The sequence below is a fragment of the Flavobacterium sp. genome (genome assembly GCF_027533505.1).
Lineage (GTDB): Bacteria > Bacteroidota > Bacteroidia > Flavobacteriales > Flavobacteriaceae > Flavobacterium.
The window spans coordinates 1-57,671 of sequence record NZ_JAPZUB010000037.1 but is presented as its reverse complement, the minus strand read 5'-3'; the positions used below and the strand labels follow the sequence as shown (position 1 = coordinate 57,671).

Here is a 57,671-nt window from a genome sequence, read left to right as displayed (position 1 = left end):
GTATTGGGATTCCCGTAGACAAGCGTGCGATTCACCTGAAAGACGGACAGTTAAACTACCAATATTACGGCAAAGAAGGGGAGGCCATTTTCTCTTTATCCCGTGGCGTGCTCAACCGAAAAATGATCGATTTGGCCGAAGAAGCAGGCGTTGAATTCTTTTTCGAACACCGTATTTGGGATGTGACCCTAGCCGAAGCAACCTTGCACATGGGACCCACCGAAAAAGGCGCTTGGACCGATTTAAAATACGATAAAGTTTTCGGTGCCGATGGTGCTTTTTCGCGTATTCGCCACCGCATGCAACGCCAAAGTATGTTTGATTACTCCCAAGAGTTCATGAAAATCGGTTACAAAGAACTCCATATTCCCGCCAATCCCGACGGGACACACAAAATTGACAAAAATTCCTTACATATCTGGCCCCGCGGTCATTTCATGCTCATGGCGTTAGCCAACCTCGATGGCAGTTTCACTTGTACACTCTTTATGCCATTTGAGGGCGAAAACTCCTTCGAACAGCTAAAAGACGAAACGACGCTGGTGAATTTCTTTGCCGAATATTTTCCCGATACGGCTGCCGTAATCCCTGATTTAGTAAGCGATTTCTTTAAAAACCCTACGAGTTACTTGGCTATTATGAAGTGTTATCCGTGGACTTTTGAAGATAAAGTAGCGTTGATTGGCGACTCAGCCCACGCCATTGTCCCCTTTTACGGTCACGGGATGAACGCCGGTTTCGAAGATATTACGCTGCTCAACCAAATGATCGAGCAGTACGGTGACGATTGGAATGCGATTTTTAGAGCCTACGAAAAATCCCGAAAACCCAATGCCGATGCGATCGCCGAACTCTCTCGAAGAAACTTTGAGGAAATGAGTGCCAAAACCGCAGATGCTCAGTTTTTATTACAGAAAAAAATCGAAAAATGGTTCGCTGACAAACATCCCGATAAATGGATGCCGCTGTACAGTCGGGTCACTTTTAGCTTGCAGCCTTATGCCGAAGCCCTTGCCATAGGCGATTACCAAAATGCCATCATGGAGCAAATCATGCAAATCCCCAACATCGCACAAAAATGGAATAGCCCCGAAGTGGAAGCCAAAATTATTTCCTTATTGCAAAAAGGATAATTTTTTGGGCGCGTCCCCGAATCCCATTTTGTTTTCTCAACAAAATTCCTGTCGGGGTCGGGTCGTTCACTGCAATCTTGGCTCCGTGCCTCCGCCAAGGATTTCCGTTGCCACCCCTCGCGCAACACACGCCGTTACTCTTCCCGATGCACTTTCGTAAAATCAAAAGCTGGACGACATACCGAAATATATTCGCAGGGTTCCTCAAACGGATTGGAGTATTGAACCCGCGTGTTTTCGGCAATACAGATGGATTGACCTGCTTCTAAAACAATCGTTTCACCTTCAATAATGAATTGTTTTTTTCCTGAAATAACATAAGTGTATTCCTCAAATTCAGGCGTTTGAAAAGGTTCACTCCAATGCGGCGGCGCAATCATATGGGCAATCGAAATCGCTTCGTTTTGCGTCGCCACGCGGCCATGATGTTCCTCGATTAACTTGCCATCGGTCGTGGGAACCACAAAAGGCGCCGTTTGAATGTGATATTTTTTCATAATTTGATGATTTTTTGGGTATAATTTCCTTCCGTAGTGGCCACCGAAAGCCAATACATGCCCGGTGCCCAAGACGAACAATCGACAGCAGTTAGGTTCCCGCTCAATAGTTGGACCAAGCGTCCCGAAGCGTCATACACTTTTACGTGCTCAATTAATGCATTACTTTGAAGGGACAAGGTGGTAGTGACGGGATTCGGACTCACTACGAGTGTTATTTTTGGGGGATTCGGGGAAGCAACATGCAATACCGAGGTGTTAATGACTTGTTGCATAACGGAAGTGAGGCCGCAATGCGTTACCGTCAACGTGACCGTATAAACTCCATTTTGGGTATAGGTGTGCGAAGGTTGTGCTGACGTCGCTGTCGTGCCATCTCCAAAATCCCAGAGGTAACTCGTTGCTCCCGTTGATTGATTGAAAAATTGAACACTCGTGCCCGTTGGGTTGGTAAAGGTAAAAGCAGCTACGGGGTCATAAGTTCCAATAAACCAAGTGGCAAACTGATTGTACACAACCGTTTTTACCACCTGTTTGATGAGTTGTGCATCGGCTGCCGAAAGGGTCGATTCAAAACCGATCAGCGTGGGGTCTTTTCGAAAAAGCGTAGTGTAAAATGTACAGGCCGCTGCATACGATCCCAACAGGGAAGGATGACTCCCATCAGCACTATACAAATTGAGGTTGGGATGATTCGTACGAAGGTAACGCCACACCGCTCCCACAGGCGATACGATAGCCGCTTCATTTGTTGCCATAGTCATATAACGCTCCCGCAACAAGTCGTCCATGCCAGTATACGTGCACACGGGTGGGTGGGCTGCACAGTTTTGACTGTCGCCGTTTTGTCGCCCCCAGGTCATATAAAATACGGTTTCCGCACACGGATTTTGGGTGGTAATCAAGGTGTTTAAATCGTCTGCATACGGAAACACTAGGGCATTGACTTGGTTGATTGGAAAGGAGGGAAGCTGACTCTGTTCTTGTAACACCACAAAATCCCAAGTACCTTGCGCGATTTTTGCTAGTGAAGTAGCATTTACCACGTGATCCGACAAGCGAAAGCCGCCCGGCGTATGACTGTCATAAATCAAAACATCATTGGTCGATTGTGCCGCACTTGCAATCAATCCCGGTAAATTATTAGTGTTGGTGTAACTATTTCCTAAGAATAAAACACGCTTCGTAAGGGATTGCCCCCAAAGTGAGGAGAGTAATGAGCTCCACAACAGAAATACGAAAGTCAGGGTTGAAAAATGGATCGTGGTTTTTTTCATCACTCGTCTTACTTTTTAAAAATAAAATACACTGCCAAAATCAAAAAGGTAAAGCCTACAAAATGGTTCCAGCGCAACTGCTCATTTTTGAAAAACAGCATCGAAAATAATACAAAAACGACCAAGGTAATCACTTCTTGAATTACTTTTAATTGGAGTAATGTAAATGGGCCGCCGTTGCCTTCATAGCCTAGTTTGTTGGCGGGAACTTGAAAGCAGTATTCAAAAAAGGCCAAACCCCAACTGAGCAGGATGATACTGAATATCCCGGCGTTTTCAAACCATTTCAGCTCTTTAAACTTCAAATGCCCGTACCAAGCCAAGGTCATAAATACATTGGACAAGACCAATAAAACAAGGGTAAATCCGCCGCGCATTTATTTAAATAGTTTCATTAATACCCCAAAAACGCCCCGTATAAAACTCGGACTCGTAACCACTTTAGTAACCGATTTTCCTAAGGTTTCCCCCAAGGTAGGTCCTGACGAAGTTTCAGGTTCAGGAGCAGGAGCCGCTTCTACGGCAGCGGTTATCTTTTGATTTAAGATTTCGTAAGCGCTTTCCCGATCTAGGGTTTCTTGGTATTTCTTGACCAATTTTGATTGTGCATTTAAGGCAATAATTTCGGCATTCTCCAAAATATTCATGCGACTCTCCGGCGCACGAAGCACAGTGGCCGCCAGAGGTGTTGGAATTCCTTTTTCATTGAGTGCGGTCACCAAAGCTTCCCCAATTCCTAAAGAGGTCAGTAAAGTAGTGGTGTCGTAAAATTCACTTTCAGGATAATTAGCCGCCGTTTCTTTTATCGCCTTGCGGTCGTTGGCCGTAAAAGCACGTAAGGCATGTTGAATTTTTAATCCCAACTGCGCCAACACTCCTTTGGGGATGTCCATCGGATTTTGGGTGATGAAATAAATACCGATGCCTTTTGATCGAATCAGTTTTATAATCGTCTCTATCTGGTCAAGTAATGCCTGACTCGCTTGGTCAAAAATCAAATGGGCCTCATCGATAAAAACGACCAATTCCGGTTGTTCACTATCGCCGCGTTCGGGCATTTTTTGGTAGATTTCAGCCAAAAGACTCAGCATAAAGGTCGAAAACAACTTGGGTTTGTCCTGAATATCAGTCAAGCGAATAATGTTGACATAGCCGCGCCCTTGTTCATCTACCCGTAAAAAGTCCTCAATATCAAACGATAATTCACCAAAAAATAAATCGCCGCCTTGTTGCTCTAGCGCAATTATTTTCCGTAAAATCGTACCTGTAGTCGCGGTGGCAATTTTTCCATAGTCTGCTGCAATTTCTTCCTTGCCTTCTTCCGTAATATAATGGAGTACCTTTTTCAAATCTTTTAAATCCAAAAGAGGCAGTTGCCGATCGTCACAATATTTGAAGAGTACCGACATTACGCCTTCTTGCGTAGCATTGAGTTCCAGAATCCGCGAGAATAACACAGGGCCAAACTCCGAAATCGTGGCCCGCAACCGCACCCCATCCTGTGCTGATAAGGTCATCAATTCTACAGGGAAGGCGTTAGGAGTGTAAGGGATTCCAATTTTGGCATGCCGCTCTGCTATAAAGGGTGCTTCGGTACCCGGTTGCGCAATGCCCGAAAAATCTCCTTTAATATCCATCATCACGACGGGAACTCCCAAGGCCGATAATTGCTCGGATAAAACTTGAATCGTTTTAGTTTTTCCTGTGCCCGTAGCTCCGGCGATAAGTCCGTGACGATTCATCGTTTTTAACGGCAGCCCCACTTTAGCGTCGGAGAAGACGGTTCCTTCCCATTGCGCGGCGCCAAGAACTAATTGAGCCCCTGAAAAGGTATAGCCCTTTTGGGTCGATTCTAAAAAAGCTGATTTTGAAGGCATAGTGCAAATAATTTAGTATTAGGCGAAGTTACCCTTTTTTTTATGCATGAAAAGAAGCAAATCCATGAATTTTTCGCATTATTTCCAACCTTTATTCCATTTTCTCCCTCTTTTAAATACTAAAGGGTAGTAATTCATCGTTTTTACAATGTTAAGCGAATGTTACGAATAATAAATTTAATCTAATTATTGTCAAATCCTTAGCAAAATCCTCTATTTATTTAAGTTTATAGGGTTCTTTGTCTCGATTTGGTAGAATGTTATAAAAGCCCAAAAAAGTTTTTTTTTTTGAAGTAAAAAATTAAATTTGCTCCAATTCAAGTTTATTTACAACTAATAGCTTATAAATTATTAAAAACTAAAAATTTTTAAAAAAATGGCAAACGCAAAAAACGCTAAAGGGTCAAATGGAGGTAACTATTTCTCCGCAATTGTAATTGTATTATGTATTTTCGTCGGATGGATTGTATGGCAGTTCATCATGGGTGCGGGATCTAACTTCGAAGGGGGAACCAATGAAGGGCATCCACTACCCGGAAACTACTTAGCAATGGTTTACAAAGGGGGGCCTATCGTACCCGTATTGATGGGATTGTTGTTGATGGTGATTGTATTCTCTTTTGAGCGTTACTTCGTGATCACAAAAGCAGCTGGAAAAGGAAACTTAGACGCATATTTGCGTACAGTTCAATCGAGCATTGCTCAAGGAAATATTGATGATGCTATCGCCGCTTGTGACAAACAACAAGGGTCTGTGGCTAACGCCATTCGCGCGGCATTGGTGAAGTACCAAGACGTGAAAAAAGAAGGATTCTCTAGCGAAGAAGCTGCTGAGATGATCCACAAAGAAATTGAAGAAGCTACCTCTTTGGAGATGCCAATGTTGGAAAAAAACATGACCATCTTATCTACGTTAGTATCGTTAGGAACCTTAGCCGGTCTTTTGGGAACAGTAACAGGGATGATCAAAGCGTTCGCGGCTTTAGCAACAGCAGGTACTCCTGACCAAGCGATGTTGGCAAACGGTATCTCTGAAGCATTGATCAATACGGCAACAGGGATTTCTACTTCGGCACTTTCTATTGTAACGTACAACTTGTTTACATCAAAAATTGATACCTTAACCTACTCTATCGATGAGGCGGGTACCGCTATTGTAAACCAGTACCGTAAAATGAAAGGAAGCTTGAAATAATTTAGGGTAACCTATAATAAAGTAAAAGAGTATATTATGGCAAAAGTAAAAATGTCCAAAAAAGCAGCGTCGATTGATATGACGGCGATGTGTGACGTGGCGTTCCTTTTGCTTACATTCTTTATCCTTACGGCTACCGCTAAAAACCCGGAACCGCTTCAAGTAGAAACACCCAATTCAACGGTACAATCCAAGTTACCCGAAGAAAACTTAGCCATCATTACCATTGGTGGAAAAGACAAAGTGTTCTACGGAATCAAAGGGAAAGAAGTTCGCAAAAAAACCCTCGAGTTAATGGGCGCTAAATATGGTATTCAATTCACAGAGAACGAAATTCAAGAATTCAGCTTGATTGATGAATTTGGCGTTCCAATCGAAGGATTGAAACAATTGATCGCTATGAAAGGATCAGATCGGAATAAGCAAGGGGTACAACCCGGCATTCCACACGATACGATCAAGAACAATGAGAATAATCAGTTGAGAGACTGGATTTATACGTCACGCCAAGCAAACATCGAAGTGCAAAAAGAGCAGTTGAATTTTGCAATCAAAGGCGATGCAGAAGAGCAATATCCACGCATTAAACAAGTGATGGACGAGCTTCAGAAACAAACGGTAAACAGTTTTAATCTGGTTACGGGTCTCCGTGGTAAAAATTATTAATCCCAATACATAAGAAATGGCTGAATTAAATACCAACGACGGTGGCGGCAAAAAAGGGAGCGGTAAGGTACGCAGTAAAAAACAAAACTCCAAAGTAGACTTAACGGCTATGGTGGACTTGGCGTTCCTTTTGATTACCTTCTTTATGTTGACGACCACCTTGTCAAAACCACAGGCGATGGATTTGGGATTGCCTGATAAGAACGATACTGATGAACCAGAATCCAAGATTAAAGTTGATCAACGTCGTACCATGACCATCATTTTGGGCGATGACAACAAAATTGAATGGTTTCACGGGCTACTAGAAAAGCCTGAAGCAGGAGGTAAGCCAACGCGAACCACACACGGACGCGAAGGTATCCGTAAGGAAATCCTAAAACGTGTGGAATCAGTGCCACAAGTTACAGGGAACAAAGACAAAGGGTTGATTGTGATTATTAAACCAACCAAAGAGTCTACCTACCGCAACTTGGTTGATATCTTGGATGAAATGGCAATTTGCTCGGTACCTACCTATGCAATTGTAAACGATTTTTCTGATGGAGAAAAAGCGTTGGCCGATAAATTGAATAAAAAATAACCACTCTTGTAGTACAAAAGTATAACGTATGAAACTTGACTTATTAAAAAGACAATGGTTGGATATCGTTTTCGAAGGACGTAACAAGAGTTATGGTGCTTACGATTTACGTGTCAAAGACGGGAATACCAACATAAAGGCCTTTATTATCGGAGCGGTAATTTTTTCGATTGCGGTAGCGACGCCCAAAATTGCTGAATTTATTAGTTCAGTAACTGAAGACGATTCGGCAACCATCGATACTAAAATTACCATGGCGAAACTGCCCCCGAAAGAGGAAAAACCAAAGGAAGAATTACCACCACCACCACCGCCACCACCGAAAGTAGACCAGGTGAAGTTTGTGAAGCCCGAGGTTGCACCTACAGAGGAAATTGTAGAGGAGATCGTAAAAATTGAAGATATCAAAGACAAGAATATTGGAAAACAGAATATCGAAGGAGATCCAAACGCAGTTCCTACTTTAGAAGATCCTGGTACTGGCCCTGTGCAGCAACAAGTAGTAGAAGAAGACAACAACATCTACAACTCAGCAGGGATTGAAGTAAAACCTGAATTTCCAGGAGGTATTGCGAAGTTTTACAACTTCATCAAAAACAATTACCAAGCGCCCGATGAACCCGGCTTAAAAGGACAAGTGTTTGTTTCTTTTGTCGTGGAGAAAGACGGTTCACTTACCGACATCAAGGTATTACGCGATATCGGTTACGGAACAGGAAAAGAAGCCGAGCGTGTGTTGCGTAAGAGTCCAAAATGGACTCCTGCGGAACAAAACGGAAAACGCGTTCGTTGTTCGTACCAAATTCCAATTAAAATCGAAACCCCAGAAGAATAAGCATGCTTACGAAATGGGTAATGCAATACAAGAAGAAATCGCTTAAAGAGCGATTTCTTCTATTTATGGGAATCTTGTTTTTTTTGATTTATTTAACATTAGGGTTAATGATCATCTTTTGGAAAAAGATTCCCTTAAACATGGACGACAACTACCGCTTGATGTTTGGAGGGCTTCTCATCGTATATGCCTTCTTTCGTTTTCTGCGCTTTTTTAATTCGTCCGAATCGACGGAAGAGTCATGAAAAGAATTTACGCAATCCTACCGTATTTGATGTTGGCGTTTTTTGGAACGTTGGGGTTTTTCATTTCTTGTAAGCCCAACACCTCCGAAGAACAAAAAGATTCTATCCTTTGCGGCACAGCCACAATTTGGGTTGATGAATCGTTGTTGCCTATTGTAGAAGACCAACAGTTGGTGTTTCAAACAACTTATGAGGCGACACTAACCCTTGAGCCATCTTCTGAAGTTTCGGTCATCAAGAAGTTATCGGAAGCCAAATCAGGCATAGCCATTCTCTCCCGAAAACTAAATACCAACGAAACCCAATTTCTCAAAGCGCAACGCATTGTCCCGAGAACCACTCCGTTTGCGCTCGATGGTGTCGCCTTAATTGGAGCCGCCAATACGCAAGATACGATAGTGAATTTAGAGACTCTTATTGGATTTTTACAAGGCAAGAACAAAGCGCTGAAAGGCCTCGTTTTTGACAACCCCAATTCGGGAACGGTTCGCTATATGATGGAAAAAGCCGGAATTACACAATTGCCTTCGGAAGGCGTATATTCGCAAAAAAATACACAAGCGGTGATTCAATACGTAGCCGAACATGAGGGTATGATTGGATTGGTGGGAAGTAATTGGCTTTTTGAACCCAATGCTACCTTAAAACCTTGGGTTGAAAAAGTAAAAATACTAGGAGTGCAACAAGCTAACGGGAAAATTGCGTATCCCACCCAAGAAGCCTTGGGGACTAACGCTTATCCTTTGGCACGTGTTTTGTACATCATCAACTGTCAAGGGTATGAAGGACTCGGTATCGGATTTGCCTCTTTCATTGCCGGCGACAAAGGGCAACGCATCGTATTAAAATCAGGCATTGCCCCCATACGGGAACCCGGTCGTAAGATTGTAACCCGAAAACAAATTGAAAAAACAAAAATTTAAATACAAAGAACAATGAGCACGATTAAATTTTTCAGCGTAGCCTTTCTCGCTGCCACTGCCGCCACACAAGCGCAGGACTTAGATCAGGCCAAGAAAGCCATTGATGCTGAACAATATGATAAGGCAAAATCGATTTTAAAGTCCATCATAAAAACCAAACCTGCCGACGGTAAGGCTGCCTTTTTATTGGGGAACGTTTACCTCAAGCAAAGTGTGGAAGACTCGGCCAAAATTACGTTTGACAAAGGATTAACCGCCGCTGAGGGAGGGAAGTTTAATAATATCGGTTTAGGACAGTTGGATCTTGAAGCTGGAAATGCTGCAGCTGCCAAAGCCAAATTTGATTTGGCGACCCAAGGCATGCGCAAAAAAGAAGTCGAAGAATATATTTATGTAGCGCAAGCCTATATGAATGCCGATAAACCCGATTATCAAGCCGCTCTAGCCGTATTGGAAAAAGCAAAATTGGCCAATCCCAATGATCCCTATGTGAAACTGGCGATGGGGGATGCCTATTATGGATTAAAAAATCAAAACGATGCCTATTCAGCGTATCGTGATGCTTTCAATACGGACAAAAATTTAATCCGTGCCAAAATGCAGTTGGGTGTGCTTCTCAAAGGTGCCAAAGCCTATGTCGAAGCCGTGAAAGCCTACGATGAAGTAGTGAGTTTGGATCCAAGTTATGGTCCCGTATACCGCGAGTTGGCAGAAACCTATTATTTATGGGCGAGCAACAAACCCGCTACGTACAAAGAAAATATTGCGAAAGCATTGTCCAACTACGAAAAATACATGAGTCTTACCGATTATTCATTGTCTTCTCGTATGCGTCATGCCGATTTTTTGATCTTGGCTAAAGAATACAAAGAATTGGAAAAAGAAGCCTTGGAAATGAAAAAAATGGATAAAGTAAATCCGCGTATTCTTCGTTACCTTGGGTATGCCGCCTACGAAAACGGCAACACCGATGAAGCCATTAATGCCTTGACGGAATTCTTGGGTAAAGCCAATAAAATTATCGGTGGCGATTACTATTTCTTGGGCTTAGCGCAAGTGAAAAAGTCTATTGCAGCCGATGGAAAAACGGTAGACGCTGCTTTATTAGCACAAGGGGTTACAAATTTGAAAAAGGCAGTAGAAATGGATATGAATTTGGCCAATGGCTTGAATGAAATTGGGAAAGCCTACTTTGGACAAAAGTTGTACGGTGTAGCCGCCGGTGTTTTTGAAGCGGCTATTTTGAACACCACTTCCAAAAATATCTTTGAAGACAACATCTATTATGGATTGTGCGTCCACACGGTAAACCGCGGAAAAGATGTCAAATCGATTGATCTGCCCGCCTTGACCAATGCCGATAAAGCAATGGACAATGTGATTGCCGCCAAACCCGAATATCCCGAAGCCTATTTGTATAAAGCGCGCATCAATAGTGTGATGACCAAAGACGATGTTATGACAGAGTCGTACCAAAAATACGTGGATGCTTTAACAGCAAAAGGGCCCGAGGAAATCACTAAAAATAAAGCCAAAGTGACCGAAGCCTACAACAATATGGCTTCTTACTTCGCCAACAGCGACAAAGCCAAAGCCAAAGAGTTGTTAAATAAAACCTTAGCCTTGGATCCTACCAATGCCTATGCCACGGAATCGCTTAAAGTATTGAAATAATTTTTCTAAACGATAGAAAACCCGGATCCGCTCCGGGTTTTTTTATGGTGTTAAAATGGGTATTTACAGTGCCGTATTCACAATAAAATAGGATATTCGCGTTTTAGTATTTTATACCCGCTCTATGCCTAAAATTTGGTTTATCCCGCTCTTTATTTTTTGTTTTGTTACCGCAACAGCCCAAAAAACCATTCACCTCAAAGGAACTATTGTCGACCAAGACTCACGTGTTCCCATCGAATCGGCGACCGTTTATTTGACCAACCCCAAAGATTCTACCGTAATCGAATACACCATCAGTCAAAAAAATGGATCCTTTGATTTTGCCCTGAAAAAAAGCAATACTCCCGTTATTTTGAAAATTTCCTTTGTAGCCTATCAAGACCATAAAGTGACCTTAAAAAATTTGACCACCACACAAGATTTGGGGATTATCGGACTCCAACCCGCGGCGCAAACCCTCGACGAAGTGGTGATTAAAAATGAAACACCGCCCATTCGGATAAAAAAAGATACGCTCGAATTTAATGCCGCCTCCTTCAAAGTCCGACCCGATGCCAATGTGGAAGCTTTACTTAAGCAACTGCCGGGTGTAGAAATCGATGCCGAAGGAAAAATTACCGTCAACGGGAAAGAGGTCAATCAAATCCTTGTCAATGGGAAACCCTTTTTTGACCGCGATGGGAAGATTGCCCTGCAAAACCTGCCTTCCTCGATGATTAACAAAGTACAAGTCACCGACACCAAAACCAAACAAGAGGAAAAAACAGGGGCCATTGCCGCCTCCAACAACGCCAGTATAAATCTCACTATCGACGAAAAGAAAAACAAAGGCTGGTTCGGAAAAGTCATGGCCGGAGCGGGTTCGAGTAACCGCTATGAAAGCAGTGGACTTATCAATTATTTCAACAACAACCGTAAAGTAAGCGTTTTGGCTTCGTCCAACAACATCAATGCGACCGGTTTTTCTATGGACGAGATTTTTGATAATATGGGCGGCGGCCGCAATTCCAATATTTGGGTCGGTGACAACGGTTCGTTTTTTGTCAACCGCCGTCGTTTTGGAGGCAATACGGGCATCACGCAATCCCATTTGGCGGGCGTCAACTATGCCGACGAATGGCGCAAAGACAGTCCCCTTGCGCTAAGTTACTTTTTTAGTGAGGCCAATACCCGAAACAACAACCGTACGCGACAAATCAATTTTTTACCTTCGGGCAATTACGAAACCGCCTCGGAAGCGTCTTATAAAAATGGAGCCACCGCGCACAACGTCTCAGGTGATATCGAATGGGCCATCGATTCGACTTTTACAGTGGTTATGGAACCCAAATGGAGCCGTTCCTTGGGGCAAAGTACCAACGTGTCTCGGCAAGAATCACGGGATGCTTTGGCGCAATTGCTCAACGAAAGTAATTCGACCTCTATCACTGAAAATAACGCAACTTCATTTGAAAATACCACTACTTTCACCAAATCATTTCGTCGAAAAGGCCGCAATGTAGCCCTCGTATTTTACCAAGAACACCAACAAGAGGAGGGCTTAAACCTGGTGGACTCGCAAACCCTTTTTTACCAAAATAGCCAACCCGACGATTTGCGAAACCAGCGCAATTCAAGTTACAATCGGGTGAATCAGTTTTCGTACGACTTGAAGTTTTACGAGCCCGTAAAAGATTCCCTGCGGTGGGTGAACAATGTCTATCATGAGTTTACCAATGAAAAAAACGGCCGCGACTCCCAAGAGTTTGATCCAATAACCAATGATTTTACGCAAGCCAATCCGTTGCTCTCCAACGCCATGCGCTCCAAGCAACAAGTCATTCGTCCTACGACAGGTTTGGTTTTAGAAAAATCGGTATGGAACGCGTCTTTCAATCTTGGCCCGCAGTGGAGTTCCCTGCATGCGGCTATGGATTATTTGGGCGTGACGACTCCCACCCGCCGTCAATTTTTTGTACCCTTTGTAGAAGCGACCTTGAATTTGCGCCTGTCCAAATCGCGAAATATTTGGGGAACGTATTCGTATGACAACGAACTTCCGCGGGGGAGTCAGGTGTTGCCCGTTGAGGATTTGGCCAACCCGTTGAATACCACGATTGGGAATCCGAATTTGGACGCTTCCCGACGCCATTACATCTACGTATCGTTTCGGGATTTTGATTATGCCTCGCGTTCGGGCTACGGATTTTATGCAGGCGGTAATGTTTACGACACCCAGATTGTTTCGGCGACTACATTTGATGCAAACCGAAAGCGAACCACGACCTACACCAATGTCTCGGGGACATACAACAGTTGGACGGGAGTGTATTGGAACAAAACCTATAAAAAAGAGGCTCACAAATTTCGCTACGAATTGCGTTGGGCGATGAATTTCGGACTCAGCAAAGGGATTACCGACGGCAACGCTTTTGAAGCCCGTACGGTGACCTTAAACCCACGGGTGAATTTTACGTATGAATACGGCGAAAAACTAATCCTCAATCCTTCGTATCAATTTACCCGAAACATTACGGAGTACACCAATTATGTGGTCAATGCGGCCACCAATTATTTGCACCGCGTGAACTTACAAACGACTTGGTTTTGGCCCACCAACTGGGTCTTTGGCAACGATTTTGGGTATACGTACAACTCCAATATCGCCGACGGTTTTCGCAAGGATTTTTATTTGTGGAATACGAGTTTGGCCTACAGTTTTTACCAAAAGCGTTTTACCGCCAAAGTGAAGGTATATGACCTCTTGAACCAAAACCAAAACGCTACCCGCACCATTACAGCCACAGCGATTCGCGATGAAGAAAATGTGGTATTGCGCCGTTACGTGATGTTTTCGCTCACCTACAAGTTGGACCAATTGGGCAAGGAAAAAAAGCAAGGCCGCCGTCAGAGTTGGTAGAATTTTAGTCTAATTATTCCACTATTCTTTACGTTATGCACACGACCACACAGTTTGATATACGATTCCTCCTTAGCCTAGGTCTGGGGGTGTTGTTGTTGCTCGCGGTGTTGGCGCGGGTGATGACCCAACATGTATTGTATGCCTACCATCGTTACTTAAGTACTCCCTTCATGATGTATGGCCTTACGGCGGTACATTGGTCGCTCGCCGTTATAGTGGCCTTGTGGGGAACGACACCACTAGCAAATGCCTTGGGGATCACCACCCTCATGGCCCACAGCCCGGAACTTGAATTGGTAGGGGCAGTGCTCCTCTTTTTTACCACCCTGCTCCTGTTTAGTCTCATAGCCTATGCCGTTTGCCGCATTACCTTTGGGAAAAACCCCCTAACCCTTCTCGGAAAAATACCGCAACTCAAAGGGAAAAATACTTCAAAAAACAAGGAAAAACCCTGAGGAAGATGGAGGAATATTTTTTAATTTGCGGGGGAGATTAGGATTAAATAAATGTTGTTCTTCACACTAAAGACGACAATTCCAACAAAAAATGACCAAAGAGAAAGATATAAAATAGTCATTTGACCAATTAAATTTTTAGAGAATAATATCAAATGTACTTTATATGTCGAACTAACATGTTGGAAAATAAATGTAGTTTTGTAACGGATATAAATTTATGCACAAACACGAAAAAATAGATATACCAGTCATTGATTCTTTTATCAAAAAGTTTGCTGAAATGTATTTGAAACAACGTTCTCAAACGCAATTTAATATCAGCAGCATCGAAGAGCAGGTGTTATTTAAAAATCTTGGATTTGGTACTGATGCATTGAAACAAATAATTACAAAAAACACGATTCCTATAGATAAAAAAAGAGAACAAGGGTTAGAGCCAAAAGTGCTAAATGATATTTATCGAAGTGATTTGGGAGAGTTGTTAATGACTTATTATTTCGAGGAAAAACTTCCTGACGGTGAGCGGTTTGTTATTCCGCTTAAAAACATCACATTCAGAGAGCGGGCAGAATTACCAGGCAGGGGCCTTGATGCAATAGGTTATAGAAAAATTGGAGATTCACAAGTTGAAATTTTATTAGGCGAAGCAAAAGTATCTTCTGATAAAAAGTCTCCTCCTCCTGTTGTAGATACAACAAAAGACTCAATATATAATACCCAGCTTAACCACAAAAATAAAACTCCTATAGTTATTCAAAGATTATCAGACTATTGGCGTAGGTTGGGTGGTAAAGATGCTGAAATCCTAGGCTTTGCAATAATCAGCATTGAACATCAATTGACTGATAATTTCAGTATAACTTATGGTTGTACATTAGTCAGAGACCACACTTGCGTTAATGAAAGTTCTGATTTTGGAAAAATGAAAACGAATCAGAGTGACTTTGAGCCAGGGAAGGTTCATTTCTCAATTCTTTCTTTCAGTGACAAAACAATAAAAGATACCGTTAATTTATTTTACTCAAAGGTACAAGAGTTGATAGCCAATTAATATGAGCAATATTATCAATACCATATTGCAAAGAGAATCTATCATTTCACTTCTCAGTGAAAGTGAAAAGAGATACATATTGGGTCAACTCAAACTCCCACATACATCTGAATTAAATGATGGGGAAGTTTTACGGCTCTCTTTCTTTTTAATTAACACCATTTTTTCTGAAACTGAAAACGGATTTGAAAAAGCCATTGCTTACAAACTTTTAAAATCTATCAACATAAATTCTGATGAAGGCACGTCTTTATTCGAAGAAGTATTTGGAATAGAGGGTGTTGATTCTAAAACACTCTATTACTTCTATTTGGCAAATGTTGCATTAAAAGCGGATAAACAAATAAGTATCAGGGTAGATTTGAAAGAGTACAATCCAGTTACAGAGGAAAATTCAAATTGGAAATATAAACTACTCAATAAGACATTTGAAGCCTATATTTTGTTAGTGCGTAAACAAAATGGTTTCTCAGATATTGAAAGAGCTTTAGCTGTAATCGAGACCTTAAAGAAAGAACAACAACTTTATGAAGAAACTTACTTAAAACAGTTTTCTACAGCAAATGAAGTCAAAGAAGCATATATATTACTATCCTTATATCATATATCGAAAGCAGTTGTTGAAACCGCTTCCTATCTGAAGAAAGGATATGATTATAAAGAGCGATTAGATGCGGTTATCAGACAACATTTGGATATAGCAAAGAAATTAGTCAATAGTGAACCAAGGTTAAAAAGTATATTTCAGCTTTTCGAATTTGGTTTGAACACATTGTATAAAAACGCCATTTGGACTAACACAAAATTAGGTGACAAAGTAAGAAAACTGTGTGAACAAAAAGCGAAATTAGGAGTATTAGAGCTGTTACCTTCTCAGAGAGAAGCTTTGACTGAAAGAAATCTGCTTGATGTTGCTGCTAATGTTACTGTTTTACAGATGCCTACAAGTGCTGGAAAAACTCTTTTAGCTGAATTTAATATAATTGTAACCAAAGCATTAAGAGCAGATGCAAAAATTGTCTATATAGTACCTTCAAGGGCATTGGTAAACCAAGTTTACTTTGAATTAAAGTCAGATTTGGAGCCAATTGATTTTGTAATTGAGAAAACTTCTTCAGCAATAGAAATAGACCCAACGGAAGATTCATTTTTAAATGGAGATGAAAGAATAGATGTTCTTGTTTCTACACCTGAAAAGCTTGATTTATTAATTAGAAGAAAGCATCCTTCGGTAGATGATGTTTCTATGTTTATTCTTGACGAAGCACACACTATACAGAATGGAGAACGTGGTGCTAAATTGGAATTATTATTAGCCATATTGAGGAGAGAAAGACCAAACGCCAAATATATGTTGCTATCACCATTTATAAAAAATGCTGATACGGTAATTACAGAATGGCTCGGGGGTGGTAATTCCATTGCTATAGATTGGAAGCCCTCCGAAAAACTACTATTGGGAATAGACACCAAAATAACTCCCACACTAACAAAAAATGAAATTCATTTAGAAGTACTTCATTCTCCTTATGAATCTTTAAAGCCAATAGGAAAAACAATTATTGAAAATCCTTATATCCTAGAAAGTACAGGTACAAAAGACAAAATACTTGAGTTTTCGATTAAGCATTTTTCAGAAAAAGAGAAAACACTTTTGGTTCTGTGCTACGGAAAAGGAACTGCTAATACCAGAGCTAAATTTATTTATGATAAAGTAAATCAATATAACGCAAATGATGATGTCAAACTTGTCAAAAAGTTTATTGAAGATGAAGTAGGAAGACAAACGACCTTATCAAGGGTCATTGAAAAGGGTATTGTTACACATCATTCAGGAATGTCAGACGAAACAAAATTATTAGTTGAGCATTTAATTAGAGAAAAGCAAATAAAATTTGTTTGTGCAACTACTACAATAGCAGAAGGAGTAAACTTTCCTGTTTCCACTGTATTTTTCGATGATTATAGAAAAGGAAGAGACAGAAAGCTTGATTCAAATGATTTTTGGAATATTGCAGGTAGGGCAGGAAGGACTTTAGTTGATAATTATGGGAAAATTATTCTTCCTTTTAATAGTGTTGTAAACATAAATAGTGCAAAAAGTTTAATAAACAAAAGTGCCAATGAGCTAACAAGTGTTTTGGCTGAACTTTTTGAAAATGCTGATAAAATTGAACAGAAGTTGAAAGAAGTTGATGGTTTAAAAGATTTATTCAGGGATTATTCAGACTCCCTTTCTCCATTAATTCAATATTTTGTGCATTTACTCACTGTTGGTGAAAATGAATACTTTGTTTCAGAAATAGAGGATTTGTTCAAAGACTCGTTAGAATATTATTTATTAGATACGCCAGAGAAAAAGGAGAAATTCATCTCAATATGTAAGTCGATATATTTACACATTCAATCAAAATATCAAAGTCAAGGAGGTGCATTAACTTTTGCAGACAAGACAGGATTCTCCGTTCCTTCGGTTTTAAGAGTAATGACGGCAGCGTCTCAAAATCCTCATATTAATGATTTAAGTTCTTGGTCTAAAGAACAATTATTCAATAACCAGAAACCCGATAATCTTGCTGAAAAAATAAGAGTAATAGCAGCATTACGAGAAACAAAATTGGGGATAGAATCTAGTAATAATCCATTTAACGCAGAACTTTATGCAAAAATCATTATTGATTGGGTAAAAGGTCAAAAACTTGGAAATATATCCGATTTGCATCCAGCTTATAATTCTCAAGGCAAGGATGAAAACGAGACTGAAAGAAGAATGACGGAATTTGTAAAAAAAATGAATGACATTCGTTTTAAAGCTTCTTGGGGTTTAAGTGCATTAGAAGGTATTGTAAGAGGGAATGAAGATATTAAGGATTCACATATACCTTCATTGGTATATTTTGGAGTTGACAATGAAGAAGCGTTAGCTTTTAGAATGATTGGTGCTCCAAGAGTATTATCGTTTTCTCTCCAAAATATTTTGGATAAAAATTTAAATGAGTATTCATATAAGAGTTTGAGAAATAGGGTAAATAGTTTGACAAATTCTGATTGGGATGGATTGAAGCCTTCCAATTCATCATTAAGTGGTATGGAGTGGAAAAGAATAACAGAAATACTAATTAGATAAAAACTCCGATGACAGATTTGCATTCCCATCTAGCCAATTTACAATCTACATCTTCTATAACAATATTATATCACATTTCCAACCTACATTAAATAAGCTGTAAACAAGCTAGTAAAATTATACTCTTTTTAATAATTGAAAAGCCATGACCAATCCCAAAGACATTTTAGTAGTTACTACCTCTTCCATAGAAGGTATGCAAATAAAGAAGTATTTGAAGCCGGTTTCCGCTCATATAGTGGCGGGAACAAATTTTTTCAGTGATTTTCTTGGTGGGTTGACAGATGTATTTGGTGGTCGTTCGAGTACGTATCAACGGCAATTATCGTCATTGTATAATGAAGTTATTGATAGAATCAAACATAATGCACATGAAATCGGTGGGAATTGTATCATTGGTTTGAGTGTAGACATGGATGAAATTTCAGGAAAAGGGAAGTCCATGTTTATGTTAACCGCCATTGGGACCGCCGTTGTAATTGAAAAGGATGAAAAGACATATTTAAATGTTAATTCAAGTGAGAAATTTGAAAATGTTAGTTTTGAAAGGTTAAATAACTTGAGAAAGCGAAAAGAAATTATTGATAAAGCAAAGAATGGGAAGTTAGCATTTGACGATGAGGCATGGAACTTTATCACTGCCAATCAAGTTCATGAAGTTTTTCCAGATATTTTATTAAAATATAACGATATTATAGTCAATTGGCAATCGTATGAGGAAACTTTTGAAAAATTCAACAAAAACTTTATCATCTATGTAGACTCATTTGATGAAAATCAAAAAATTGATATTTTATACGATAGAATAGCAACTGAAACGAATATTTATATTGGAATTTACCTATCAAAAATCGTTAAAGAGTTAAATCTTTTTGATACTGAAAGAACGATGAAATTATTGCAAAATTCTGATTTCAAAAAGCAAAAGATTGGGGTAAGAATTTCTACCTATGATAAGTCATTCTATGATAAAAAAGATATAGTTAGCTTAGAAAAGATCAAGACAGTAATTGCAGATTTTAAAGAAAGAGGTACAATAACTTCCAAAAAACAGCTCCTATCTTCTAAAGAAAAAGAAGTTTGGAATTGTGAATGTGGGAATAATGGGAATGAAATCGGTGGATATTGCGGTAGTTGTGAGAATGACATTTTTGGATTTAAACTTGCTGAAATGAATCCAATAAAGGTCGTAGCATTCATTCAGCAAAAGATTCAATTAATAGAGGAGTCTATAAAATAATTCATCTTATTTAGATTGTTGTACCACTCCCGCCTTTGTACTTTGTTTGGCTAAAGCCTTAGGAGTGATACGTGCCTCTCTGTAGCGAAGGCTTTGCTTTACGAAGCTTCTAACGCAGCGCCCTACTCCACTATTCTTTACCCGTGTACCGTTTCTTTATTGCCGTATTTGGTGATAATCGAGGCTTCAAAGGCTATCCATTCTTTCCAGCGTTTGTCTACATCGATGGATTCGCTGTATTGACGGGCAAATTTCAAGAAGGTCGTATAATGCCCCGCTTCGCTAATCATCAGTTCGCGGTAAAATTGCGCCAATTCAGGGTCGCTTATGTTGGTCGATAACACTTTAAAACGCTCACAACTTCGTGCTTCAATCATGGCGGCAAAAAGCAAACGCTCAATCAGAGCGTCGTTGCGGCTGCCGTCTTTTTTCATAAATTTGACTAATTCACCCACATAGTCGTCTTTGCGCTCGCGGCCCAACACCAATCCCCGTTTTTTAATCACTTCATGGACCTGTTCAAAATGCTCCAATTCCTCGCGGGCAATGCGCAACATTTCAGTCACCAGTTCCACTTTGTCGGAGTTGTTAACGATGATATAAATCGCATTGGAAGCGGCTTTTTGCTCGCACCAGGCGTGGTCGGTTAAAATTTCCTCGATGTTTGCTTCCACAATATTCACCCAGCGTGGGTCGGTGGCCAATTGTAATCCCAACATAACGATTGCGTTTTGATGCCACAAAATTAAATGTTTTCTTTGTAGGAATGGAAACTCCACGGTTACTTTTTATCGGTCTCGTGTGGCCTGAACCGCATTCGTCGGCAGCCGGCACCCGTTCGTTGCAACTCCTTGCTCTTTTTGCAGCCAAAGGGTACGCCATCACCGTGGCTTCAGCCGCGCACAACCGCGATTTCTCCATCGATTGGGCGGCTTATCCCTACACCTTTCATCCCATAGCCGTCAACGATACGGCCTTCGACGATTGGGTACAAGCCTTGCAACCCGATGTGGTGCTATTTGACCGTTTTGTGACCGAAGAACAGTTCGGCTGGCGCGTGCGCGAACAGTGTCCCCAAGCCTTTACACTACTCGACAGTCAAGACCTTCATTTTTTACGTGCCGCACGACAACAGGCTGTCAAAAAGCAGGTGCCGCTTTCTCGTAGTTTGTTGCTTTCTGATACGGCCAAACGCGAACTCGCTGCCTTTTACCGCTGTGATTGGGTGCTGGTCATTTCGGCTTTTGAATACGAATGGTTGCAAAACGAATGGCAATTCCCAGCGGCCCAATTGGTGTATTTGCCCTTGTTTGGGGAAAAAAGAACTTCGGTGCCCGATTTTGCCTCACGTACCGATTTTGTGTTTATCGGCAATTTTATGCACGACCCCAATACCGATGCGGTACAGCAGTTAAAAGACGTGATTTGGCCAAAAATTAGACGTCAACTGCCCCAGGCACAACTCCATATTTACGGTGCTTATCCTCCCGAACGCATCCAACAAATGCACCAGCCCAAGCAGGGATTTCATTGCCTAGGGCGTGCTCCCGAAGCTTTAGCGGTCATTGCAAACGCCAAGGTCATGTTGGCCCCCTTGCGGTTTGGTGCGGGCATCAAGGGCAAATTGCTCGAGGCGATGCAAATGGGTACGCCCTCCGTTACCACGCCCATTGGCGCCGAAGGAATGCACGATAACGGCTTATGGAATGGGGTTATCACCGAGGATTGGGATGTTTTTGCTGAAGCCGCAGTGACCCTATACACCCAACCCACGACTTGGGCTACGGCACAACAAAATGGATATGCGTTATTGCAACAGCAGTTTTCGGCGGCACCCCATACCGCTACTTTTTGGTCGCGTTGGGAATCGGTAAAGGCCCAGTTGGACGTCCACCGCGAGGCCAATGTGGTAGGGCAATTGCTCAACCACCATACGTTGCAAAGCACCCGTTACCTCTCGAAATGGATTAGTGAAAAGAATAAGACCTAAAAAAAGCGCCCGAGAGCGCTTTTGTTTATTCTGTTAACTTGAAGTTGTAAGTGATTTTCCCCACTTGCCGTTCGGCGCCATCGGGACTGGCCGTCCATTTGGTTTGCAAGGCTGCAATCTTGGCTTGACTAGCCAGGCATGAAGCGGAGTTGGTGGTGCCACGCGCGCCCGGTTTGGCATCGATGACGTTTCCGTTTTTATCCACGGTGATTTGTACTACCACGGTTCCTTCTTCATTACAGGTATAGGCCGGTTGGGGTTTGTTGAGCGCTTTGCGGCCTGCCAGTTCATAACCAGGACCGTTACCGCGTCCGTTGCCACTTCCATTACCGCCGCCACTGCCACTTCCTGAGCCGGGACCCGTTCCGGTGCCATTGCCAGAACCATTTCCGCCTCCTGTACCGCCGCCGCTTCCGCCACTACCGTAGTAGCCGTTGGAACCGAGACTGCCGTTGGTTTTTCCTTTATTGCCCCCGGAGGCATCGTCGCCATCGCCGCCGCGATTCCCTCCCTTAAGGATATTAGCTAAAGCATCATCAACTTTACGAACGGGTTGTTTTACCTCCTTGGGTTGGGTTGTTTTTACGGGAAGGTTGGTGGGCGTCACCGGTTTTTTGGTGGGTTCATTTTTGGGAACCACTACCTCGTCGGGAGCCGCATCCCTATCATCGGTGAGTATACTTTCGTCGGGCGTGGGTGTTGCCGTTGCTTTTTGGTTAGTAACATTAAGGTCGTCGTTGCGGTAATCTGCACCCGAACCAAAATCACTATCGCCAAAGTTCACAGTGACCCCGCCACCGCCACCACCGCCAGCGATCAAAGCCGCCATTTCTTTATCGGAAGGAGGCCAAAAGCGAATGAAAAACAAAACCAAAATCAGCACGGCATAGAGCGCTGTGGCCAAAAGTAACGAGAGTCGCTTGTCTTGAGTGGTCGTTTCTCCGAGCGGTTTAAGACGGTCTTGTGAGCGGTCAAAAGAGACGTCTTGCGAGGAATGTTCTTGGAAATCCATACGCGGTTTTTGATTTTAACGCTGAAAAATACAAAAAATTATGATTGATTGGGCGGAACTGCGCTAGGTGGAAGCGTTTTCTGCAACCAGAGGTAGCCCAAAAGTCCCGATACAGTCGAGGCAATTACAATGACAAACTTGCTATTGTTGATAACGGTCGTATCGTCAAAGGCCAATAGGGTGATAAAGATGGACATAGTAAATCCGATGCCTCCTAGCATCCCGAGTCCCAAGAGCCGCTGCCAAGTAAATCCTTCGGGAAGTTGCGTGAGTTTGAAACGAACGGTGAGCCAACTAAAGGCAAAAATCCCCAACGGTTTCCCCACGATTAAGCCCACTAGAATTCCGATGCTGTAAGGGTGTTGTAAGGTATTAATGAGATTGCCTTCGATCACTACAGCGGTATTGCATAAGGCAAAAATAGGAATAATCACAAAGGCTACGGGATGGTGTAACCACTGTTGGAGTTGGTACGAAATGGTGCGCGGACTCCCATTTTCAAACGGAATGGCAAAGGCCAAGAGCACGCCTGTAATCGTAGCATGCACGCCCGAATGCAACATGAAATACCACATGATAACTCCGCCAATAAGGTATAACAATAGGTTGTTGACCTTTAGTCGGTTGAGGATAAGCAACACACCAAATACACCCAGAGAAATGCCGAGATTCACCAAATCTAAACTATCAGTATAAAAAATGGCAATCATCAAAATTGCGCCCAAGTCATCGATGACAGCCAAAGCGGTCAAAAAAACCTTCAAGGCCACGGGAACCCGTTTGCCCAACAGTGACAAGATACCAATAGCAAAAGCAATATCGGTTGCCATGGGAATGCCATAGCCTTTGTGGGTAGGAGTGTCGTGGTTAAAGACAACAAAGAGCAAGGCCGGAACGAGCATCCCTCCCAAGGCCCCCGCTAAGGGCAGTGCAGCATCTTTGATTTTGGAGAGCTCCCCGATGTAAACTTCCCGTTCGAGTTCGAGTCCGATTAACAGAAAGAAAATAGCCATCAAACCGTCGTTGATCCAATATTCAACGGGTTTTCCTCCCATAGGGGTATGCCACCAATGCAAGTACGCTTCCGACCCTTGGGAATTGGCCAAGAACAAGGAGAGTATTGTGCAAAAAACAAGAACTAATCCACCTGCTTTTTCACTTTCAAAAAAGGAAGTAAATAATCGGGTTACTTTCATGATACGAGTTGTTGAAGGGCAATTTCAAAGGCAGTTGCACTAATGTTTTGTTTGTTGGCCTTGCGGTCGTGTATACGTTCGATGGCCTTTTTGATGGTTTCGGAGGTGTCGTAGAAAATGGCTTCGTCGGTCATTTGGACTTTTTTCTCCATAAAGTAGGCAAACACACGCGCCATGCCACAGTTGGAAATAAAGTCGGGAATCAAGCTCACTTTTTGATCGGTATGTTCCATAATAGGGCCAAAGAAAATTTCCTTGTCTGCAAAAGGCACATTGGCACCACAAGTAATGACTTCCAGACCGCTTTCAATCATGGCATCAACTTGGTCTTGAGTTACCAAACGAGAGGCGGCACAGGGGGCAAATATATGTGCACCCATGGCCCAAATTTTAGTATTAATTTCGGCAAAAGGAATCATGTTTTCGGCCACTAACGTATTGCCGTCTTTGTTGAGGAATAACCGTTTGATTTCATCATAGCTAAATCCGTTTTCATTCAAAACACCTCCATTTCGGTCAATGATTCCAATGACGCGAACGCCCATTTCAGCAAGGTAAAATGCAGCAGCCGAACCCACGTTACCAAATCCTTGCACGATGGCTTTTTTACCCTGAAAATCCCCACCATACGTGTTGTAATAATGGCGAACGGCTTCGGCGACTCCGTATCCCGTAATCATGTCGGCTACGGTATATTTGCGCAATACATCGGGGGAAAATTTGGGGTTTTCAATCACCTTGATGACTCCTTGACGCAATTGCCCAATACGGTTGATTTTGTCGGCATCGGTGGGTTTGAAATGCCCGTTAAACACACCCTCTTGCGGATGCCAAACGCCACATTCTTCGGTCATGGGAATCACCTCATGGATTTCATCGACGTTAAGGTCGCCCCCCGTACCGTAATAACTTTTCAGCAGTGGCGATACCGCTTTGTACCAACGTTTCAACACGTCTTTTTTTCGCGGATCGTTGGGGTCAAAATTGATTCCCGATTTTGCGCCTCCAATAGCAGGGCCGGAAACGGTAAACTTCACTTCCATGGTTTTCGCCAATGAAAGCACCTCGTTCATGTCGAGTCCTTTGCGCATCCGTGTTCCACCGCCGGCCGCTCCACCACGGAGGGCGTTGATTACGGTCCATCCTTCAGCATCGGTTTCGCTATCTTTCCAATGGAAGACAATTTCGGGTTGTTTATTTTCAAATTTTTTAAGTAAATCTTTCATCGTAGTTTGTTTGTGCGGCAAAAGTACGGATTCCATTATAATTCATCCTTTCCAAGGATACACTTTTCCACTGCAATGGTCTTCGTGGGCACCCGTAACGCTTGCAAGCACATTGATTTCTTCCCGTAAACGCAGCACGCCCAACAGGCCAAAAATCAATGCCTCTTTAAATTCTAGTGTGGTAGTATCGGGAACGACGAGTGTCATTTCGGGGAGGTAGGCTTGCATTCGCTCGAGTAAAAAATGGTTGTAAGCGCCTCCGCCAGTGATCAGTAAACGTCCTTGAGCCACAGGTAAGGCCTGGGCGGTTTGTTGGGCAATGTGTTCCACAAAAGTCCGTAAGGCGTCTTCTGGCGAAGGATTAAAGCGTTGCATTAGCGGTAAGACATTTTCACGAACAAATTCAACTCCCAACGATTTAGGAAAAGGTTGTGCGTAGTATTCCAAAGCATTTAAAGCATTCAGCAATTCGGGCAAAAGCGTTCCTCCTGCGGCGCGTTCTCCACCCGCATCATAGGCCATTCCTAGTTGAACCGCATAGTGATTGAGTACAGTATTGACGGGCGAAATATCGAAGGCAATGCGTTGCTGTTGGTGTTCAAAGGACACGTTGGAGAATCCCCCGAGATTGAGGCAATAGGTATATGTTGAAAACAGCATTTGATCGCCGATAGGAACCAAAGGAGCGCCTTGTCCACCGCGTTCCACATCTTGCACACGAAAGTCGCACACCACGGTTTGTTGGCAATAAGAGGCAATTTCAGGAAGGTTGCCGATTTGTAAAGTATATCCTTTCTGCGGTTGGTGTAGTATCGTATGACCATGAGAACACACCGCGTCAAGAGCTTGAAGCTGATGGGTTTGAATAAAAGACGCAATCAACGTGCCGAGATAGGCGGTATATTCTTGATTAAGTTGTTGAAGTTCGGGCAGCGAATAATGCAGGGCATTCTGCAATCGATGGTGCCAAACGTCGGGATAGGGGAGGGTTGCAGCAACGCCGAACGCATAGGTCCAACGCCCGTTTTCGAGCGTGAAAAAAACTTCAGCCAAGTCAATGCCATCGAGGGATGTGCCCGACATGACACCGAGGATATGGTAGGTGTGTTTAGACATTTTTTAAAATTACGAAATCGTTTGAAGTTTCGCGTTTTATATTATACATTTGGAAACCAAAATTAAAATTTACGACTAACAAACACGAATTTATATGGATTTTAATCTTACTGAAGAGCATTTAATGATTCAGCAGGCGGCGCGTGATTTTGCTCAAAACGAATTATTGCCCGGCGTGATTGAACGCGACGAACACTCCAAGTTCCCCACCGAGCAGGTCAAAATGATGGCCGATTTGGGTTTTATGGGTATGATGGTCGACCCCAAATACGGCGGCGCAGGATTGGATAGTATATCGTATGTGTTGGCGATGACGGAGATAGCCAAAGTTGATGCTTCAGCGGCAGTAATCATGTCGGTGAACAATTCTTTGGTATGCGCGGGAATGGAGAAATACTGTAGCGAAGAACAAAAAATGAAATATTTGGTGCCGTTAGCCAAAGGAGAAAAGATTGGTGCTTTTTGTTTGTCAGAGCCTGAAGCAGGTTCGGATGCCACTTCGCAAAAAACGACCGCCAAAGACATGGGGGACTACTATTTGTTGAACGGAACTAAAAACTGGATCACTAACGGATCCACCGCTTCTACCTATTTGGTAATGGCGCAAACCGACCCTGAAAAAGGACATAAAGGAATCAATGCATTCATTGTAGAAAAAGGGTGGGAAGGATTTGAAATTGGACCCAAAGAAAAGAAGATGGGAATCCGCGGTTCGGATACGCACTCCTTAATGTTTACCGATGTAAAAGTGCCCAAAGAAAACCGCATTGGCGAAGATGGTTTTGGATTTTCATTTGCGATGAATGTTTTAAATGGTGGCCGTATTGGTATTGCTTCGCAAGCCTTGGGTATTGCGTATGGTGCCTATGAATTAGCGTTGAAATATGCCCAAGAGCGTAAGGCTTTCGGGAAAGAGATTTTTAAACACCAAGCGATTGCTTTCAAACTGGCCGATATGTATGTGAAAACGACGGCGGCAAAATTGTTGGTGATGAAAGCAGCGGTGGAGAAAGATGAAGGAAAAGATATTGCACACAGTGGGGCGATGGCCAAATTGTACGCTTCTGAAGTGGCGTTGGAAGTTGCCAATGAAGCAGTTCAGATTCACGGAGGGAACGGCTATGTAGCCGAGTATCATGTAGAACGTATGATGCGTGATGCGAAGATTACACAAATTTATGAAGGAACCTCTGAGATTCAACGCATTGTGATTTCTCGCGGACTTATTGCTTAATTTATAGATGATTAGTAAAGAGACCTCCCTTTGTGGAGGTTTTTTTGTGGGTTGAAATCCCTAACTTTGCTTCAAGGACCATGAGCTGCAGATGCACAAAAAATAGAAGTACCAACTAGATATATAACTTATGAATATAATCATTACAGGAACATCCCGTGGAATCGGTTTGCCCTTGGCACTGCAATGTGCTGAAGCGGGACATCATGTGTTGGCGTTATCGCGAAAAATTCCTCAGGAATTGTTGCAACATCCCAATATTACTTGCTTCTCCCTTGATTTAACGGTGGAGAACGATTTGCAACAAGTGCGGGATTTTCTCACCCACAGTTGGAAGCAGGTGGATCGCATTATCCACAATGCGGGGAGTTTGGTCAACAAGCCTTTTGAACAATTGCGTATGGAAGATTTTGAGCAGGTTTATAAAGTGAATGTCTTCGGCGTAGCGATGCTCACCCAAGTGTGTTTGCCCTTCATGCCGGCGGGGAGTCATGTGGTCAGTGTGAGTTCGATGGGCGGTGTACAAGGCAGTATGAAATTCCCCGGATTGGCCGCTTACAGTTCGAGCAAAGGCGCTGTCATTACCTTATCGGAATTACTTGCTGAGGAGTACAAAGAACGCGGTATTGCATTTAATGTCTTGGCCTTAGGAGCGGTTCAAACCGAAATGTTGGAAGAAGCATTCCCGGGGTACCAAGCGCCTGTGTCTGCTGCCGAAATGGCCGATTACATCTATAATTTTACCTTGAAGGGGAATGCTTTTCACAATGGAAAAATTATTCAGGTTTCGTCTTCAACCCCTTAAAAAAATTATGAGTTATGAATTATGAGTTATGAGTTATGAATTATGAGTAGAAGTTCCATTTTATAAAAACTAAATTTTTTACAAGCCATGAAAAATAGTATAATTGCTGAAAAAAGCTTTCAATTAGCATTAAAAGGAGTTCAGTTTTATCAACAAGAATTATTGAAAAATAAAGATTTTGTAACCGAGCGACAGTTTTTGAGATCGGTTACCTCTGTGGGAGCCAATATACGGGAGGCTCATAATGCACAGTCGAAATTGGATTTCATTAGTAAGTTGCACATTGCTCAAAAAGAATGCGCTGAGACCCAGTATTGGTTAGAATTAATGTTGGCCTTCAAGCGTATTTCTGCGGTTCAATTTGAATATTTGAATAAGGAATGTGAAGAAGTTTTTCGGATATTGCGCAGTATTATTTTAACAACAAAACGAAATTTGAACCTTAACTCATAACTCATAACTCATAATTCATAACGCTTAATTTTACCTTTGGAAGTCCTCGCCAAATACCTCCCCGAGCATGCCGTAATGCCTTGTTTTGAGTTGATCAAAACCCATAGTGTGCATTTAAAAATTGTCCATGAGCGGCAAACGCGGCATGGTGATTATCGGAAAGCGGTCAATGGGAAGCACGAGATTACGGTGAATGCCAATTTGAATAAGTACCGTTTTTTGATCACCTTAGTTCACGAGATTGCGCATTTGGTAGCTTTTGAGCACTACGGGAGGCAAATTAAGCCGCATGGGGTTGAATGGAAAATGACGTTCCAACGGCTGATGGTGCCGTTTATTCGCCCCGAGATTTTTCCACATTCGGTGTTGCCATTGGTGGCCCAACATTTTCGTAATCCCACAGCCTCCAGTGATACCGATGCGCGTTTGGCTTATGCGTTAAAACAGTTTGACGAGCGTAAATCGGATGTATATTTTATCCATGAAGTGCCCAACGGTGCTTATTTCCGTCTAAAAAACGGTCGTATTTTTCAAAAACAAGGCCTTCGGGTGAAACGCTACCTTTGTTTGGAAGTGGCTTCGGGAAAAATGTTTTTGTTTAATGCCAATGCTGAGGTTGAACTTGTTCCTGTTCGCGAGGCGTAGCGATTTTAAGTATTTGTTACGATTATTTTCCCCACAAGAATCGGTATATTTGCCCCAAGCAAAGGGTAAAACCTAAATATTGTCAACAGCATGAATTCCAATTATTACGCGATTATAATGGCTGGCGGGGTAGGTTCTCGTTTTTGGCCGGTGAGTACCACTGATTTTCCAAAACAATTTCACGATATGTTGGGTTCGGGGGAAACCTTGATTCAAAAAACGTTTAGTCGTTTGTCGAAGAGTATTCCTCAGGAGAACATTCTGATTTTAACCAATGCGCGGTATAATGCGCTTGTTTTGGAACAGTTACCGCAAATAGCCCCCGAACAAATTATATTAGAGCCTGCCATGCGCAATACCGCGCCCTGTATATTGTATGCTTCGTTAAAAATCAAGAAACAAAATTCCGATGCCCTAGTTGTGGTTGCGCCTAGCGATCATTGGATAGAGGATGAACAAGCGTTTACACAAAATTTACAACAGTGTTTTGATTTTTGTGCCCAAGAGAATGCACTGATGACGTTGGGCATACAACCTACATTTCCCAATACGGGTTTTGGGTATATTGAATACCACCAATCGGAATCGAATCCTGTCAAACCAGTGGTTCAATTTCGCGAAAAACCCGATTATGAAACGGCCAAACACTTTTTGGAACAAGGCAATTTTCTGTGGAACGGTGGAATTTTCATTTGGAACGTACAAGCGATAACAGCAGCTTTTCAGCACTTTCAACCGGCGATGTACGCCTTATTTTCAGCGGGAATGGAACTGTACAACACGCCTGATGAATCCGATTTTATTGCAAAACATTATGCGCATGCAGAAAACATTTCCATTGATTATGCCATTTTAGAACATGCCCGAAATGTCTATGTATTGCCGGCGACATTTGATTGGAATGATTTAGGTACCTGGGGTTCGCTTCATGAAAAATTAGACAAAGATGCTCAGGATAATGCGGTGGTAAATGCTACCGTTATTTTGGAAAATGCTTCCAACAATATTATTCGCGCCGAAGGGAAAAAGCTGATTGTAATTGACGGATTGGATGATTTTATTATTGTAGACCATCATGATGTTTTGTTGATTTACCCCAAAGGGAAGGAGCAAGAGATCAAACGAATTACAGCGAAGGCAAGCGAAATGTAATTTTTTTTAATTTTCCAGTAGACATTCGTTCGGTTTCTACATTGGATTTTATTATCTTTATAAGGTTATTCTTATTATTCAAAAAGTTAATGGAATGAACCTAAATTTTTGTATACATGCGCAATAAGCTACTATTTCATATCAGCCTACTCATATTTATGCTTTTTTCAAAGCTGGCTCAAGCACAATTGAATGATTTTTCATTATCGGTTGTGGTTCAAAATGAAACGTGTACAGGGAATGGAACGTTACAATTTGAATTAACCAATACCACGCCCAATGCCACGGTTACTTTTTCGGTATATGCCTTACCCAATACCACCCAGCCGGTAGTGACCACGACGCAGCTTTCGGTTACCGGACTCACAGCAGGGACCTATCAAGTGGTGGCTTTACAAACGCTTGGGAATGCCAGTAATAGTCAGCAAACAACCGTTACGCTTACCGACGAACGGACAATTTTATCGTATCAAATTTTGGGGCAACAAGTCAACTGTTTCAATGCCGACGTGACGGTTGAAGTTACGGCTGGACAACCCGTTTCGTATGAGATCATTTCGGGTCCGGTGACCTATCCTCCACAGCCTTCCAATCAGTTTTTTAATTTGCCTCCAGGAACTTACTTATTTCGGGTGAATGACAATTGCAATGATGCTATTGTGCAAACGTATACCGTATTTTATGAGAATCCCCCAAATGTAGCCGTAGTAAGTTTGGTGTTGGATTGTGAATTAACCACTTGTGCATTAGGGGCGGGTACACTAACCCTTGCAACCGATGATTCCAACCTTCCGTTGCGCTATCCTTTGACATTAGCATTTACCGCTCAGGCGCCCAATCAAAGTGCTATATCTTGGACACAAACCGTTGCCTCAGGTGGCCCGTTAACTGTGGCTGTCCCCGTACAAATGCCCTTGTTTAATACAAGCAGCAGTACCTATACGGTTGTGATTACGGATGCTTGTGGAAATATTCGAACCTTTGGTCCCATCAACTATAATTCACAGCCCACGGTTTCTGTAACCAGTTTTAAGAATAATTGTTTCGCCGTATTACAGGTTAATCCCTGTTTATTTCTTCCACCGTATACCTTAAATTTTACCCAAGCGCCCCCAGGGTTTAATCCGGCACAGCTGAGTCCCCAGTATCCAGGGCCTTATCAAGATTCTACGGTTCCCTTTGAAGCAACACCTACGAGTGCTATTCCCAATGGCAACTATACCCTTGAATTTACCGACAGTTGCAATCGAACGATCACGTATACATTTACGGTATCTGACCCACCGATGACGTATAATTTAGGGTACCAACCGTCTTTGTGCTCTTGGGTGTTGACTATGCCTATTAACGGCGACCCTGTGGTTTCCGTGATTTTTACTGAGGCACCTCCCGAATATACCCAACAGCTCCCTTTGGATGCCTCAGGGGGTATTGTTGGCGGTGTTTTTGAGGACGAATTGCCTCCCGGGAATTATGAAGTAACCGTAGTCGATAGTTGTGGGATAACGTCGCAATTGACATTCGTGGTAGGGGCGCCTCCCGTAGATGTTGAATTAGTGCCTGGAAATCCCAACGGTTGTATTGGCAATTTAGGGTCGATAGGAATTGGTATTCGTTTCTCTCAATTTCAATCCATTGTGATGACGGAAGCCCCGGCTAATTTCAGTTTTCCGACACCCTACGATTGTACTCCATTTATAGTTCAACCCGTGGCGGTGTATGCTTTTATTCAAAATTTGCCCGTGGGCACCTATACTTTTTCCATAACAGATGTTTGCGGACGTGTTTTTGTACGAAGCGTTACCCTTGTCCCTCAAATCAATACCAACGCCTTAATCAAACAAGAATTGACCGGTTGTGGATTTGGTTTCAGTTCCATCGCCTTACGATCACTCAATGGCGATTTGGTGTCGTCGCAAATCACCGCTGCCCCTCCCGGATATCCTTTTCCATTGCCTCATAATGTGACGGCCAATATTTTTAACGGACGTCTCTACTTGAATGGATTGCCCGCAGGGTCGTATACCATTGCTTCTGTCGATGTTTGTAATGTGCAATTGGAGGAGGAATATACCTTGGAGGGCTATCAAGTGACCCAAAATACCATTGATTTTATCCCAAATTGTGGCTCATTTAACGTGCGCTTGTTTTATACGGATAACAATTTGTCCAATCACGTCTTTTATTTGCAAAAATGGAATCCAACACTAGGGCAGTGGACCCATCCCGGGACGGGAGTTCCTCAAGTCAGTGGGGCCATCCCAAATTCGTCCAATGGGATTCCACTTTTTCAAGGAATGAATTTAAATTTTGCCTATATAGGACAATTCCGAGTGGTTGAAGTTTTTTACTATTTCAGTAATGGAAGTCCAACCTTAGCTACCTGTGTGACGACCTTAAAAGAAGGGTCCTTTTTTGGGGATTTAAAAATTATCAATGCTTATAACGTTCCTTGTGCCGATACGCCGCGTGTGGTGATTGTTGCGCAAGGTGCTGCCCCTCTTTATTATTCGATTACGTCTTTTAACGGACAGCCGTTTACATTAGTCAATGGGACATCCAATATTTTCACAGGGTTACAACCGGGAGTATACAATTTTAGAGTCCAAGACGAATGCGGAAATATAGTGAATCGACTGGTAAATCTCGGGTCGTTAAATCCGCCTGCCATCACGGCCAATAATTTGTGCGAAGGACAATTTGGGCAACTAGCAGTCGATGCTAATGCATTATTTACCTACCAATGGTGGAATGCCAATAATCCCAATCAAATTCTCAGCACCAGTGCAGTACTTCAGTTTAATCCTTTTTTTAATGCAGTCCATGCGGGAACATACTTTGTACGCATCACCTACGCTTTTGCGGGTACAGGATGCCCCGATCAAGTATTGCAATACGTAATTCCGCCCTCAACACTCCCCTTCGCTGGCGATGACGGGGTTGTTTCGTTATGTACGCCTACGCTAACCCTAGATTTGTTTACAGTGTTGTCAGGAAGTTATCAGCCGTTTGGGATTTGGACCGATGTTACAGGAAGTGGTGGACTCAATGGATCGGTTTGGTCCACACAAGGCTTGCCTTTTGGCTTGTATACTTTTGAATACCGGGTCGATGGATTGTGTAATACGTTTGATACGGCAACGGTGGTTGTACAATTCTTCGAACCCCTACCGGAACTCAACATTACGTCCGACCTTGCTTTGTGTGCAGGAAGTCAGTTGGAACTCTCGGCACCTACTATTCCGGGGGCATCTTACCTTTGGGTTGGCCCCAACGGATTTACCTCCACAAGCGCTTCTCCGCCCCCTTTTGCTGCTACTCTTGAAGCTGCAGGAACTTACGAATTGACGGTACAACGCAATACCTGTGTGGCAACCGCTTCGACAAGCGTTGCGGTGACGCCTTTACCTGAATTTACCATAGTGTCTACTTGTGTGAATGGGGCGGTACACCTGGAAGTCCTCCCGCAAACGCCATCCAATTTGGATAACGCTGCTTTAACTTGGACAGGACCTGGCGGATTTCAAGCGACTACGGCAACAGTTGACTTAACAGGACAAGCTGCGGGAACGTATACGGCAGCAGTGACGGTAGATGGTCTTTGTACTACTGCTGTGTCTTTTGATGTACTGAATACCTTTTGCGCATTTCCCAATGTGCTTACGCCCAACGATGATGGGAACAACGACAGCTTTAATTTAACAGGATGGGACGTCGATCGTTTTGAAGTATACAACCGCTGGGGACGACGCGTTTATGCAGAGCGGAATTACCTTAACAGTTGGCGTGGGCAAAATGAAAGCGGCGGACTCTTACCGGATGGGGTGTATTACTATTTGGTGTTTTTACGCAATGGAATAGAGAAACAAGGATGGGTATTGCTCACCTCGGGTCGTTAACTGTCGTCGCGGTTTTGTGCTTTGCGTATTTTTTTAAACAAATTGGAAGAGTAAACAAAATCGGTTACCGCTTCGTTATCCGTTTTGAAAATTTCCTTTTTGGAGCCTTCCCAAGCTAAAATCCCTTCTTTGAGAAAGACAATTTTTTCTCCTATTTCCATTACCGAATTCATATCGTGGGTATTTACCACGGTAGTGATATTGTATTCGACGGTAATTTCATGAATCAAGTTGTCAATAACGATAGAGGTTTTGGGGTCCAGTCCCGAATTGGGTTCGTCACAAAATAAATAGCGCGGATTATTGACTATGGCACGTGCAATTGCCACCCGCTTTTGCATCCCTCCCGATAACTCCGAAGGTTTTTTATGATGGGCATTGACCAAATTTACCCGGTCAATAACAAAATCAACCCGTTCTTTAATTTCCGCTGGAGTCTTGGTGGTAAACATTTTCAGTGGAAAAGCTACATTTTCTTCTACGGTCATGCTGTCAAATAAGGCACTCCCTTGAAAAACCATTCCTATTTCGGTACGTAGCGCTCTACGTTCATCGGCATCCATGTGGGAAAGAATTCGTCCGTCAAAAGAGATAATGCCGTGATCGGGTTGGTGGATGCCCAACAAGGACTTCAACAGCACCGTTTTTCCCGAGCCACTTTGTCCAATGATCAGGTTGGTTTTCCCCGTTTCAAATGTCGTGGTAATCCCTTTCAACACTTTGGCACTCCCAAACGATTTCTCAATGTCTTTAACTTCAATCATGCCAAAAGTAATTGGGTTAAGATATAGTTGGTCAAAATAATGACGACAGAGGTCCACACAAAAGAAACCGTACTCGCTTTTCCGACCTCTAAGGCGCCACCTTTCATATAATAGCCATGAAAAGAGGGAATGGTAGCCAATAAAAAGGCAAAGACAAAGGTTTTGATAAAGGCGTAGGTAATGTGAAACGGAATGAATTCGGTTTGTATCCCTTGAATAAATTGCGCACTACTCGTAAATCCACCGTAAACACCACCCATCCAGCCGCCTAAAACGCCCAAAAACATAGCGATGCCAATAACAAAAGGGTAGAGTAGCAGGGCCATCATTTTGGGGAATACCAAATAGTTGAGCGAATTTACTCCCATGACTTCTAACGCATCAATTTGTTCGGTAACCCGCATGGTTCCGATGCTGGAGGTGATAAACGACCCCATTTTACCCGCCATAATGATGGAAATAAAAGTAGGGGCAAATTCGAGAATCACCGATTGCCGCGTTGCAAATCCGATAAGAAATTTTGGAATCAACGGATTGGTCAAGTTCAATGCCGTTTGGATGGAGACAACACCGCCCACAAAAAAAGAAATAAAACAAACAATACCCAATGAATCGATTATCAAGTCATCGATTTCTTTGAACAGTAAACCGCGCATCACTGACCATTTGGTAGGCTTCGAAAATACCTCCTTGATCATCAAGAAATATTGTCCAATTTGTGTGAGATAACGAAGCATCCGTTCGGGTTATGATTGGCACAAAAGTACGCTTATTTTTTGAAAGACCAAGATAGCGCGGGGGGTGGATTTCGTGTACATTGCAGCACCCATAGGATTCATTGTAGTGCAGTAATTCTCTAGGTTAATTTGAAATTAAAGTCTCAGACCTCACAACGATTAACGCCAAACCCCGTGTAGTTTGGAACGCATTTTTTGCCAACGGTAGCGACGTATAAAACGCGCTTGTTCGGGAGTGACTAATAAGGGTTTTTGGGCCTTTTGGGCTTTCCAGTAGCCGCGAAGATAATCCCAAAACAGGAGTGGTTTTTGTTTGCGTTGGGCGAGTTTTAAAGCCGCAATAGCAGTAATCCAAAATCCATAGCCTAAGGTGTAAAACGCTTCTCCTTGTTTGAAGCGGGCGGCTTGGTTATAACTGGCTCCCGTGGGTTTTAAGTGTTTCACCTGCAAACGTTCGTTGGTGATAATTTTCCAACCGTAAAAGTGGCACAACAACTCATCAACCGTATCCCAACCCATCTGCGGACGTAAGCCACCGATGGCCTGAAAAGCTTCTTTGCGGTAGGCTTTCAGGGCGCCACGGATATGATCTTTGTCGGTCAAGTTTTCGAGTACCCATGTCCCATTTTTTTCGATATAACAAAATCCACCGACCATTCCTACCTTCGAATCGGCTTCAAAATGGGCGTTTAGTGTGGCGATATAATCGGGTGGAAAAATTAAATCGGCGTCAAATTTAGCAATCACATCATAAGGAAGTGTCAGTGCTTTTTCACCCACCTGAAACGCTTGAATGACTTTACTTCCTGGGAGGTGAATGGCTTCGGAGGCGGTATGGACTAATTGAATTTGCGGATAACGCGCAGCCAACGATGCAACAATGGCAGCTGTGGTATCGGTGGAGCCGTCATTGACCACGATAATTTCTTGGGGTAGCTGCGTTTGGGCCATGAGAGATGCCAACGTTTGTCCGATAAACGCTTCTTCATTGTACGTAGGAATAACGACCGCAAACCGCAACATAACTGGAAATTAAGACGTTTTTCGTTGGGCGTAGACCAAATAATACCGAGGGGTAAACCAACGGAAGAACGGACGAATCCCTATTTTTTTTACGGGATGGGTAAACTTGACGCGATCGACAATGGTGAATCCCGCTTTTTCCAACAACCAGTCCAATTGCCAATCTTCAAATTCATGGTAATGCCGGTCCCAAGGGTCGGTTTTGCTACGATAAGCGGGCGAAAACCAAAGGCGTAAGGGAATTGAAATGAGGACTTTGTCGGCTTTCACCTGTTGCAACACCGTAAACGGATTGAGTAAGTGTTCAAAAATTTCAAACGCAGTAAATACGCTATAATTCGCTTGCTGCAAAGCTGATTGGTCGAGATCGATATCTTCCCCGTGGGTATTTAGAACGGTATATCCATTATCCTCCATGATTTTGGAAAACGGATTCGGGACGCCTAAATCAAAAACGGTTTCCGTAGTTGCAATGTGTTTTTTTAAAAATTCCAACGTGATTCGGAATCGTTTGGAGGGATAGGTTTTCTCGTACATACCAAAGGGCTTCATGCAATAGAACGAAGCGGCACAAAATTATAAATAAAATTCTTAGGAATCACATTTACAAATACGCCTCAAAACAATCCGTATACGAATTCAAACCAGTGATTCGTGTATTTATGTGTGTCGCATTTACAATAAATGGGCATTTTTACAAAAAATAAACCATGCAGCTTTTTACAAAATACCGTTTGGAGATTACTTTAGTCGTGTTGTACGCTACCTTATTTGCCGCGGGATATTATTTGTGGTGCACCTAGGTTAGGGTATTTTGAGTAGGCTAGATTACATTTGATAAATGATCGCATTGATATTCATCCCTGCGCCTACCGATGCAAAAATCACGACATCGCCCGAATGCAATTCCTGATGTTCAATTTGTCCTTTGATCAATAAATCATAGAGTGTAGGTACGGTAGCCACGCTGCTATTTCCCAGTTTATGAATGCTCATGGGCATGACACCTTCCGGAGGCGATTGTTTGTATAACTTAAAAAAACGATGAATAATAGCTTCATCCATTTTCTCGTTGGCTTGATGGATCAACACTTTTTTGACTTGCGAAATAGCCACACCGCTTTTTTCCAAACAAGCGGCCATGGCTTTGGGCACATTGCTTAGGGCAAATTCATAAATTTTACGCCCGTACATTTTGATATAACGCACATCGGGGTCGTGGTTTTTGTTGAACGAATTGCCGAAATACAAATAATACGCTTCGTCATGCGCAAACGTTGCCGTTTCATGGGCCAAAATTCCACCTGACGCATTCGTTTCTTCAATAATAGTCGCGCCTGCCCCATCGGAATAAATCATCGAATCCCGGTCGTGAATATCGACTACGCGGGATAAGGTTTCGGCACCAATTACCAAACATTTTTTGGCCATGCCCGCTTTGATAAACGCATAGGCTTGAATGACGCCTTCTACCCAACCCGGACATCCAAAGAGAATGTCGTAAGCGACACATTTCGGATTCTTGATTTTTAAATCATATTTCACTCGCGTTGCCAAACTGGGCAAAATATCCGTCTGAATGGCGCCTTTCTTGACGTTGCCAAAATTGTGTGCAAAGATGATGTAATCCAAGCTTTCAGGATCGATACCCGCATCGGCAATAGCGCGTTGGGCCGCGATAGTCGCAATATCAGAAGTGAGTAAATCATCGGAGGCATACCGCCGTTCTTGAATGCCTGTTATTTCCAAAAATTTCTCTGCAACGACTTCATTCGAGTAGGGAAAAGGCGTTCCGTCTTCATTGAGAAATTGGTGGCGGGCGAAGTCCAAGTTGGTGACCGTTTCCGTTGGGATGTAACTTCCCGATCCGGTGATTTTTATCGACATTTTCTTTTTTTTAGCACTCGAAAATACAAAATGAATCGGAGTTCTAACCAAAGATGTTATCCTTTCTCTATAAAATTATTAAATTAAAAATTTTTATACCCCCTATTAACATTTTACCTAAAATCAGGGGGTTAAATCTTACAGAGTTGCATTATTTTTGTCAAAAATTGAAAAAATGGAAAGAAAATTACGCTTACTTTTTGTACTCTTTACGGGTATCCTAAGCGGTTGGTCACAAAACGATGAATGTGCCAACGCAATTGAACTTACGCCTGCCAATACCTGTAATGCCGTTTCGGGTTCGTTTAACGGTGCCACCCGCACTACACCCCAACCCACCTGTGCCTCTACGGCTTCGCAAGATGTATGGTACCGCTTTACCGCAACACAGGCTACTATGAGTGTTACGGTGGTTCCTGCTGGAGGACTCAATGTCGCTTTTGAAGTTTTGGAAGGCAGTTGTACGGGAACCTCAGTAGTGTGTATTGGACAGTTTGGGGGCGGCTCAACCGAATCCTATTTTGGAAATATATTCACTCCAGGTACACCCTATTTTATACGCGTGATGAATGCAAGTAGTGGAACCTCCACCGCAGGATTTACCGTTTGTGTGCAACAGTTTGCGCCCTCCGCCAACGACGAATGTGCCAATGCGGTCACGCTCACACCCGCACTAACTTGTAACGCCACCTCAGGCACGTTCAGCGGATCGAGTCGCACGACCGCGGCGCCGGCTTGTGCTACTACCGCTTCTCAGGATGTGTGGTACCGCTTTGTGGCGACCGACCCCACCATGAGTGTGACCGTAGTGCCTAACGGGAATGTCAACGTCGCTTTCGATGTCTTGGACGGGAGTTGTACCGGAACCTCAGTGGCGTGTATCGGTCAGTTTGGGGGCGGTTCAACCGAATCTTATTTCAACAACAACTTCGTGGTAGGCAATACCTATTTTGTACGGGTTCTCAATGCGAGTGCCGGTTTGGCTACGAATGCGTTTACGATTTGTGTTCAAAATTATCCCACACCCGCCAACGACGAATGTGCCAATGCGGTCACGCTCACACCCGCATTAACCTGTAACGCCACCTCGGGCACGTTCAGCGGATCGAGTCGCACGACCACCGCGCCGGCTTGTGCTACTACCGCTTCTCAGGATGTATGGTACCGCTTTGTAGCGACCGACCCTACCATGAGTGTGACGGTTGTTCCTAACGGGAATGTCAACGTCGCTTTCGATGTGTTAGATAGCAGCTGTACCGGAACCTCAGTGGCCTGTATCAGTCAGTTTGGATCAGGCTCAACCGAATCCTATTTCAACAATAACTTCGTGGTAGGCAATACCTATTTTGTACGGGTACTCAATGCGAGTGCCGGTTTGGCTACGAATGCGTTTACGATTTGTGTTCAAAATTATCCCACACCCGCCAACGACGAATGCGCCAATGCGGTCACGCTCACGCCCGCATTAACCTGTAACGCCACCTCGGGCACGTTCAGCGGATCAAGTCGTACCACCCCGGCGCCAACCTGTGCCTCAGCCTCCAATCAAGATGTGTGGTACAGCTTTACCGCCACCGACAGCAGCAACCGCATTACGGTAGTACCGCTTAATAATTTGAATGTTGCGTTTGAAGTGTATTCCGGCAGTTGTACAGGTACTGTATTTTCTTGTATCGGTCAATTTGGTGCCGGTTCGACAGAAACCTTGTTGGCGAGTAATTTTGTAGTGGGTACAACCTATTACATCCGGGTGTTGCATTCGAGTGCCTCATTGGTCACGGGCGGTTTTACCATCTGCGTGCAAAACATTCCCACGCAACCCAACGATTTGTGTGCCAATGCGATTACTTTAACGCCGTCTCCAACCTGTAACGCCACTTCAGGAGCTTTCAACGGGGCAACCCTTTCTACTGCGGCTCCAGCCTGTGCCAACACCGCTTCGCAGGATGTGTGGTACCAATTTACCGCCACCGATCCAACCATGAGTGTATCGGTAGGACCCAATAGTAGTTTGAATGTTGGATTCGAAATTTTCGCAGGGTCGTGCACAGGGACATCCATCGCTTGTGTGAGTCAAACGAGTACTGGGGTTTCTGAGTTTTTTGTGAATTCCAATTTTGTAGTGGGGACCACCTATTTTGTACGGGTATTCAATGTTAGTGCGGCCCTATCTACACTTAATTTTGTCATCTGTGTTCAAAATTATCCGCAACCGGCCAACGATGCCTGTGCGAACGCCCAAGTGCTGACGCCATCAAACCTTTGTAATCCAACTTCAGGAACGATGAGCGGTGCCTTGTTTAGCGGACCTGCAGCAGCGTGTGTTCCCACGAGTCCGCATGATGTGTGGTACCAATTTACGGCTACCGATCCAACGATGGGCATTACAGTAACGCCTTTAAACAATTTGAATGTCGCTTTTGAAGTCTACAGCGGAAGTTGTACGGGAACGCTTTTGGGGTGTTTTAATAACGGCGGCTCCGGAGCAACCGAAACCTTTTTAAACAGTACGTTTGAGGTAGGCAGCGTGTATTATGTGCGAGTGCTCTCGGCTACAGCGCAAATCAATACCGCTGGATTTACCATTTGTATTCAAAATTATCCAACGCCAGCAAATAATACCTGTGCCAATGCTTTGGTATTAACTCCTGCCGAAACCTGTGTGGCAACCTCCGCTACTTTTGCAGGCAGTACCTTAAACGGAGGAGTGTCGACGTGTGCCCCCAATGCAGGGCAAGATTTATGGTTCCAGTTTACCGCAACGGCGCCTACAATGAGTGTGTCGGTCGGACCCAGTACGAACTTGAATGTGGCGTTTGAAATCTATTCCAATTCGTGTACAGGCACATTAGTAGCGTGTCAAAATCAAACGGGATCGAGTGTTTCCGAGTTTTATGTCGACACCAATTTTGTCGTCGGAACCACCTATTACGTCCGTGTACTGAACACTACAGCGAGCTTGTCTACGTTGGGCTTTGTCATTTGTGTTCAAAATTACCCGCAACCGGCCAACGATGCCTGTGCCAATGCTCAAGTGCTTACTTCAAGTACAAGCTGCGCATTAACCACGGGAACGTTTAACGGGGCTACAGCTACTGGCGCTATTCCGAGTTGTGTAACGTCCTCTATTCAAGATGTGTGGTATCAATTTACCGCTACCCAAGCGACCACCAGTATTACGGTAAACCCAGGTAATAACTTTAATGTTGTCCTAGAAGTTTTTGAGGGAAGTTGTACGGGAACGGCCATCGCGTGTATCAATACTGTTGGGAATGGCGCTTCTGAAGTGTATTTAAACAACAATTTTGTGCCGGGTAACGTATACTTTGTTCGGGTGGCGTCGGCAACCAACGGGGTAATCACCAGTACATTTACCATTTGTGTACAAGGTTTCCCACAACCTGCCAACGATGCGTGTGCCAATGCAACGCCAATCACACCTTCTAATGCCTGTAACGGTCCCGTGGTATCCTTAGCGGGAGCGACGATTGAAGCCCCAGCGCCTACTTGTGCGGCTACCGCTTCTCAAGATGTGTGGTATTCGTTTGTGGCCCCCTTATCGTCCATGACGGTTCAAATCTCGGGAGGTACAGGCGTCAATCACGGCTTTCAAGTATATGAAACATCTTGTTCGGGTAGCGTGATTAATTGCATGAGTCAAGCGGGAACCAGTGCCACCGAGATTGTGAATTTGAACAATTTGACGGTGGGCGCTACCTATTTGATTCGGGTGTTTAATGTGAATGCGGCACTGACTACGGCGGCTAACTTTGTGGTTTGTGTTTATAATAATGCTTTGACTGTTGGTGAAATAGCGCTTGCTGATTTGCGTTTGTTCCCCAATCCGGTGCAAACGGAGTTGACGTGGACAGCGCCTGTCGATTTTAGTGCGTATACAATTGTCAATGCATTAGGGCAAACGGTACGACAAGGTACGTTAACAGGGGCTTCGTTGGATGTGGCCGACTTACCCCAAGGAACCTATTGGATTCGGTTAAGTGATACTACGCAATCGGTAGTGCGTCCTTTTGTGAAAAAGTAAACCGTATCGGTTCTTTATAAAAAAAGAGGGTAGTGAACGCTATCCTCTTTTTTGTTTGATTTTGATTTGCATGATGGTCGATAAATTGTGCGCCATGTTTTTCATTCGCTCACAATTAAACCCTTCAAAGTTTTCGTTGATAGCCGCTTCAAAATGCTCCAGCCAAAGATCAAAATGCTCCTTGGTTAAGGCCGAAAGGGTGTCGACCTCCATGTGGATTTGGGTGAGATTGTTGACATAACCCCCCGTACCAAGCAAAGCCTGCGACCAAAAGCGCACCAGGATTTGTAAATGTTCCTCTAGTTTTTCATGAACCGGAATAACTTCAGTGAAAATATAACTGATGCGTTCATCAGCGAAAAGTTTTTTATAGAATTCAGAGACAATGCGGTAAATGTCCTCTTGATTTTGTAAGTCGGTCATGAGCATTTATTTTATTGCAACAAATATAGTGAACCCGCTCCTTATGGAGTTCCTCCTTTTTTTCGAAACCAAAAGGCGAGTTGAACCAAGGCGATTAACGCGGGAACTTCAACCAAAGGTCCGATGACACCCGCAAAAGCTTCCCCACTGTGTAACCCAAATACGCCGATGGCCACAGCAATGGCCAACTCAAAATTGTTGCCTGTTGCCGTAAAAGCGACCGCAGTCGATTGGGCATAGTTGGCACCAAAGTAACGGCCCAAGATAAAACTAAGCACAAACATCATCGCAAAATAGAGTACCAAAGGAATGGCAATTCGCACCACATCCCATGGGATTTCAAGAATAAGTTGCCCTTTTAAACTAAACATCAATACAATCGTAGCCAACAACGCCACCAAAGTAAAAGGGGATACAAACGGAACAAATCGTTCTTGGAACCATGCTTCTCCTTTGAGATGGATTAGAAGATAGCGGGAGGTTATGCCCAACAGAAAAGGAATTCCCAAATAAATACCGACACTTTCGGCGATGATACCGATTGATAAATCGACTTCAATTCCCGGTAATCCAAAATAAGGAGGTAAAACGCCCAAAAATAGATACGCATAAACGCTGTAAAAAAGTACTTGGAAGATACTGTTTAAGGCAATGAGACCGGCGCCGTACTCGCGGTCACCCTCGGCCAAATCATTCCAAACCACCACCATAGCAATACATCGGGCCAAGCCGATTAAAATCAATCCATTGCGGTATTCGGGATAATCGGGCAATAACAACAAGGCCAACGCAAACATCAGAAGAGGTCCCACGATCCAATTTAGAAACAAGGAAGCCGTAAGGACTTTGGTGTTTTTAAAAACGGGTTTCATTTTACTGTAATTCACTTTGGCAAGCGGCGGATACATCATAAGAATCAAGCCGATAGCCAACGGAATATTGGTTGTGCCGTGGGATAAGTTTTGAATATCCTCACTCACCGAGGGGTAAAAATGCCCTAAACCGACTCCAAGCGCCATCGCTAAAAAGATCCAAAGCGTAAGGTAACGGTCTAAAAAGGACAGCCGTTTTCGGTTGACTACAGGGGTACAATTTTGAGCACTCATGGTTGATGGGGTTGTAGTTGTGCCATCACATACATCATTTCTGTCGCAATTTGTCGGCACCGCTCGGCATATACGGCTGCTTGTTCCGGCGTTCCGTCGGCGATTTTCGGATCGTTATAGCGCAGTGGAAAACGGGCCTTCGCGCCAAGAACAATCGGGCAACCTTCATCGGCACTTGAACAAGTCATTAACGCAATAAAGTCCGATTGGGGGTTGAACGGATGTTCGTAGACTTTTGAAAACCCAAGGATAGGCAGGGTGTTTGGCCCCGTGCGAAGGGCGTAAATCGGATTCTCGCCTGTGGCCAAGGTTTGATACTGTATCCCTGCGGCATGAAGCGTTTCGAGAATCGCGGGGTAAAGGGTTGTTGCTTCCGTGCCGCCCGAATAGGCAGTGAGCGGAATGCCATAATAATCGGCGGCGGCTTGGGCCCACACTTGCGTGAGGTGACTGCGTCGCGAATTGTGGGTACAAATGCAATTCCATACAAGCGATTGTCCCGCTGCCAATGCCTCACGTCCATACTCGATTACGGGTTCCAATAACGCCAGCCGTTCAAGGGGTATACGCGCAACATCACTCGCTTCGAGGTAATGGCGCAGTGCAGGAAAGAGTTCGTTTTTCATACGTTAGAAAATTAACAACAACCGCCCCCAGGAGTACAGGTTGCTGTGGTGGTTGTATTTTTTTGAGGCATTTGCGCCTCAGGAATACCGCAATGATCTTTGGCTAAACAATCGGTGAATTTGGGTTCGAAGCAAAAAATACCCTTTTCGAATGACAAGCCATACCGACTGATGGTGGTGTCTTGGTATTCGACTTCAATCTCCAAATCGTCCTCTTGGTACAAGGGTTCGGCCATTTTTAAAATGCGAATTAACTTATCAGGCGATAATCGATGATCGGTATCGTGGGCGACCCAAACTTGTAATGTGAGGTTTTTGGTCGTTCGAAAAGTCCCTCCACAATCGATAAAACGCTTGGTGGTAAGACCGGCTTCCGTAATGTGGAAATGTGCTGGAACCTTTTGTCCGTTGGGCAATTGGAAATGCATTTCGGAGAGTCTTTCCAAATGACTCATGAAGGTAGAAAGTTTCATTGCGTATGATTTTTGGGTTAACAACATTGATTTTTGTCCTGAAGTCGGGCGGCAAATTGGTTGAAATAGGTTTGCAACTGCGCCATCCCTTTTTCATCAATACAATAGCAAATCGCGGTGCCCTCGACGGTACCTTTGATGAGTCCGGCGTTTTTCAACTCTTTTAGATGTTGTGAAATCGTCGGTTGGGATAAAGGCAATTCATTGACGATATCGCCACAAATGCAGGAATTAACTTCGCACAAATACTCCATGATGGCTATGCGAGCCGGATGTGCTAAGGCTTTTAGTTGTACTGCTATCGCATTTTGTGCTTCAGTAAAATGCTCTGTTTTGGTTACGCCCATTTTTGTATTTAATTATATTGCAATATTACGATAAATAAAGCCGCGACCCATGTTTTTTTTTATTCTTTTTTTAAAAAATGAAAAAAAGGAACCCCGTTTCAAAGACCGTTTGGCTCCGAAATTACGGCTTCAATCCTGCAATACGTAACGCGGCAGTGTGGGTTTTACATCCTGTTGAAAGCCCTCCAACGGGTTTCTTTTTTTGGGGTGAAGTTGTATCTTTACGGGATGAACATTCTTTACAATCAAAGCCATCTGCAACGCAATTTATTTCTCGGAGTCGGGTATGTAGCGCTTGGGACCTATACTTTTTTTTCAGACGGCAGTCCCTTTCTAGCGGGTTTGTCGGGTATAGGGGTGCTGTATATTGGGCAATATTTTTACATCAAAAATAGGGTGTGGCTAGAACTTCACCCGGACACCATTACGTACCACGGATTTTTCAAAAAGAAAATCATCCCCCACGAAGACATCCAATCGCTAACCTACTTTGCCGGCGATTATACCCTCAAAGCAAAACACATGACTGTGGTGATTGATAAGAATCGGGTGGAGCCCTCGCAACTGGAAGCCTTGAAAAATTACTTTGAGACGATAAACCCTTCGGTGTAGAGCATAAAAAAACCCGAGCTGAAGCATCAACTCGGGTCGTTTTTAACAGGCCGTGGTATTAACTCACGGTAATCGGAGGAAGGTAAGCGCTTGTGGCACTATCGGCACCCCCGTTGGCAGTAAAAGTGATCCAGCAGTGCACGGTTTCCCCAGCGAAGGCGGTGGGGAGGGTCACCGTTGCGGTCAAAGCGCTGCGCGATGCGGCCAACAAATTGGTGTAATACCCTTTGGATGTGGGTGCAAATACTACGATGACCACGCTGTCGGTTCCCTGGCCACCGCCTTGATTGGCATTGTCCTCCCACGAAAACTGCAATTGGTTGTTGCCCAAGGCAGTCACCTCTGGATTCAACACCCCCAATAGACTACCGCTTCCGATCAATACTTTGGGGTAGTCAATAGTTACGGTGTTCCCCACGACTTGAAGGGCTTCTCGCATGTGATACGATAACGCCTGATTCAATCGGGTGTTTTTCCCGTCTTTACGGCCAAAACATTGGCGCAATACGGGGTACATCGGACGGAGAAAATCCGTTGCCGTTTCAAACTTTTCCCGTTGCAACAACTGCTCGGCTGTCGCTGGACGGTTTGTTTTTTTGGGTAAAGACCGCATATAGTCTTTACCGCGCCATGTAGCCCCGATAACGGTGCCAACTTTTCCTGAAAAAGGGCCTAAAATCCCCTTGTTGTAAGTACCCATAATGTAAAAATTTAAGTTAAACAATACTGATACGAAGCGCATGGGTAGTGCGGTATCGTGACCCAAAACTAGAACGGGTTTTTGACTCCATCACGCCCCTGTCCAGCAAAGTCCGGTATTGTCCGCTTTTGTCCGCTCTTGACCGGATGCCCTGTCCTGTTGCTGTTTTTACGGAAAAAGGGGGGTGTTTTTCCGACCTTGTTCGGACTTTCTTCGGAGCTTGTTCGGTACGCCTTCGGTAAAAAGGGTACTTTGCCGAACAAATCCCGAACAAGTCCCGAACAAGTCCCGAACAAATTGCCTTTTTTTAGACCAAAAACCCTGCGATTGGGTCTAAAAAAAAGACCCCAATGCTTCAGCGTGCATTTTGGGGTCTTTGAAGATGTAAAATAAAGTGAAAAAGGGATGTAATGCTATATTACCGTCGCTGATGGATGGGGTGGTATTTATCGTCCAACTGCTGTTGCAGTAGTTCTTGGACAGCTTGCTTGGGGTAGTAGATTTTTCCGCCAATATTGATAAATGGGAGGTACCCTTTTTTCCGCCAACGGTAGAGTGTTTTCTCCCCAATTTTAAAATGCATTAGCATATCGGCACTGTCCCAATAGTCGGCTGTAAGGTGTTGCGATGTGGGCGCCGTAGCGATTGGTGCTTCTTCGGGGGTGAGGGGAGGGGTATTGTTTTCTTGCGGAGTATTTTTTTTGCGCTGCGACTTTCGGTAAAAGGCGTACCCGCCAAGGGAGAGTCCCCCTATAACGATCCCTGTCCACAGTCCCCAGTGGGATTGGGTTGTTTGGGCATAGTATTGACTAACGGTTTCGGGTGAAAAATACCGTGCGGGTAAGGATTGCGCTTTTGGAAAATGCTTTGTGAGATAGGTATCGGCAGCATAGAGTTCGGCCACACGCGTGGCGTATTCGGGATGGTCTTTGGGGGTGTTTTGCAGTCGCACTTCAAAAGCTTCGCGGTAAATGGGGAGCGTTTTGGGGTGGTGCGCGGTAGGGAGTGTAAGCGCAGTATAATGCGGAAGGGCGGCTTGATCTTGCCCTTGGGCTTCCCAACATTTGGCAAGAAAATAGTGGGCTAAACGCATGGCCTCTGTGTTCTTTAGGGCTTTAAACTGCCGTAGGGCAGCCTCGAGTCGTAGTCGCGCTGTGGAATACCGCTGTGCCATAAGTTCGTTGATGCCCAATACGAGATACCCTTGGGCTTGCTGCAAAGGGGTACCTTTTTGTGTTAAGCGCTCCATGTTTTGCAACACGGTAATGGCGGCTGCTTCAGCGTTGCCGGTATGGTATTGGCAAAGTATCGTAAGCACCACTTCGTCAAGGGAGGGAGTAGGGGTGGTTGAGGTGGGTTGCAGTACGTTTAGCGCTTCGGTAAAACGGGCATTTTGATAGAGCGTTATTACTTTTTGCTTGTTTTGTTTGATGGGTTGGGAGGGGGATTGTGCGAGGCTAGCGCTAACCCAAAGTACCGCAAGCATAAAGCGGCACCCGCGAGTGAGGGATACTACTGTTTTCATGGTTCGAAAGGTTTACTACGAATGTAGCAAATGCGTTGAAAAATAAGCTTCACAAAGGTGTGCAATAAGTGTGCAATTTTTTGCGCATTTTTCACGGCTTAGCACCCGATTGGACAACCGTGAAAGGGGTTTCCCACCAAGGCTACGCAAGGTTTTATTCCATAAAAAACTCCCCGCCGATTCCCCAACACCGCTCCTATCCCCACGGCTCGCGACGCTACAAAGAAAGGGGTAGGAAGTTTCGTGAAAAAATACTATTTTTAGCCTTCGGAATGTAAGGGTAGGTATAGGCCTGAGGATTGGAGAAGAATTTTTGAAGCGGCTCGATAAAAAAAGTTTTAAGACAGATAAACAGGAATTTTAAAATGGTTAAAATGGATTACTCAAATTATGTTATTTTAAACTTTGATCTAGGTATAAGAGGGGAATATGACAGTTTATACATTTTTTTAGATACCTACAAGGCAAAAGATTGTGGTAACTCAAATTGTTTTTTTGAATATAATTTTCATGGAACTGATTTAGACTATGATGATAAGTTTAAACAATTAAAAGATGATTTAGAAGATAAAATTTCAATTAGTAAGAATGACAGAATTTATGTAATTGTTCATAATGAGGCTGGAAAACCTCGTGGTAAATTTTTATTTGGACAAAGAAAAACTCCAATTTGGGATGGTTATGCTCCAAAAGTTGATGTTGATACTTTACCATTTTAAACATGAAAACAATATTACTTGATACTGGTTATTGGATAGCTTTGTTTAGTTCTGATAAAGAATTAGAAAAACAAGATACAGTTGAATACGTTACAAAATTAATTGACGAAAATAATTACAAAGTAATTATACCTTTTCCAACATTGTATGAGTTTTTAAATTCAAAACTTTCTCGAAAAGTTAAACAAAAATTCAATTTAGAAACGGAATTATCAAAACAGAAATATGAAAAGATATACGACAATGATTATAGAGATAAAGCTTTAAAAAAATTCATATATCAGTTTTCATTTACAAACAGCGACATTAGTTTGGTTGACGAGGTTATTAAAGAAATGATAGAGGATAAAAATCTTAAAACTGATATAATAGTGACATTTGACGAAAGCCTAAAGAATTTTGCAAGGTCTATGAATGTTGAAGTTGTATAATTTAGTTCTGATAAAAGCCGATTTGCTAAAAGCAGTTTTGATAAATGATGAAATTGAATGAAACAATTGAACAAAATCTTAAAAAATAAAATGAAATTTTTTAATAACATATTGGGTAATTAATGCAAATAGACTTTACAAAAATATTGGTGGTGGGAGTTTCCTCACGAGCTTTATTCAATCTTGAAGAAGAAGAGAAAATATTTAAAGAAAAAAATGTACGTGGTTTTCGAGAATATCAATTTGCTAATGAAGATAAACTACTTGAAAAGGGCACGGCCTTTCCATTGGTAGAAGCATTGCTAAAACTTAATAAGCACGTTGACTCTAAAAAACCAATCGTAGAAGTTGTAATTATGTCTAAAAATAGCCCTGAAACAGGGTTAAGAATTTTAAAATCAATACAACACTATGAACTACCAATAACACGATGGGCATTTTCAGCAGGTGAGCCCCTTGCACCATTTATTAAAGCTTTCAATATTGACTTGTTTTTGTCAAAAGACGAGAATGACGTCCAAAAAATAATCGATTCATCAAGTTGTGCAACCGCACTAGTATATGATCCACCTGCAGACTTTAAGCCTGAAACGGAAAGAGTAAAGTTTGCCTTTGACGCAGATGCCGTAGTATTTTCTGAAGAATCAGAGATTATTTATAAAACACAAAATATTGATGCCTTTCATCAACACGAAAAAGCAAATGAAAATGTTCCCTTGAATGATGGTCCATTCGCAGCATTATTAAGAAAGTTATCTGACATACAAGACCAATTACCCGTTGAAAAAGAATTGTCACCTCTTCGAATAGCGATAGTTACAGCTAGGAATTCTCCAAGTCACATGAGAGTCGTTAAAACTTTGAGGAGCTGGAATGTTTACGTTGATGAAGCATATTTTTTAGGTGGTTGGCCTAAAGCCCCTGTATTAGAAGCTATTGGTACACACATATTTTTTGATGATCAGGACAGACATTTAGTAGACTCTCAAACAAAAGTACCTTGTGGAAAAGTACTATATAAATCAGATTCCATCTTGAAAACTTTTGAAAATGAAATGATTGTAAAGTCAAAAAAAACTGTAAATCAATGAGTCAAGTAAAATCAAAAAAGCGGGTTACAGACCATGGTGAAGTGTTTACCAATCAACGTGAAGTAAACGCTATGCTTGACTTGGTAAAGCAAGAGACGGAAAGAATTGACTCCCGATTCTTAGAACCTGCTTGTGGAAATGGTAACTTTTTAGCCGAAGTATTGAGACGAAAATTAGTCGTAGTAGATGCCCGATACAGCAAAAGCCAAGTGGAATGGGAACGCTATTCTGTGATTGCAGTTTCCAGTATTTATGGAGTTGACATTTTAGAAGACAATGCCCAAGAATGCCGAGACCGTTTACTTGGTATTTATACCGATTGGTATTCCAAAGTATTCAAACAGGTTAAAAATGAATGTATTCGTTCCGTTCGGTTTTTATTGAGCAGAAACATTCTTTGGGGTGATGCCTTGGACTTTACCAATCCCGAAACCAAACAACCCATTGTGTTTTCTGAATGGAGTGCCGTAAACGGCTCTATGCTGAAACGCAGAGATTATATGTTTAAATTTTTGGTAGAAAAAACGCACCAGTTCTCCATGTTCAATGACGAAGGCAATGCAGCCGCTATTGATGAACCGGTAAAAGATTTTCCGCTTATTCATTACTTAAAACTTGGCGAAGATGATACAAACGAATTATAACCCAGATGTACTCTCCTGCCTTGCCAATCTGAGCAATGACGAAGTATTTACGCCACCGAGTTTGGTAAATGATATTTTGGACTTGCTTCCTGCCGAATTGTGGAGCAACCCTAACGCCAAGTTTTTAGACCCAGTTTCAAAAAGTGGTGTGTTTCTGCGAGAAATGGCAAAGCGATTGATGAAAGGTTTGGAAACCCAAATACCCGACAAGCAAGAACGCATTAACCACATTTTTAGCAAACAACTATACGGTATTGCAATTACCGATTTAACGGCTTTGCTTTCTCGCAGGAGTGTGTATTGCTCCAAAACAGCCAATGGCAAATACTCCATTTGCGAAACCTTTGATGATGACCAAGGAAACATACGCTACAAACGGATGAAACACACTTGGCAAAATGGAAAATGTACCTATTGCGGGGCAAGCCAAGAAGTGTACGACCGAGAAGATGCTTTGGAAACTTATGCTTACAATTTTATTCACACAGACAAACCTGAAAAAATATTCAATATGAAGTTTGACGTTATCGTTGGAAATCCACCTTATCAATTAAATGATGGTGGGGGCACAGGTTCAAGTGCAAAACCTATATACAATTTATTCATTAACCAAGCTAAAAAATTAAAGCCTAGATACCTTTCAATGATTATTCCTGCACGTTGGTATTCAGGTGGTAAAGGATTAGATGAATTCAGAAGTGAAATGCTCAAAGATAAAAGCATTAGAAAGCTTGTTGATTTCGCTGATTCAAGAGATTGTTTCCCAGGAGTAGATATTGCAGGTGGTGTTTGTTATTTTTTATGGGATAGGGACAACAAGGGAATTTGTGAAGTAGAAACAAAAAGAAAGGAAGTTGTAATTAAATCAAGTCGATTCCTTGACGAGTTTGAGACTTTTGTTAGAGATAATTTAGCTATAGACATTATACATAAGGTCAAACAAAAAAGTACTTCTTTCTTGGATTCTGTAGTTTCAAGCAGGATGCCCTTTGGTTTAGTTTCAAGTGTTAGACCAGAAAAAAAAGGAGACCTTAATTTAATCACAAGTGCAGGAAATGGAAAGATTTCATCCGACAAAGTAACAAGTGGGAAGGAATTAATTGATAACTGGAAAGTAATGTTATCCAAAGCTTCAAATGACCACGGGGGACAGCCAGATAAGGAAGGTAAAAGAAGAATTTTTTCAAGAATTGAAGTAATGCCCCCTAAAACCGTTTGTACAGAATCCTATTTAGTGGTTGGAAATTATAATTCTGAAGCAGAAGCTGAAAATATGGCAAATTTTCTTAGAACTAAATTTTGCAGATTCTTAGTTTCAACAATTCTTCTAACTCAGAATATTACTAAAGGCAAATTCATTTTTGTACCCAATCTTTCAATGCAAGAAAAGTGGGATGATGAAAAACTCTTTGCTAAGTATGAATTAATTGAAAATGAAATTGATTTCATTTCTCAATTAATACGACCTATGAATTCTAATGAAATTGATTTATAACCTTCTAAAACAAAAAATTATGTATCAAGCAAACTTTGGAACAAAGCAACAAATTTCGTTCAATTCAGAAGCAGAATATTATGAACTTCTGGGATATCTTTCAAAAAGTGATGGTTCAACTATACTTGTTTGGGAAGATAATGACCTTCAAGGTGCGTGGGCAAAAGAAGGAAGAATATTATTTTTTGAAGCACAACCAGCAGGACTTAGAGCTAATTTATTACACACAGCAGGAGTTGGCAATATTGTTTCAAGAGTAAATTGTAACGAGTTTATTTTGAACATTAGAGCAAACCACGGCTTTGTTCTAGGCGAAACGCAAAACATTCCCAACATCAGAATAACAGTTCCCCAACAGTATATCGCTGATTTTGATGCAGGTTTACAACTTTAAGAAAATCAATGGCAAATAAAGAATTCTTTCCACCCAGACCGTCCACCAATCCAACCATTTATGCGTATGAGTTGGTGAGTTTGGCTATCTTGTTAATCCAAAAATCCTGTAAATCCTGATTGAGACGATGAATGATATTTTAATCTACCAAACCGAAGACGGTAGCACTAAGATACAAGTGCAGCTCACTGACAACACCGTTTGGCTCACGCAGGCGGCTATGGTGGAGTTGTTTCAAACCACTAAGCAAAACATCAGCCTGCATATCAAAAACATCTTTCAGGAGGGCGAGCTTGAAGAAAATTCAGTTGTCAAGGAATACTTGACAACTGCAGCTGATGGCAAAAACTATCGTACCAAATACTACAACTTAGATGTTATCATCTCGGTAGGCTATCGAGTAAAATCGCTGCGAGGTACACAATTTCGTATATGGGCAACTGAACGATTGAGGGAATATCTCATCAAGGGCTTTACCATGAACGATGAACTACTTAAACAGGGCGGAGGCTATTTTGAAGAATTACTCGACCGCATTCGAGACATTCGCTCATCAGAAAAAGTGTTTTACCGAAAAGTACTGGAAATCTATGCGACCAGCATGGATTACGACCCACGGGTAAGTGTTACGCAACAGTTTTTCCAGACGGTTCAGAATAAATTGCATTGGGCAGCTCACGGACATACAGCAGCCGAAATTATCTTTGAAAGAGCCAATGCCCAGTTGCCATTTATGGGTTTAACGGCATTCAAGGGCAAGAAGCCTACAAAGCAGGAAATAGGTGTGGCAAAAAATTACTTGTCGGAAGAGGAGTTGGCTATACTCAATCGCATGGTTTCGGCTTATTTAGATATTGCCGAAATCAACGCCATGCAGCGCAAGCCTATGTATATGAAAGACTGGATTGAGGTGTTGGATGGATTTACAAAAATGAGCCGCCAAGAGGTACTTACCCATGCCGGCAAAATATCTGCAGAACTGGCTCAACAAAAAGCTTTGACCGAATACGATGCCTATAAGAGCAAAACGGCAGTCGAACTGTCAGAAGTGGAGAAACAGTTTATAGCAAGCATAGAACAAGCCGAGAAGCAATTGAAAAAATTGAAGAAAAATGAGTAAAAAAGAGTTTTTTCCACCCCGCCCGTCCACCAATCCTACTATTTATGCGTATGAGTTGGTGGGTGTGGCTACGCACAAGGGTTTGCTCAAAATCGGCTATACCGACCGAGATGCACAAATACGTATCAAAGAGCAGTTAGGCACAGCAGCCATTCCATACAAGATTGTATTTGAAGAATCGGCAATGAAGCGGGATGGCAGCTGTTTTACGGATCACGATATTCACCGTCATTTACGTAAACAAGGCTTTGCCAATCCTGAAGGCGAATGGTTCAAATGTTCATTGAATGATTTACGTAAAACCATTTGGGAAATCAAAACAGGCGAAAAAACAGAAGAAAACCGAGTGCTTTCGTTCGGTATGCGACCCGAACAAGAAGCAGCCGTTGATAAGACTATTGCCTATTTCAAGAGTTTCAAGGAGGAAAATAAAGACCGAACACCCCACTTCCTTTGGAACGCCAAAATGCGTTTCGGAAAAACCTTTGCCAGTTATCAATTGGCTAAAAAAATGGGGTGGAAAAAAGTGTTGGTGCTCACCTTCAAACCCGCTGTTGAAGATGCTTGGAAAGAAGATTTACTCTCTCATGTTGATTTTAAAGGATGGCAATTCATTTCAAAACATGCTGATGAATTATCGAGCCAAGATATTGACACCAAAAAACCTTTGGTTTGCTTTGGTTCGTTTCAAGATTTTTTAGGCAAAAACTCCAATACAGGCGGTATCAAAACCAAAAACGAATGGGTACACGCCACAGTGTGGGATTGTATCATTTTTGACGAATACCATTTTGGAGCATGGCGAGAAAACGCCAAAGACTTATTTGGAAAAGATTTAGAAGCCGAAAAAGAAATTGAAGAATACAAAAAGATTGAAAAAGAAGGGATTGCCGAAGAAGACAAAGCGGAACACTTAGAGAAGATTATCCCAATCAGTACCAATCACTATTTATATTTGTCAGGCACTCCATTTCGGGCAATTAGTTCAGGCGAATTTATAGAAGAACAAATTTTCAATTGGACCTATTCAGACGAGCAAAGAGCAAAAGAAAATTGGGACGAATCAAAAGGTCCAAATCCTTATGCAGCCTTGCCAAGAATGGTAATGCTTACTTATCAACTGCCCGATTCCATACGCCAAATTGCTATGCAAGGCGAGTTTGATGGTTTTGATTTAAACATATTCTTCTCAGCCGAGGGAGAAGGAAGAAAAGCACGTTTCAAATACGAGGATGAAGTACAAAAATGGTTGGACTTGATTAGGGGTTCATTTAGTGAAACCACTGTTGACCATTTGAAAATGGGAGCAAAAAAACCGCCTTTGCCTTTTTCACACGCACCATTACTCAAAGTATTAAATCATACTTTTTGGTTTTTGCCAACCGTTGCAGCTTGTAACGCAATGGCATTATTACTTGAAAGACGACAAAATATATTTTACCATGATTACAAAGTAGTAGTTGCAGCAGGAACACATGCAGGTATAGGAATAGAAGCATTGCCCCCAGTTTTAGACGCAATGACCGACAATCCATTGGAATCAAAAACCATTACTCTTTCGTGTGGTAAGCTCACCACGGGGGTTTCAGTAAAACCTTGGACTGGCATTTTTATGCTGCGCAATTCTTCCAGTCCTGAAACATACTTTCAAGCGGCATTCCGAGTACAAACGCCTTGGGTTATTAAAAACCCCGATAGCAAATCGCCCAACAAAGAAGAAATTCTAAAAGAAGAATGTTACGTATTTGACTTTGCTCCCGACCGAGCATTAAGACAAATTGCCGATTATAGTTGTCGACTAAATGTAAACGAATCCAACCCCGAAGCAAAAGTTGCAGAGTTTATCAACTTTCTGCCAGTATTGGCTTATGATGGAAGTTCAATGAAACAAGTGGATGCCGCAGGAATTTTGGATATGGCAATGAGTGGGACAACTGCAACGCTTTTGGCAAGACGTTGGGAAAGTGCCTTGCTCGTAAATGTGGATAACAACACACTTGCCCGATTGATGGCAAATGAAGAAGCAATGAAAGCTTTGATGAACATTGAAGGCTTCAGAAATTTGAATCAGGACATTGAAACCATTATCAATAAATCGGAAGCCGTTAAAAAAGCAAAGAAAGAAGCCAACGACAGAGAACTTACCAAGAAAGAGAAAAAAGAACTTTCAGACGAAGAAAAAGAATACAAAAGCCTTAGAAAGCAAATCCAAGAAAAACTAATCAAGTTTGCGACCCGTGTTCCTGTGTTTATGTACCTGACAGACTACCGAGAGAGAAGTCTTAAAGATGTAATCACACAATTAGAACCCGGACTTTTTAAGAAGGTAACAGGACTTTCGGTAAAAGACTTTGAATTATTGGTAAGTCTGGGCGTGTTTAATTCCGCTTTAATGAATGATGCCGTTTATAAATTCAAACGCTATGAAGATGCAAGTTTGGAATATATCGGAATCAATAGACACGAAGGACAAGATGTTGGTCTTTACGATACAGTATTGAGTAGAGAAGACTATGAAAATTCATTTGTAAACGAACCAAAGGATGGATAATATAAACCAAATGCTATTGTTAAAAGGAATTGGAAAAAGAATGCTTTGTTTGGAATCTGAATTTCTAACATTACTTCCTAATTATCCAATATTAAAAGGAAATGAATTTATTTTTACAATTGGTTGGGCAAATGCTGTAAGATATATAGATCAAGAGGTTGAATTATTGATAAAAGGTTTGCATGTATTAGAAATTCTATATAAAAATAAAACGCAATACGATTTTGGTTTTGGTAGTCTTAGTCCATCCTATAAAATTTTCAAAAATTGAAAGAGACGAATTAACCCTTAGCTATTGAATTAACTAATTCGATTGCTAGCACAGGTGGTAATTATTATATAATTAAATGAAATAGCTACGCTGTTTTACAATCTAAACCCTCCCCAAACCCCACCATCCCGTATCCCGCCAATGTTGTGGAAAGTAAGCAATTTAATCGTAATTCTCGGTGCCTTTCCCGCCAATCGAGAAATCAATGCACAACATTTACGATAGACGGTTGCTCTTTCTCGCGATGGGCAAAAAGTTTTTTTTGTATATTTGAGT

Annotated in this window: 53 protein-coding genes (1 of these 53 running past the window's edge); 31 read left to right on the top strand and 22 right to left on the bottom strand. The window is 42.5% G+C overall.

What is annotated here, in order from left to right; genetic code table 11:
* Window positions 1-1,133: the 3' portion of an NAD(P)/FAD-dependent oxidoreductase gene (locus O9316_RS08565; RefSeq protein ID WP_298203474.1), read on the top strand. The gene continues 214 nt to the left of window position 1, outside the view; 1,133 of the gene's 1,347 nt are visible here — the last part of the coding sequence; the start codon falls outside the window, past its left edge; the stop codon is at window positions 1,131-1,133.
* A 134-nt stretch (window positions 1,134-1,267) separates the two neighbouring features.
* On the opposite strand, the gene O9316_RS08560 is transcribed toward O9316_RS08565, so the two are convergent.
* The 4 genes from O9316_RS08560 to O9316_RS08545 are packed head-to-tail and all read right to left on the bottom strand — an operon-like array spanning window position 1,268 to window position 4,784.
* Window positions 1,268-1,630, bottom strand: a complete 363-nt coding sequence (locus O9316_RS08560) for a cupin domain-containing protein (protein ID WP_298203473.1) — start codon at window positions 1,628-1,630, stop codon at window positions 1,268-1,270.
* A complete protein-coding gene (locus tag O9316_RS08555; RefSeq protein ID WP_298203472.1) occupies window positions 1,627-2,907 on the bottom strand; it encodes a PKD domain-containing protein in 1,281 nt (426 codons plus the stop codon). Before O9316_RS08555 ends, O9316_RS08560 begins: the two co-directional genes overlap by 4 nt.
* 8 nt (window positions 2,908-2,915) lie before the next feature.
* A complete protein-coding gene (locus O9316_RS08550; RefSeq protein ID WP_298203471.1) occupies window positions 2,916-3,284 on the bottom strand; it encodes a DMT family protein in 369 nt (122 codons plus the stop codon).
* Window positions 3,285-4,784: a helicase HerA-like domain-containing protein gene (locus O9316_RS08545; protein WP_298203470.1), complete on the bottom strand. Its 1,500-nt coding sequence runs from the start codon at window positions 4,782-4,784 to the stop codon at window positions 3,285-3,287. It lies immediately after the preceding gene.
* A gap of 376 nt (window positions 4,785-5,160) precedes the next feature.
* Here O9316_RS08545 and O9316_RS08540 point away from each other — a divergent pair, with 376 nt between their 5' ends.
* From O9316_RS08540 to O9316_RS08485, 12 genes are all read left to right on the top strand, one after another.
* Window positions 5,161-5,979 carry a MotA/TolQ/ExbB proton channel family protein gene (locus O9316_RS08540; RefSeq protein WP_298203469.1) on the top strand — a complete coding sequence of 273 codons (819 nt, stop codon included), beginning with the start codon at window positions 5,161-5,163 and terminating at the stop codon, window positions 5,977-5,979.
* Window positions 5,980-6,015: 36 nt separating this feature from the next.
* Window positions 6,016-6,645, top strand: a complete 630-nt coding sequence (locus O9316_RS08535; RefSeq protein WP_298203468.1) for a biopolymer transporter ExbD — start codon at window positions 6,016-6,018, stop codon at window positions 6,643-6,645.
* 16 nt (window positions 6,646-6,661) lie between these two features.
* Window positions 6,662-7,228 (top strand): biopolymer transporter ExbD, encoded by a 567-nt coding sequence (locus O9316_RS08530; RefSeq protein ID WP_298203467.1) that lies wholly within the window; start codon window positions 6,662-6,664, stop codon window positions 7,226-7,228.
* 28 nt (window positions 7,229-7,256) lie between these two features.
* Window positions 7,257-8,063 carry an energy transducer TonB gene (locus O9316_RS08525; RefSeq protein ID WP_298203466.1) on the top strand — a complete coding sequence of 269 codons (807 nt, stop codon included), beginning with the start codon at window positions 7,257-7,259 and terminating at the stop codon, window positions 8,061-8,063.
* Between the two features lie 2 nt (window positions 8,064-8,065).
* Window positions 8,066-8,308, top strand: coding sequence for a hypothetical protein (locus O9316_RS08520; protein ID WP_298203465.1), 243 nt, complete (start codon window positions 8,066-8,068; stop codon window positions 8,306-8,308).
* Window positions 8,305-9,231 (top strand): PstS family phosphate ABC transporter substrate-binding protein, encoded by a 927-nt coding sequence (locus O9316_RS08515; protein WP_298203464.1) that lies wholly within the window; start codon window positions 8,305-8,307, stop codon window positions 9,229-9,231. Before O9316_RS08520 ends, O9316_RS08515 begins: the two co-directional genes overlap by 4 nt.
* 12 nt (window positions 9,232-9,243) lie before the next feature.
* A complete protein-coding gene (locus O9316_RS08510; RefSeq protein WP_298203463.1) occupies window positions 9,244-10,905 on the top strand; it encodes a hypothetical protein in 1,662 nt (553 codons plus the stop codon).
* Between the two features lie 124 nt (window positions 10,906-11,029).
* Window positions 11,030-13,807 carry an outer membrane beta-barrel protein gene (locus O9316_RS08505; RefSeq protein WP_298203462.1) on the top strand — a complete coding sequence of 926 codons (2,778 nt, stop codon included), beginning with the start codon at window positions 11,030-11,032 and terminating at the stop codon, window positions 13,805-13,807.
* Between the two features lie 35 nt (window positions 13,808-13,842).
* The gene (locus O9316_RS08500; protein WP_298203461.1) at window positions 13,843-14,265 is read left to right on the top strand and encodes a hypothetical protein; all 423 of its coding nucleotides are present in this window, start codon (window positions 13,843-13,845) and stop codon (window positions 14,263-14,265) included.
* A 220-nt stretch (window positions 14,266-14,485) separates the two neighbouring features.
* A complete protein-coding gene (locus O9316_RS08495) occupies window positions 14,486-15,319 on the top strand; it encodes a Hachiman antiphage defense system protein HamA (RefSeq protein WP_298203460.1) in 834 nt (277 codons plus the stop codon).
* A gap of 1 nt (window position 15,320) precedes the next feature.
* Window positions 15,321-18,446, top strand: coding sequence for a DEAD/DEAH box helicase (locus tag O9316_RS08490; RefSeq protein WP_298203459.1), 3,126 nt, complete (start codon window positions 15,321-15,323; stop codon window positions 18,444-18,446).
* A 145-nt stretch (window positions 18,447-18,591) separates the two neighbouring features.
* A complete protein-coding gene (locus O9316_RS08485; RefSeq protein ID WP_298203458.1) occupies window positions 18,592-19,686 on the top strand; it encodes a YbjQ family protein in 1,095 nt (364 codons plus the stop codon).
* A gap of 137 nt (window positions 19,687-19,823) precedes the next feature.
* Here O9316_RS08485 and O9316_RS08480 read toward each other — a convergent pair whose 3' ends face one another.
* Window positions 19,824-20,405 carry a tRNA-(ms[2]io[6]A)-hydroxylase gene (locus tag O9316_RS08480; protein ID WP_073361423.1) on the bottom strand — a complete coding sequence of 194 codons (582 nt, stop codon included), beginning with the start codon at window positions 20,403-20,405 and terminating at the stop codon, window positions 19,824-19,826.
* 47 nt (window positions 20,406-20,452) lie between these two features.
* Here O9316_RS08480 and O9316_RS08475 point away from each other — a divergent pair, with 47 nt between their 5' ends.
* Window positions 20,453-21,676: a glycosyltransferase family 4 protein gene (locus O9316_RS08475; RefSeq protein WP_298203457.1), complete on the top strand. Its 1,224-nt coding sequence runs from the start codon at window positions 20,453-20,455 to the stop codon at window positions 21,674-21,676.
* A 25-nt stretch (window positions 21,677-21,701) separates the two neighbouring features.
* Here O9316_RS08475 and O9316_RS08470 read toward each other — a convergent pair whose 3' ends face one another.
* From O9316_RS08470 to O9316_RS08455, 4 genes are read right to left on the bottom strand one after another with little or no spacing between them, the layout of a single operon-like run.
* Entirely contained in the window at window positions 21,702-22,688 is a 987-nt protein-coding gene (locus O9316_RS08470; protein WP_298203456.1) for an energy transducer TonB, read from the bottom strand.
* 38 nt (window positions 22,689-22,726) lie between these two features.
* A complete protein-coding gene (nhaA, locus tag O9316_RS08465) occupies window positions 22,727-23,884 on the bottom strand; it encodes a Na+/H+ antiporter NhaA (protein ID WP_298203455.1) in 1,158 nt (385 codons plus the stop codon).
* Window positions 23,881-25,110, bottom strand: coding sequence for a Glu/Leu/Phe/Val dehydrogenase dimerization domain-containing protein (locus tag O9316_RS08460; protein ID WP_298203454.1), 1,230 nt, complete (start codon window positions 25,108-25,110; stop codon window positions 23,881-23,883). The genes nhaA and O9316_RS08460 overlap by 4 nt, the downstream gene beginning before the upstream one ends.
* Before the next feature lie 42 nt (window positions 25,111-25,152).
* On the bottom strand, window positions 25,153-26,226 hold the full coding sequence (locus O9316_RS08455) for an anhydro-N-acetylmuramic acid kinase (RefSeq protein ID WP_298203453.1): 1,074 nt from the start codon (window positions 26,224-26,226) through the stop codon (window positions 25,153-25,155).
* Window positions 26,227-26,320: 94 nt separating this feature from the next.
* Here O9316_RS08455 and O9316_RS08450 point away from each other — a divergent pair, with 94 nt between their 5' ends.
* From O9316_RS08450 to O9316_RS08425, 6 genes are all read left to right on the top strand, one after another.
* Window positions 26,321-27,460, top strand: a complete 1,140-nt coding sequence (locus tag O9316_RS08450; protein WP_298203452.1) for an acyl-CoA dehydrogenase — start codon at window positions 26,321-26,323, stop codon at window positions 27,458-27,460.
* Window positions 27,461-27,590: 130 nt separating this feature from the next.
* A complete protein-coding gene (locus tag O9316_RS08445) occupies window positions 27,591-28,265 on the top strand; it encodes an SDR family oxidoreductase (RefSeq protein WP_298203451.1) in 675 nt (224 codons plus the stop codon).
* Between the two features lie 87 nt (window positions 28,266-28,352).
* Window positions 28,353-28,718, top strand: a complete 366-nt coding sequence (locus tag O9316_RS08440) for a four helix bundle protein (RefSeq protein ID WP_298203450.1) — start codon at window positions 28,353-28,355, stop codon at window positions 28,716-28,718.
* 75 nt (window positions 28,719-28,793) lie between these two features.
* A complete protein-coding gene (locus O9316_RS08435; protein ID WP_298203548.1) occupies window positions 28,794-29,363 on the top strand; it encodes a SprT-like domain-containing protein in 570 nt (189 codons plus the stop codon).
* 90 nt (window positions 29,364-29,453) lie between these two features.
* Window positions 29,454-30,515 carry a mannose-1-phosphate guanylyltransferase gene (locus O9316_RS08430; RefSeq protein ID WP_298203449.1) on the top strand — a complete coding sequence of 354 codons (1,062 nt, stop codon included), beginning with the start codon at window positions 29,454-29,456 and terminating at the stop codon, window positions 30,513-30,515.
* A 116-nt stretch (window positions 30,516-30,631) separates the two neighbouring features.
* Window positions 30,632-34,414 (top strand): gliding motility-associated C-terminal domain-containing protein, encoded by a 3,783-nt coding sequence (locus tag O9316_RS08425; RefSeq protein WP_298203448.1) that lies wholly within the window; start codon window positions 30,632-30,634, stop codon window positions 34,412-34,414.
* Here the strand turns inward: O9316_RS08425 and O9316_RS08420 are convergent.
* From O9316_RS08420 to O9316_RS08400, 5 genes are all read right to left on the bottom strand, one after another.
* A complete protein-coding gene (locus O9316_RS08420) occupies window positions 34,411-35,178 on the bottom strand; it encodes an ATP-binding cassette domain-containing protein (protein ID WP_298203447.1) in 768 nt (255 codons plus the stop codon). The two genes, O9316_RS08425 and O9316_RS08420, sit on opposite strands and share 4 nt — an antisense overlap.
* The gene (locus tag O9316_RS08415) at window positions 35,175-35,915 is read right to left on the bottom strand and encodes an ABC transporter permease (protein ID WP_073361403.1); all 741 of its coding nucleotides are present in this window, start codon (window positions 35,913-35,915) and stop codon (window positions 35,175-35,177) included. The genes O9316_RS08420 and O9316_RS08415 overlap by 4 nt, the downstream gene beginning before the upstream one ends.
* Before the next feature lie 159 nt (window positions 35,916-36,074).
* On the bottom strand, window positions 36,075-36,935 hold the full coding sequence (locus O9316_RS08410) for a glycosyltransferase family 2 protein (RefSeq protein WP_298203547.1): 861 nt from the start codon (window positions 36,933-36,935) through the stop codon (window positions 36,075-36,077).
* 12 nt (window positions 36,936-36,947) lie between these two features.
* Window positions 36,948-37,475, bottom strand: a complete 528-nt coding sequence (locus O9316_RS08405) for a methyltransferase (RefSeq protein ID WP_298203446.1) — start codon at window positions 37,473-37,475, stop codon at window positions 36,948-36,950.
* Between the two features lie 291 nt (window positions 37,476-37,766).
* Window positions 37,767-38,825, bottom strand: a complete 1,059-nt coding sequence (locus tag O9316_RS08400; protein ID WP_298203445.1) for a 3-oxoacyl-ACP synthase III family protein — start codon at window positions 38,823-38,825, stop codon at window positions 37,767-37,769.
* A 175-nt stretch (window positions 38,826-39,000) separates the two neighbouring features.
* On the opposite strand from O9316_RS08400, the gene O9316_RS08395 reads away from it, so the two are divergent.
* Complete coding sequence (locus O9316_RS08395; protein ID WP_298203444.1) at window positions 39,001-42,867, top strand: T9SS type A sorting domain-containing protein; 3,867 nt, start codon at window positions 39,001-39,003, stop codon at window positions 42,865-42,867.
* Window positions 42,868-42,906: 39 nt separating this feature from the next.
* On the opposite strand, the gene O9316_RS08390 is transcribed toward O9316_RS08395, so the two are convergent.
* The 5 genes from O9316_RS08390 to O9316_RS08370 are packed head-to-tail and all read right to left on the bottom strand — an operon-like array spanning window position 42,907 to window position 45,842.
* Window positions 42,907-43,290, bottom strand: coding sequence for a group III truncated hemoglobin (locus tag O9316_RS08390; protein WP_298203443.1), 384 nt, complete (start codon window positions 43,288-43,290; stop codon window positions 42,907-42,909).
* Window positions 43,291-43,331: 41 nt separating this feature from the next.
* Window positions 43,332-44,396: an ACR3 family arsenite efflux transporter gene (gene arsB / locus O9316_RS08385; protein ID WP_298203442.1), complete on the bottom strand. Its 1,065-nt coding sequence runs from the start codon at window positions 44,394-44,396 to the stop codon at window positions 43,332-43,334.
* Window positions 44,393-45,022 carry a protein-tyrosine-phosphatase gene (locus tag O9316_RS08380; RefSeq protein ID WP_298203441.1) on the bottom strand — a complete coding sequence of 210 codons (630 nt, stop codon included), beginning with the start codon at window positions 45,020-45,022 and terminating at the stop codon, window positions 44,393-44,395. Before O9316_RS08380 ends, arsB begins: the two co-directional genes overlap by 4 nt.
* Before the next feature lie 11 nt (window positions 45,023-45,033).
* Window positions 45,034-45,495, bottom strand: coding sequence for a DUF6428 family protein (locus O9316_RS08375; RefSeq protein ID WP_298203440.1), 462 nt, complete (start codon window positions 45,493-45,495; stop codon window positions 45,034-45,036).
* Between the two features lie 17 nt (window positions 45,496-45,512).
* A complete protein-coding gene (locus O9316_RS08370) occupies window positions 45,513-45,842 on the bottom strand; it encodes a metalloregulator ArsR/SmtB family transcription factor (RefSeq protein WP_298203439.1) in 330 nt (109 codons plus the stop codon).
* A gap of 228 nt (window positions 45,843-46,070) precedes the next feature.
* On the opposite strand from O9316_RS08370, the gene O9316_RS08365 reads away from it, so the two are divergent.
* Window positions 46,071-46,454 (top strand): hypothetical protein, encoded by a 384-nt coding sequence (locus O9316_RS08365; protein ID WP_298203438.1) that lies wholly within the window; start codon window positions 46,071-46,073, stop codon window positions 46,452-46,454.
* 58 nt (window positions 46,455-46,512) lie between these two features.
* Here the strand turns inward: O9316_RS08365 and O9316_RS08360 are convergent, their stop codons facing one another.
* Together O9316_RS08360 and O9316_RS08355 are read right to left on the bottom strand one after the other, a co-directional pair.
* Window positions 46,513-47,154 carry a DUF6266 family protein gene (locus O9316_RS08360; protein ID WP_298203437.1) on the bottom strand — a complete coding sequence of 214 codons (642 nt, stop codon included), beginning with the start codon at window positions 47,152-47,154 and terminating at the stop codon, window positions 46,513-46,515.
* A gap of 418 nt (window positions 47,155-47,572) precedes the next feature.
* Window positions 47,573-48,679 (bottom strand): helix-turn-helix domain-containing protein, encoded by a 1,107-nt coding sequence (locus tag O9316_RS08355; protein WP_298203436.1) that lies wholly within the window; start codon window positions 48,677-48,679, stop codon window positions 47,573-47,575.
* A gap of 374 nt (window positions 48,680-49,053) precedes the next feature.
* Between O9316_RS08355 and O9316_RS08350 the strand changes: the two genes are divergently transcribed.
* The 9 genes from O9316_RS08350 (at window position 49,054) to O9316_RS08310 (ending at window position 57,395) form a co-directional block, all read left to right on the top strand.
* Window positions 49,054-49,398 (top strand): hypothetical protein, encoded by a 345-nt coding sequence (locus tag O9316_RS08350; RefSeq protein ID WP_298203435.1) that lies wholly within the window; start codon window positions 49,054-49,056, stop codon window positions 49,396-49,398.
* 2 nt (window positions 49,399-49,400) lie between these two features.
* Window positions 49,401-49,829 (top strand): hypothetical protein, encoded by a 429-nt coding sequence (locus O9316_RS08345; protein WP_298203434.1) that lies wholly within the window; start codon window positions 49,401-49,403, stop codon window positions 49,827-49,829.
* Between the two features lie 122 nt (window positions 49,830-49,951).
* Window positions 49,952-50,920, top strand: a complete 969-nt coding sequence (locus O9316_RS08340; RefSeq protein ID WP_298203433.1) for a 5'-nucleotidase — start codon at window positions 49,952-49,954, stop codon at window positions 50,918-50,920.
* Window positions 50,917-51,564, top strand: a complete 648-nt coding sequence (locus O9316_RS08335) for an SAM-dependent DNA methyltransferase (protein ID WP_298203432.1) — start codon at window positions 50,917-50,919, stop codon at window positions 51,562-51,564. Before O9316_RS08340 ends, O9316_RS08335 begins: the two co-directional genes overlap by 4 nt.
* Complete coding sequence (locus O9316_RS08330; RefSeq protein ID WP_298203431.1) at window positions 51,545-53,059, top strand: Eco57I restriction-modification methylase domain-containing protein; 1,515 nt, start codon at window positions 51,545-51,547, stop codon at window positions 53,057-53,059. Before O9316_RS08335 ends, O9316_RS08330 begins: the two co-directional genes overlap by 20 nt.
* A gap of 19 nt (window positions 53,060-53,078) precedes the next feature.
* Window positions 53,079-53,453 (top strand): hypothetical protein, encoded by a 375-nt coding sequence (locus O9316_RS08325; RefSeq protein ID WP_298203430.1) that lies wholly within the window; start codon window positions 53,079-53,081, stop codon window positions 53,451-53,453.
* 127 nt (window positions 53,454-53,580) lie between these two features.
* Window positions 53,581-54,573 carry a virulence RhuM family protein gene (locus O9316_RS08320; protein WP_298203429.1) on the top strand — a complete coding sequence of 331 codons (993 nt, stop codon included), beginning with the start codon at window positions 53,581-53,583 and terminating at the stop codon, window positions 54,571-54,573.
* Window positions 54,566-57,124, top strand: coding sequence for a GIY-YIG nuclease family protein (locus tag O9316_RS08315; RefSeq protein WP_298203428.1), 2,559 nt, complete (start codon window positions 54,566-54,568; stop codon window positions 57,122-57,124). Before O9316_RS08320 ends, O9316_RS08315 begins: the two co-directional genes overlap by 8 nt.
* Entirely contained in the window at window positions 57,117-57,395 is a 279-nt protein-coding gene (locus O9316_RS08310) for a hypothetical protein (RefSeq protein ID WP_298203427.1), read from the top strand. The genes O9316_RS08315 and O9316_RS08310 overlap by 8 nt, the downstream gene beginning before the upstream one ends.
* 95 nt (window positions 57,396-57,490) lie before the next feature.
* Here the strand turns inward: O9316_RS08310 and O9316_RS08305 are convergent.
* Window positions 57,491-57,671, bottom strand: a 181-nt coding sequence (locus O9316_RS08305) for a hypothetical protein (RefSeq protein WP_298203426.1), incomplete at its 5' end; no start/stop codon positions are given.

Excerpts from the sequence above, each read along its gene's own strand:
- O9316_RS08415 (WP_073361403.1), bottom strand. The coding sequence starts at position 35,915 with ATGCTTCGTTATCTCACACAAATTGGACAATATTTCTTGATGATCAAG.
- O9316_RS08390 (WP_298203443.1), bottom strand. The coding sequence starts at position 43,290 with ATGACCGACTTACAAAATCAAGAGGACATTTACCGCATTGTCTCTGAA.
- O9316_RS08380 (WP_298203441.1), bottom strand. The coding sequence starts at position 45,022 with ATGAAAAACGAACTCTTTCCTGCACTGCGCCATTACCTCGAAGCGAGT.
- O9316_RS08520 (WP_298203465.1), top strand. The coding sequence starts at position 8,066 with ATGCTTACGAAATGGGTAATGCAATACAAGAAGAAATCGCTTAAAGAG.
- O9316_RS08525 (WP_298203466.1), top strand. The coding sequence starts at position 7,257 with ATGAAACTTGACTTATTAAAAAGACAATGGTTGGATATCGTTTTCGAA.
- O9316_RS08450 (WP_298203452.1), top strand. The coding sequence starts at position 26,321 with ATGGATTTTAATCTTACTGAAGAGCATTTAATGATTCAGCAGGCGGCG.
- O9316_RS08405 (WP_298203446.1), bottom strand. The coding sequence starts at position 37,475 with ATGTACGAGAAAACCTATCCCTCCAAACGATTCCGAATCACGTTGGAA.
- O9316_RS08340 (WP_298203433.1), top strand. The coding sequence starts at position 49,952 with ATGCAAATAGACTTTACAAAAATATTGGTGGTGGGAGTTTCCTCACGA.
- O9316_RS08435 (WP_298203548.1), top strand. The coding sequence starts at position 28,794 with ATGCCTTGTTTTGAGTTGATCAAAACCCATAGTGTGCATTTAAAAATT.
- O9316_RS08455 (WP_298203453.1), bottom strand. The coding sequence starts at position 26,226 with ATGTCTAAACACACCTACCATATCCTCGGTGTCATGTCGGGCACATCC.
- O9316_RS08480 (WP_073361423.1), bottom strand. The coding sequence starts at position 20,405 with ATGTTGGGATTACAATTGGCCACCGACCCACGCTGGGTGAATATTGTG.
- O9316_RS08555 (WP_298203472.1), bottom strand. The coding sequence starts at position 2,907 with ATGAAAAAAACCACGATCCATTTTTCAACCCTGACTTTCGTATTTCTG.
- nhaA (WP_298203455.1), bottom strand. The coding sequence starts at position 23,884 with ATGAAAGTAACCCGATTATTTACTTCCTTTTTTGAAAGTGAAAAAGCA.
- O9316_RS08470 (WP_298203456.1), bottom strand. The coding sequence starts at position 22,688 with ATGGATTTCCAAGAACATTCCTCGCAAGACGTCTCTTTTGACCGCTCA.
- arsB (WP_298203442.1), bottom strand. The coding sequence starts at position 44,396 with ATGAGTGCTCAAAATTGTACCCCTGTAGTCAACCGAAAACGGCTGTCC.
- O9316_RS08495 (WP_298203460.1), top strand. The coding sequence starts at position 14,486 with ATGCACAAACACGAAAAAATAGATATACCAGTCATTGATTCTTTTATC.
- O9316_RS08430 (WP_298203449.1), top strand. The coding sequence starts at position 29,454 with ATGAATTCCAATTATTACGCGATTATAATGGCTGGCGGGGTAGGTTCT.
- O9316_RS08460 (WP_298203454.1), bottom strand. The coding sequence starts at position 25,110 with ATGAAAGATTTACTTAAAAAATTTGAAAATAAACAACCCGAAATTGTC.
- O9316_RS08365 (WP_298203438.1), top strand. The coding sequence starts at position 46,071 with ATGAACATTCTTTACAATCAAAGCCATCTGCAACGCAATTTATTTCTC.
- O9316_RS08510 (WP_298203463.1), top strand. The coding sequence starts at position 9,244 with ATGAGCACGATTAAATTTTTCAGCGTAGCCTTTCTCGCTGCCACTGCC.
- O9316_RS08310 (WP_298203427.1), top strand. The coding sequence starts at position 57,117 with ATGGATAATATAAACCAAATGCTATTGTTAAAAGGAATTGGAAAAAGA.
- O9316_RS08330 (WP_298203431.1), top strand. The coding sequence starts at position 51,545 with ATGATACAAACGAATTATAACCCAGATGTACTCTCCTGCCTTGCCAAT.
- O9316_RS08425 (WP_298203448.1), top strand. The coding sequence starts at position 30,632 with ATGCGCAATAAGCTACTATTTCATATCAGCCTACTCATATTTATGCTT.
- O9316_RS08375 (WP_298203440.1), bottom strand. The coding sequence starts at position 45,495 with ATGAAACTTTCTACCTTCATGAGTCATTTGGAAAGACTCTCCGAAATG.
- O9316_RS08530 (WP_298203467.1), top strand. The coding sequence starts at position 6,662 with ATGGCTGAATTAAATACCAACGACGGTGGCGGCAAAAAAGGGAGCGGT.
- O9316_RS08485 (WP_298203458.1), top strand. The coding sequence starts at position 18,592 with ATGACCAATCCCAAAGACATTTTAGTAGTTACTACCTCTTCCATAGAA.
- O9316_RS08350 (WP_298203435.1), top strand. The coding sequence starts at position 49,054 with ATGGATTACTCAAATTATGTTATTTTAAACTTTGATCTAGGTATAAGA.
- O9316_RS08320 (WP_298203429.1), top strand. The coding sequence starts at position 53,581 with ATGAATGATATTTTAATCTACCAAACCGAAGACGGTAGCACTAAGATA.
- O9316_RS08550 (WP_298203471.1), bottom strand. The coding sequence starts at position 3,284 with ATGCGCGGCGGATTTACCCTTGTTTTATTGGTCTTGTCCAATGTATTT.
- O9316_RS08400 (WP_298203445.1), bottom strand. The coding sequence starts at position 38,825 with ATGTCGATAAAAATCACCGGATCGGGAAGTTACATCCCAACGGAAACG.
- O9316_RS08500 (WP_298203461.1), top strand. The coding sequence starts at position 13,843 with ATGCACACGACCACACAGTTTGATATACGATTCCTCCTTAGCCTAGGT.
- O9316_RS08475 (WP_298203457.1), top strand. The coding sequence starts at position 20,453 with ATGGAAACTCCACGGTTACTTTTTATCGGTCTCGTGTGGCCTGAACCG.
- O9316_RS08545 (WP_298203470.1), bottom strand. The coding sequence starts at position 4,784 with ATGCCTTCAAAATCAGCTTTTTTAGAATCGACCCAAAAGGGCTATACC.
- O9316_RS08325 (WP_298203430.1), top strand. The coding sequence starts at position 53,079 with ATGTATCAAGCAAACTTTGGAACAAAGCAACAAATTTCGTTCAATTCA.
- O9316_RS08420 (WP_298203447.1), bottom strand. The coding sequence starts at position 35,178 with ATGATTGAAGTTAAAGACATTGAGAAATCGTTTGGGAGTGCCAAAGTG.
- O9316_RS08440 (WP_298203450.1), top strand. The coding sequence starts at position 28,353 with ATGAAAAATAGTATAATTGCTGAAAAAAGCTTTCAATTAGCATTAAAA.
- O9316_RS08540 (WP_298203469.1), top strand. The coding sequence starts at position 5,161 with ATGGCAAACGCAAAAAACGCTAAAGGGTCAAATGGAGGTAACTATTTC.
- O9316_RS08360 (WP_298203437.1), bottom strand. The coding sequence starts at position 47,154 with ATGGGTACTTACAACAAGGGGATTTTAGGCCCTTTTTCAGGAAAAGTT.
- O9316_RS08445 (WP_298203451.1), top strand. The coding sequence starts at position 27,591 with ATGAATATAATCATTACAGGAACATCCCGTGGAATCGGTTTGCCCTTG.
- O9316_RS08535 (WP_298203468.1), top strand. The coding sequence starts at position 6,016 with ATGGCAAAAGTAAAAATGTCCAAAAAAGCAGCGTCGATTGATATGACG.
- O9316_RS08345 (WP_298203434.1), top strand. The coding sequence starts at position 49,401 with ATGAAAACAATATTACTTGATACTGGTTATTGGATAGCTTTGTTTAGT.
- O9316_RS08335 (WP_298203432.1), top strand. The coding sequence starts at position 50,917 with ATGAGTCAAGTAAAATCAAAAAAGCGGGTTACAGACCATGGTGAAGTG.
- O9316_RS08490 (WP_298203459.1), top strand. The coding sequence starts at position 15,321 with ATGAGCAATATTATCAATACCATATTGCAAAGAGAATCTATCATTTCA.
- O9316_RS08560 (WP_298203473.1), bottom strand. The coding sequence starts at position 1,630 with ATGAAAAAATATCACATTCAAACGGCGCCTTTTGTGGTTCCCACGACC.
- O9316_RS08515 (WP_298203464.1), top strand. The coding sequence starts at position 8,305 with ATGAAAAGAATTTACGCAATCCTACCGTATTTGATGTTGGCGTTTTTT.
- O9316_RS08395 (WP_298203444.1), top strand. The coding sequence starts at position 39,001 with ATGGAAAGAAAATTACGCTTACTTTTTGTACTCTTTACGGGTATCCTA.
- O9316_RS08370 (WP_298203439.1), bottom strand. The coding sequence starts at position 45,842 with ATGGGCGTAACCAAAACAGAGCATTTTACTGAAGCACAAAATGCGATA.
- O9316_RS08315 (WP_298203428.1), top strand. The coding sequence starts at position 54,566 with ATGAGTAAAAAAGAGTTTTTTCCACCCCGCCCGTCCACCAATCCTACT.
- O9316_RS08355 (WP_298203436.1), bottom strand. The coding sequence starts at position 48,679 with ATGAAAACAGTAGTATCCCTCACTCGCGGGTGCCGCTTTATGCTTGCG.
- O9316_RS08505 (WP_298203462.1), top strand. The coding sequence starts at position 11,030 with ATGCCTAAAATTTGGTTTATCCCGCTCTTTATTTTTTGTTTTGTTACC.